Raw genomic sequence first — 57,671 nt, 5'->3', positions numbered from 1 at the left:
CACACGACGAAAAGCTTTTTGAAAATAAATCCCTTTTAAATGCCACATTTTCCAGCAGCCGCGGCAATCCATATTTCGTTTCCTCCAAAAAACAAAAGAAAAAAAAACCTTGCGCTAGCAAGGCTTTTCCAAAAATGACACTATGATGATCCACTAACTAGGTATTATCTTACGTTTGACGTGCTGCCTGTAATGACCGGTTTTTATTTAATCCCAGCGTCCTCGTTGTTGAAGTATGTATTTCTTGGATCAACTCTGGGTTTTTCATTAATGACACGCCGTAAGATGGAATCATTTCTTTTATTTTCGGTTCCCACGCTTTGATATGTTGAGGGAAACATTTTTTTACTAACTCAAGCATGACGGAAACGGCAGTAGAAGCACCTGGAGAAGCTCCGAGCAAAGCAGCTAATGAGCCGTCAGCAGCGCTAATAACTTCCGTACCAAATTGAAGGGTTCCTTTGCCGGCAGCCGTGTCCTTGATAACTTGTACACGTTGACCCGCTACGACGAGATCCCAATCCTCGCTTTTGGCATTTGGTATAAACTCGCGTAACTCTTCCATGCGCTTTTCTTTCGATAACATGACTTGCTCGATCAGGTATTTAGTCAATGACATGTTCTTGGCACCTGCCGACAACATGGTCACGAGATTGTTCGGTTTAACGGATGTTACCAAATCGAACATGGAACCGGTTTTTAGAAACTTTGGTGAGAATCCGGCAAACGGTCCGAATAGCAATGACTTTTTGTTATCGATAAATCTGGTGTCCAGATGCGGAACTGACATTGGCGGTGCGCCAAGCTTAGCTTTACCGTATACTTTGGCATGATGCTGCGCGATAACATCCGGATTTTTACATACCATAAATATGCCGCTCACAGGGAAGCCGCCAATATTTCTTCCTTCAGGAATGCCGGATTTTTGCAGCAAATGCAGACTTCCGCCTCCGCCTCCGATAAAGACGAATTTGGCTGTATGGCGTTCAACCATGCCTCTGTCGTTCCGTATCTTCAATTCCCAGGCACCGTCGTAAGTACGTTTGATATTATCAACACTATGTCTGTATTTAATATCGACATTTTTAGTCTTTAAGTGGTCGAACAAGATGCGCGTTAAAGCACCAAAGTTGACATCCGTGCCTGTGTCGATTTTGGTTGCGGCGATAGAGTCATTCGATGGACGCCCTTCAATAATAAGCGGAATCCATTCCATCAACTTGCGAGGGTCATCGGAAAATTCCATCCCTTGAAACAGTGGATTCGCTGACATCGCTTCAAAACGTTTCTTTAAAAAAGATACATTCTTCTCCCCCTGTACCATACTCATATGAGGCAATGGCATGATAAAGTCTTGCGGGTTACTGATAAGCTTGCTATCTACAAGATAAGACCAAAATTGCATAGAATCCTGAAACTGTTCATTAATTTGGATAGCTTTGCTAATATCTACAGATCCATCTGGTTTCTCGACAGTGTAGTTAAGCTCGCACAGTGCCGCGTGTCCTGTTCCTGCATTATTCCACTCGTTAGAGCTTTCCTCTCCTGCAGTTTCGAGCTTCTCAAACACTGTAATTTCCCAATCCGGTACTAATTCTTTCAGAAGTGTCCCTAATGTCGCACTCATGATTCCTGCACCAATTAAGATGACGTCTGTTTTAGTTTCTCTGTTGCTCATTATTACCATCCTTATACCCTAAAATTTGCAGAAAGGATGTAGGCGCCACTCCTTAGGCGCTACAGCAAGCCAGGGCGCGACCTAGTCATACACCTTTCTGGATCAATGATAAAACACTCGATTAAAATATTTATTTACTATTATATGATAGTTATAAGCTATACGACAAGAACTGCGGCGAAGAAGTCTTACCGGATAGTCCTTTTGGCGTAGAAATCACTCGCGGGAATGAGATCATGTTCTTGTCAGAATCCCCTTATCCTATGTGTAAATAAACAATTTAATATAAGGATATTATTATGGCGAGGAGTACAGGAGGGCTTGCGGTGGTGAAAAATGCTCTATACAGGCAAGAAACACCCCCAATTATTAGCAATAAGAGTATTCCCCATTTCGATTAAAATAATAGCTAGTTCCTACGCGAATGCGACTATAATAACAAATGCTTGTCCCGGTCGATTGAATGAACGTCATAATTTGGTCGATCTTCGATCTGTATTCTTTGATCAATTCGCATAAAAGGAATACCTTGCCTCCTACCTTCCTGCACAAATTCCTGCAAAGCTTCCAACATGTACCTAGGCGCATGCAGATTCGCACCTATGGTCTGTCCACTATCATGCAGCACGATGATGTCGTTGCTCAGTAACCTTGCGAACAATTTTCTCTTAATCCTTTCTTTTCCCCCGCGGCTGCTCCAATCCCTAACCATCAATGACCACAATATGAATCGAAATTGCTTCATAAGTAACAAATCAAAAACATTTATAATCCCCCATGGTGGACGGTAATGGATAGGTTTGAAGCCCAAGATTTTCTCGATGACCGTTACGGTATCATGTAATTGCTTTCTTACCTTCTTAGGGGTCAGTAAGGCATTGGTCCAATGAACGTAATTATGAATTCCGATCAAATGCCCCTCTTCATGCATTCTTAGGATTAGCTCAGGGTATCTCTCAGCCTTCGAGCCAAGTACAAAGAAGGTTGCTTGAATTCGGTGTGCTCGTAAAATATCCAAGAGTCGCGGTGTGTACATTGGATCAGGCCCATCATCAAACGTCAGTGCGATCCCGAGTGGCCTCTTCCCTTTGCGAAAAGCGCCATATCCCCCTAATCGAACAACGAGCGTTGGTATAATTGTATAAACGAGCAGTCCGATTAGAAGCGACCACAACAAGTAAGATCCATAATGACTATCACACAAACGTATTCTCATCTGAGGCCCTCCACTTCTAAATCGACAATGATATGGATGGCTTCGTTGTTCTAAGCATAATATCACGTACGATGTGAGCAGCCGCTTCACTTCGTCGCATGCCTTCCATGCGTTTTCTAATTTCTTCATATAAGTTTGGATGTTGAAAGAAATATTGCATGTTCGCCATAAGTTCTTCCAGATTATTGGAAATGGAAGCAACGCCGCGACCTGAGAGGTACAAAGCATTCTCCTTTTCCTGCCCGGCATGCGGCTTATAAATGAAAATCGGCAGTTGAAGGGCTATGGCCTCTGTTAAGGTGAGTCCACCTGCTTTTGTTAGGATACAAGTCGCCTGAGACATCCATTCGTGTATGTTATTCACATATCCCAATATGGTTATGTTCTTGTTCACTGCGAACAGTTCACGAAGTCGATGATGCAATTTCTCATTCTGACCACAGATAACAGCCAAACGAGTATAAGAAAAAGCAACTAACGCGCTAAGCATGTCCTCCATATAACTGTTAACGCCGCTGTCAGTTGCCATAATGAGAATAAGCCTTTCTTTGGTAACTCTAGCCATTGTGTTCTCAATCGCGAATTCTTGACGTATTGGAATGCCGCTGACCTCGACGTGATCTTTGTTAACTCCTTTGAAGACAATTTGCTGCTTTAATTCTTCTGTAGCCACATAATATTTATCGACATGCGAATGGAGCCAACTTGCATGCAGCGCATAATCCGTCATTACGGTGAAATTCTGAATCCCCATGGAACGACATACTTCCGGAGATGCTCCGAAAGGAAACGTATTCACAACCACATCCGGTTGCTCGATCTGAATGAGCTCTTTTAATTTCCTCTGGCCTAGATAGGTCATCGATTTCTGAAAGAGCGCAGTCTGCTTCGTTTCACGGGTTAAATAATAGCACCAGCCGTAATAATCGAGCCCGAAACGCGAACTTCTCACACTGGTGTTAAGCAACGCAGTCGTAATTAAATTAATGAATGGGTGCCCTTCTTTCATGAGGTTAACGATTTTCACATGCTCTATCCCTTGCTCTAGGAATTGCTGATACAAGGCTTTAGAGGCTTGTAGATGTCCATTCCCGTAGCTGGCCGTAAGAATTAATACACGAGGATTCACGTTCATGCAAGTTGAAACCACCTTTCATCTCCGACTTCTCAGGGGGGACACCACCTATTTCGTCGATGTTTCGTGTGTGACTTTTTGACTCCAAACTCTAGCTTCCATCCCTTCATACAGATGAATGATCGCTTTTAGCCACTTCAACGCCCATGTTGAGTGCTTGAATAATTGACGAACAGCAACCGCGGCAACGATGCCGATCACAGCACCAGCTAGTACATCTAATGGATAGTGAACGCCGGTCCAAACACGCGAGAACGCGATACAGACGGCTAAGAGCAGCCACACCACGCCTTCTTTTCGACGAAATAGCCAAATAGAGGTCGCGATAACAAAAGCCCCGATCGCATGATCGCTTGGAAATGAGGCATTAGCTGGGTGGGCAATTAATTGGAGTACGGCATGCGTCACGAACGGGCGATCGCGGTAGAAGACATGTCCGATTAACCCACTGCAGGTTAAGGCTATTGCGGCAGATAAGAGTGATTCTGCAACCATTTGCCGCTTGATTGCGTGTCTAGTAAACCAATACACAACAACACCGAGGTAAAACACATATTCGGCATAGGAAGCAAACATACGCATGACAGGATTAAGTGCAGGAAGTGTATGTCCAAGCTCATTAATCCTTTGAAACCATTGATAATCCAAATCTGAGGTACTCATCATCATCATCATCATCCTTTTTCGTTACTGAAAGCCCTATTCAGGAAGGCAATACAGTTACTTTACTTGATGAAAATGAGAGGGCGATGAGAATTCTAAGCATCCACTATTTGGTGCAGGGGGAATGTTAGTTGCACACGCGTCCCTTCACTTTCCACACTAGATATGGTTAGGCTTCCTTGGTAGTTGAGAACAAGCTGTTTGGCTATCGCGAGCCCAAGTCCAGTGCCCGCAATCTCGTGATTTCTCGCTTTATCTACCCGATAGAAGCGATCAAATACAAAAGGTAAATCAGCTTCAGGAATGCCGACACCATGATCTTGAACAACGATATGCACTTCATTTTTCTGACGGATCCCCTCAATGACAATCCGTTTGGTCATGCCCGAATATTTAACTGCATTATCCAGAATAATCATCAGCATTTGCTCCATATGCAACGGATTCATGAGCAGCATGACGTCTGTAATGGTTCCTGTGTTCTCTACAAATTCGAACTCAGAATTAAGGACTTCAAAGCGTTTTAACGACTCATGAATGATTGGCTCTACAAGGATTGGAGAATAGTTATCACTCAACAAATTGGCCTCTACTTTCGTTAAAGTTAGAAGTTCCTGAACCAGCCGTTTCAAACGCCTGACTTCTTGAAGCGAGGCTTCTAAGGATTCGTCGAGAACCGCAGGGTCTGATTTCCCCCACCTATTTAATAAAGACAAATGGCCTTCCACAATCGTGATCGGTGTCCTCAGTTCGTGAGAAGCATCTTCTACAAACTGCTTTTGCTGAAGAAATGAAAATTCAAGTTGACTCATTAACTCGTTAAAAAGCTTTGCTAAGCTAGACAACTCATCCCCATTTTGAATATCCGTAACACGTTCCGACAGACCTTTCTCTTTCACGCTGCGAATCGTTGATGCCAATGCGCGGATAGGCCGCATAAATTGCCTCGATATGGCTAAACCACTGATTCCGCTTATGAAAACAGCTAAGATCCCCCCAATCAACATCACCCATAATAAGGTCTCACTGAAATGATCGAAGGTTTCAAGATTACTCGCGAGCTCTATGGTTCCAACGAATTTACCAGCGACTAACGGACTCCGATAGATGAGAATATGATCCGCTTTGTGCGTTGTATCGTAAAGCTCAGGAACAATCACTGACTTCGGAGTCACCCATCCCATACCAAAATGATTGGAAACGGTTAAAAGCGGCTTGCCCTCCTTGTCGAGAATACGAACAAATTGGTTTCTACCGGTAAGTTTCTCGATATAGGATTGACTATCCGCAATTTGCATGTCGCTTGTTGCAGCTAATTTATCCTGGAAGTAGTCTTGGAGTTGTACCATATTGACTTGGATTTGATCTTCCTCTTGCTTCATCATCCACTGCTTGAGTACTAAATATTGGGCAAAATTATAGGAGGCAAATAACAGAAAGATCAGCACAGCAGCTCCCAGCATGAGTTTCCATTTTATTGGAAGATTTTGAATGAATCTCGTTAAATGCCTTCTCATCTCATCACATATCCTATTCCCCGTACGGTCTGAATACAGCTATTCTCACCCGAATGATCTAATTTGTTGCGCAAATATCTGACATAAACATCGACCACATTCGTTTCCACGAGTGAATCAAATCCCCAGACTTGATCCAACAGCATATCTCGTGTTAGGACAAGATGGTGATTTTTCATAAACATCACTAATAAATCGAACTCCCTTTTTGTCAGTTCCACGAGCTGTTTATCTTTGTAGACTAACCTAGCGTCCAGATCCACCGTTATATGTTGAAAAGCAAGCTGTGCATGCTGTGCATTTCCTTCCAGCTCCAAACGACGAAAAACAGCCCTAATACGCGCTAAGAGCTCCTCAATGGCAAACGGCTTCGGAATATAATCATCTGCCCCGCTATCTAATCCGGATACACGATCCACAACGCTATCTCTTGCTGTAAGCATTAGTATGGGAGTCTTTTTGGCCGCGCGAATGCGTCGACAGACCTCAATTCCGTGTATTTCGGGCAGCATGATATCCAGGAGGATCAGGTCCCAATCTTCCTGAAGGGCTAGTTCTAGACCGCTTTTCCCGTCATAAGCTGCTTTCACTGCAAACGCTTCGTGTTCGAGCTCCAATTGAATAAAACGAACAAGATTTTTTTCATCTTCTATAAGCAATATGCGCTTCATCGGCGGCATCTCCCCACATGAGCAATATGAACTTGGAATGGCTATACTATATCAGTATGATTTGTATTTTATTGAATTGGAGCAATCTTGAGTTATGAATTCTAAATTAAAGGTCAGCATTTTTCTAATTTTGAGCATTGTAACGTTAATCATTTTTAGCGCGGTGGCTTTCATGCTAAAGGGGCAATGGATCGCAGCCTTTGACAGAAGTATGATCGCTCTTATTCAAGGGATGGAAATCACGTGGTTAACTTCCGTGATGAAGTTGTTCACATTCATTGGATCAACGCCAATTGTTATTGTTATTTTTCTTGGCAGCATTTTTATACTTTATAAATTCCTGCATCACCGTAAAGAAGTCATTCTATTTGGCATACTGCTTATTGGCACCGTAGGTTTGAATCAGCTTCTTAAAATCATCTTTCAGAGAGAGCGCCCCTCCCTTCACAGGTTGATTCAAGAGACGGGATACAGTTTTCCAAGTGGTCATTCCATGGCGGCCTTTGCCTTATACGCTTCACTTGCGTTTCTAGTTTGGAGACATCTTCCTACAAAACGTAGTAGGACTATTCTCATTTGTGCCTGCATCTTGATGATTCTTCTAATTGGTGTAAGTCGGATTTATCTCGGTGTCCATTATCCGAGTGATGTTGTCGGTGCCTATTTGGCCAGCGGGTTTTGGTTCAGTTTCAACGTTTGGCTCTTCCAATGGTATATGGAAAATCATTCAAACAGGGCTGTTTCTTCCAGACACTGAACTTTGCAGCCTTGCTCATTACTATACAGATTGTTCATGAGATTATCATGAGAAAACAGAATCCAGCAACAGCCAAAAATGAAGTCGAAACGCAGTCATAAAAACACTATAAAACGCCGAAGGACAGTTGGCATCTGTCCTTTGGCGTTTCTTTGTTGAGTCAATGATTTTATGCTTATGAAACTCTCATCGTTTTCTAATAAACCATTCTCGGGCCGTGTGAGTCCTGTATTCCAGAGCTAGTTAGTAATCCTTAGGAGGTTTCAGGTGTGTTAAGGTTATCTCAGGCCAAGTGAAAGCCTAATACACGATCCATAAGGAGGATATCCAATCATGAATCCTATGAAAACGAATCGCCTGAAAAAGTCGCTATTAGGAATTACACTTAGTGTTTCCTTATTTGCTTCTATGAGTGTCATGGCTGCTCCACAAGCGGCTCACGCTGCTACAACGAATACGCTGTCCGCGGCATCAACTTCTGTATCTACCAAAGCCGACAGCATCATTAGCTTGGGTAAAAGATATCTTGGTGTTAGTTATAAGTTCGGCTCTCAGAAAGGAACTACACGCACATTTGACTGTTCTTCTTTTACTCAATATGTCTATGGCAAGTATGGAATTACGTTGCCGCGCTCTTCAAAAGAGCAGTCACAAGTAGGTAGTTACGTACCGAGGAATCAACTAAAACCAGGAGATCTAGTCTTCTTCTATTCGCCTATTCATCATGTTGGTATTTATATCGGGAATGGCAAGGTTATGCATACGTATGGCAGCCCTGGTGTAACCATTACGGATATGAACTCCGGTTGGTGGAGCAAACATTACAAGACGGCCCGCCGCGTAATTAAATAAAATTAGCCTTGATTGCAAGACCTCCTTCACCACTTCATTGGTGAGGGAGGTCTTTTGTCATACATCATAATAGATTCTTCGCTTCATGATCTCTACACTTTCCGGAAATGATTCATCCAACTCTGGATAAACCAAAATAGGATCAAAATTTAATTTTTTCTCATAGACCCCACTCCACGTCCCTTCACTTCATTTGAATATGATAACTAGAAGCTGACCAGAAACGTATCGCAAATTTCCAAGTAAAGGTGCTGTTAAGACGATGAATCAAGCAAGATCAATAAGCAGTAAATGGGTAAAAACGAAGATTCTTATGCAAAATCCAGAACTTCGCACATTTGTACCGGAAACCATGCTCTACAATCAAACTAACCTGCTTCATATGTTAGTTAAACATAAAATGGTTTATGTGAAGCCCAGCAGTGGCACTGCCGGACAAGGCGTTATTCGAGTGGTGAAAGATGATAACTATCGCTTTCAAGTCGGTAAGATTATTAAGTCTTTTAAAACCTTTCTGGCTTTATACACTGCTCTGAACAAAGCCAAGTTAAACAGAACATATTTGGTGCAGCAAGGTATTCATCTGTTAACCCATCACAATCGGATATTCGACATACGAATTATGGTCCAAAAAAGCCCGAAGAATATTTGGGAGGCCACTGGTTATATTGGCCGCGTCGCACACCCCAAAAAGATAGTGACGAATTTTCATAATAGCGGAAAACCACTTCCCTTAGAATTGTTACTAGGTTCCTATGTAACTGGCCAAAAGAAAAAAGAATATATTAGCAACCTACGAAACTTAGGGTCTCAAATTGCACAACATTATCAGAAGAGTTTCCCGAGATTCAAAGAAATCGGTATTGATATCGGAATCGATAAAGGTATGAAACCATGGGTACTAGAAGTAAACACGTCACCTGATCCCTTCATTTTCAACCAATTAAAAGATAAAAAGATGTTCTACAAAGTTCTGCGTTACGCAAGAGCAAACGGCCGGTTCTTACGTATGAAACGCAAGTAATTACAAACTCCAACCCCTTTTACATGTGGGATTGGAGTTTTTTAATTTAGATTAAGACAAATCGAAGAATTTGGCGAATGAAAAGGAATCTAAAAACGATGAAACCTCTCGCGTTCATGAATTTAATTCGTATTCTAGTTAACCCTCTTGCCACAACTCGTGCATTAAAAACAGTAATTGTTCCATTAGCGTTTCTGTAAACTATGCCATAGAATTGGTTGACCAAAAGCATCATATATCAACTCCTTTCTAATGAGTTAATATATAGTATTCTTATGATTCATAGATGCGAGGGCTAGTTTCATAGATTAATGAATTCTCATCAGCCTCTCATTTGAAGCGAGTAGACTAAGCAAGTCGATGGGCATAATAAAAGTCAACGGACGCCGACTTGAATGAAACATAAAAAGAAGAAACGAAAGACAATTGTCTCTCGTTTCTTCTTTTTTGCTTATATACGATCTAAATTTAGTCCATGCTTGTCGAAAATCCTCTTCATGACCTCAACGGCTTCCTCTTCATCAGGTCCCTGAATATCAAGCTTGTACACTTGATTGTTGAATAGTGTGACACTCAGACCAAGAATGCTTTTCACATCAATAAACCTCGTACCCACCTGAATGACGATACTGGATTGAAACTGATTCGCCGCTTGATTGATTTCTACAATGGCTTTTGTTTCCAAACCACCCATACAAATCCCTCCAATATAGTTCCTTCAATGACTCCGCTACTGTCGGCTTATTCGGTCTGACGAAACTCACGCGGTATCCGCCGCGCCGTCCCTGTTTGAATAGCCGCACGGATGACCGCTTCACGAATCCGTCTAACCACTTCTTGATTAAACACACTTGGAATGATGTATAACTTGTTCAATTCCTGCGGCGTGACAACCGACGCAATCGCGGCGGAAGCGGCCAGCTTCATTTCTTCATTAATCGTGGAGGCTTGGCAGTCCAAGGCTGCACGGAATATGCCTGGAAAGCAAAGCACATTGTTAATCTGATTCGGGAAATCCGAGCGCCCCGTAGCAACGACACCCACGATATCTTCGATTTCATCGGGATGAATTTCAGGCGTTGGATTCGCCATCACGAACACCACGGGCTTAGCTGCCATCCGCTCCACATCAACCCGCTTCAGCAAGCCTCCTGCGGACAGCCCGATGAACACATCTGCTCCTTCGATGACGTCATGCAGGGGACCTGAGCGCAGGCTAGGATTCGTCCGCTCCGCGTATTCATTCCAATGCGGGTTGTCGTACTCTTTCGTACGTACCAACGCACCTTCACGGTCAACCCCGATCAGTTCCTTCACGCCTGCAGCCAGCAAAATATTGGAGCAAGCCATTCCCGCTGCGCCAATACCGCAGACGACAACTTTAGCCTCATTAATCTGCTTGCCGACTACTTTCAGCGCATTGATGAGCCCAGCGTATAAGACCACTGCCGTACCATGTTGGTCGTCATGGAATACGGGAATGTCCAGCTCCTGGCGCAGCCGCTCTTCAATTTCAAAACATCGCGGGGAGGAGATGTCCTCCAGATTAATACCGCCGAACCCTGGTGCCATATGCTTGATAGTCGCGATGATTTCTTCGGTACTTTGCGTGCTTAAACAAATTGGAAAGGCATCGACATCAGCAAACTGCTTGAACAACATCGCCTTGCCTTCCATGACTGGCATCGCCGCATAAGGTCCGATGTTTCCAAGTCCGAGCACGGCACTGCCGTCGGAAACAACAGCGACCGTATTTCGCTTGATCGTCAGCTTGTAGGCGTTATCCTCATTTTCATGGATAGCCATACAGACCCTGGCAACATCCGGCGTGTATACACGGGACAGATCGTCCCTGTTCTGGATCGGTGATTTGGGCTTCATCTCGATTTTGCCGCCGAGATGAAGCAGGAATGTGCGATCCGACACGTGTACGAGTCGCACGCCAGCGAGATCCTTCATCCTAGCGACAATACTGTCCAGCTGGGACTGTTCGGGAGCGGATACGGTAATGTCTCGAACTGTCCAATTCGCACCGGTTTGAATAACGTCAATCGCGATAACATCCCCGCCGCTTTCGGTAATTAACGTTATTAATTGACCGAAATGGATTTGCTCGGTCAGCAATTCCAGACGTAAAATAATACTTTTGCCACCCATCGTATTTTTCATATTCATTACCCTTCCTCGTTCACAAGTACATTTTTTCCTCTGAGTTTCAATATGAGCGGAATGGTAATCCAGATCAGACCGATAATGAGAAATACTAGCGAAACCGGTTTTTGCAGGAAGATCATGAAATCACCATTTGAAATGGTAAGTGCTCTACGCATGTTGTTTTCCATCATTGGCCCCAAAATAAGACCAAGCACGAGTGGTGCTAGCGGATAATCGTTCTTAGACAAGAAGTATCCCACAAGACCGCAACCCATAATGAGCATTAAATCAAACGTCGAATACTGTACGGCATACACCCCGAATACGGAAAAGACGATAATTAACGGAATTAAATATTTAGAAGGTGTTTCAATCACTTTGGCAAACACTTTAACCAGCGGCATATTAAGAATGAGCAGCATGAGATTGCCGACAAACATACTTGCAATGACGCCCCATGCCAGCTGTGGGTGATCCTGGAATAATAATGGACCTGGCTGAACATTGTACATAATGAAAGCACCCATTAGAATCGCCGTAGTACCCGAGGACGGGATCCCCAATGTCAGAAGTGGAATCATCGCTCCTCCAGATGCAGCATTATTCGCAGCCTCCGGTGAAGCCACCCCTTCAATCGCTCCCTTGCCGAATTTCTCTGGATTTTTGCTAATCTTTTTCTCTACGATATAAGCGAAGAATGAAGCAAGAATAGCGCCCGCGCCTGGAAGTAAACCGATAAAAAAACCAAGCACGGAACCGCGCGCTATAGGTGCAGCGCTGTCTTTCATATCTTGTTTTGTCGGCAGAATGCGATTGATTTTGGCAATCTCGCCATCGTTTCCTTCGCGCTGAAGGATGGTTTTGAACACTTCGCCGACAGCAAATGTACCCACGGCCACAGTCAAGAATTCCAAGCCCTGATATAACTCAGGAATGCCAAAGGTGAATCGCTCCACGCCTGACACGTTATCAATACCGATTGTCGCTAACAAAAGACCAAATGCCGTCATCATAAGCGCCTTCACCATTGATTTCCCAGCAAGACCGCTAATCGCGAGCAAGCCGAGCACCATCAAGGAGAAATATTCAGCGGGTCCGAACTTAATGGCTACCGCAGATAACGGACGTGCCAGGAAGATGAGACCAATCAGTGAAATAATGCCCGCTGCGAAGGAACCGATTGCTGAAATCGCAAGCGCAGCCCCAGCTCTACCCTGTTTGGCCATTTGATAGCCATCCAGTGTTGTGACGACAGAAGATGACTCGCCTGGCGTGTTCAACAGAATCGACGTGGTGGAGCCTCCGTACATCGCCCCATAATACACCCCTGCCAGCAAAATGATGGAACTCGTAGCGGCTTCTTCTGGGCCTAAGCCGGCTGTCATGGTTGCCGTGATCGGAATCAAGAGAGCTACACCGCTCATCGGACCAATGCCAGGAAGAACGCCAACCACCGTACCAATCAATACGCCCAAAAATACAAAAATAACATTATGCCACTGCATCGCCGTGCCTAAACCGTGCATCACATAATCCAAAGTGCTCATCTTATGCCCCCCCTAACCATGTTGGAAATCCGGGAAGCGAACCATCCAGCAGATTCACATATAAGTAATACACGCCATAAGAGAAGCAAGCTGCAATCAGCAAGGAAACCCATACTCTACCCTTTTGCATCGTTTGAAAACCAATCATTAGGAACAGGAACGTGGAGATCACGAACCCGATATCTTCAAGGAAATAGGCATATAACACAGCCGCGATGAAAATAATGAGAAATCGTTTGTAGTCCAAATTTTCTTTACCCTTCTCAGCACGCTGCTTACGGAACGTCTCGTAAATAAGACGCACACTCATTAAAGACAAGAACGAGCCCAAAATCATCGGAAAAATATTGGCACCTACATTACTACCGTAAGCACTTGTTGAAATACCTAAAGAACCAATCACAAAGGCAAGGCCAATGGCGAAAAATGCGATGCCTGCATAACGATCAAACGTTGTATTCATTTCTCTGCCTCCTACCCTAACACAATAAACGACTACTCCATCCGCTTAGGACCGGAGCGTTTATCTAGAAATTAAGCCGACTTATAATGTGAAACATTTAAATTCTTATATTTGGGCAAGGGAGAAGAGGTCATCTTCTCCCTTGTCTCGTTAGGTTTTATTTCTGCATACCAAGCGCTGTCAGCATGTCTTTCAATTGTGTTTCTTGCTGGCCCAAGAAAGCTTTGAAATCATCTGCTTTCTTATAATCTGACTCCCAGCTGTTCGCTTGCATTTCTTTTTTCCAAGCATCGGAATCTACCATTTTCTTAATCGTATCTTCCCAGTATTTTTTTGCGTCTGCTGACATGTCCTTCGGTCCGAAGAAACCGCGCCAAATCAGAAATTCTGCATCAACGCCTTGCTCCTTCATGGTCGGAACATCTTTCAGGCTGCCACCAAGACGGGCAGGTGCTGCAACAGCAAGTATACGGATTTTACCAGCTTTCACGTATTGATCTAAAGAAGAAGCATCTGTACCTAAGACATCAGCATTACCGCCAAGCAATGCAGTTACGGCTTCACCGCCACCGTCATAGGACACGTATTTCACTTTTTTCGGGTCAATGCCATATTTGAATGCTGGTAAAATCGATACCAAGTGGTCCATGGAGCCAGGTGCCGACCCACCAGCAACGGTTAGCTTCGTAGGATCTGCTTTCATATCATCGAGCAAAGATTTCAGATCTTTATATTTCGAATTGGCTGCTACCGCGACAGCACCGTAGTCTTTGGTCAATTGCGCTAGCGGCGTCGTATCATTGTATCCGTAAGGTGTGTTTCCTTCCTTTTTCAAGTGATTAATGAGAATTGGAGGTGAACTCACGAACAGTTTATAGTTATCTTTGATATCTTTAGTCGCGTATTCCGCCATAAATACAGTACCGCCGCCGCCTGGTTTGTTTTCAACTGAGACGGGCTTATCGACTGCTTTTGTTTCCGTTAATACTTTAGCGATGGTACGTGCAGTCATATCCCAGCCGCCGCCAGCACCAGATGGAGCGATAATGCTAAGTGCTTTTTCCGGATAATTGGATTTCGCAGCTGCTGGAGCTGATGACGATGATGGTTTCGCTGAATTGTTCCCGCAAGCGGCCAAACTAACTGCAAGCAAGCTAATAGCTGTTACTTTCCAAGACGCTGAAAAAAGTTGTTTTATCAAATGAAACCCCTCCATGTTTGGTTTTGATTTCTCATGTATCCGCTTTCTTTAAAGCGTTTTCAGAATAACACCCCCTGTGTCTATTGGGAAGTTTATGGCGATTAGTTATAATAACGGCGTTTTGACCATTTTGTTCATATTGTTCACGGATCTGGAGACCCTATAATCATCAAAATGAGAGCGCTTTATGTTACAATACCAAACACATACATTCTTCTAAATCAACCAACAATGGGAGGCCTGCGTGGAACATGAGGCTTCATACCAAGCTCATCCTCATTATTTGTTCGTTCCTTTCCATCGTCATCATCAGTTTGGGCAGTATATTTTATTACATGATGACCACAGCACTTGAGGATCAAATCGGAACTCGTGCCTTAAAGGTTGCTGAAACCGTTGCTAATATGTCTGATATTCGTATGGCTTTTCAAACTTCGGATCCGTCCAAGATCATCCAGCCTCTCGCCGAAAAGATAAGAGATCAAATCGATGCCGAGTATATCGTTGTCGGGAACCGCGAAGGCATTCGCTACTCACACCCGCTTCCTGAACGAATAGGGCAAGAAATGGTCGGCGGGGACAACGGTCCTGTTCTTGCAGGCCAATCGATCATCTCCAAAGCCATCGGATCACTCGGCCCTTCACTTCGCGGTAAAGCGCCCCTATTTGATGATCAAGGAAATGTCATCGGCATTGTGTCCGTCGGATTTCTTACGAAAGACATCAATTCGATTACCTACGCTTATCAATCGCGAATCGAGCTAATTTCCCTCATCGTCCTTGTCGTTGGCCTGATCGGTTCCGTCCTTATCGCACGTAATGTCCGAAGCTCCATACATGGACTTGAGCCTAAAGAAATCGGTGAGCTGTATACCGAGAAACAAGCCATTCTGCAAACAATCCGTGAAGGAATTATCGCGGTAAACCGAGAAGGCATCATCACGATGGCAAATCGCTATGCTTTGCAGCTTATGCAGCTGCCTCTAAGTGCCAAAATCACGGGCAGACACATTGAAGATGTGATCCCGAACACGCGATTGCATGAAGTGGTACGTACGGGCGAAGCCGAGTTCGACCATGAAATGCTCATCGGCGATCATGATGTCATCGTCAATCGCGTTCCGATTGTTAGCCGGAAACACGGTGTCACTGGCGCCGTTTCCAGCTTTCGAAGTAAATCCGAACTCTACCGATTGGCCGAGGAACTCTCTCAGGTGAAACGCTTCGCTGAAGCGCTGCGTGCACAAACGCATGAGTTCTCTAACAAGCTGTATGTCATCTCTGGACTCATTCAGCTGGAATCCTATCAAGAAGCTGTCGATCTCATCTCCAAGGAATCGGATGTGCACCAGAACTGGGTGCAATTCATCATGACCGAAATCCCAGATCCTATGATCGGTGGGCTGTTGATTGGCAAATTCAATCATGCACAGGAGCTGAAGCTAACTTTTGAAATCGACCGCGAAAGCTCTTTCCGAGATATCCCTGCGGAAATCGATCGGAATTTACTCGTCACCATCATCGGCAACTTGATTGACAATGCCATGGAAGCGGTTCTGGCCGTTGAGGTACAGCAAACACCGTATGTAAAATTATTTTTAACTGATCTTGGCGAGGATTTGATTATCGAATGCGAGGACTGCGGCGTCGGTATTCCTGACGAATTAGGTAACGCCGTATTTGAGAAAGGATTCTCAACCAAAGCAGGTGAACATCGCGGCATTGGTTTAGCCTTAGTCCAGCACGCAGTACATAAGCTTAACGGGTATATTACTTTCCATAAAAATCCAGACTGCGGCACGCTCTTCACTGTTGCTATACCGAAACATTCCATGTCCACAGAAAGGAGTTCAACCGCTGATGATGGAACACCAACAACCGACCATTGAAGTTTTGATCATCGAAGACGATGTGAAAATCGCGGAAATTAATCGGAGATTTATTGAAAAAGTAGACGGCTTTCACGTTGTCGGAATCGCTACAGACGAGGCTCAAGCCAAAGAGCAGCTAGACATTTTACGGCCAAATTTAGTTCTGCTGGATATTTATATTCCTGGCTCCAATGGATTGGACATGCTCTCTTATATTCGTCAACATTTCCGAGATACCGACGTCATTATGATCACGGCAGCCAAGGAAGTCGAAGCAATACGGGAAGCCGTCCGCAGCGGAGCGTTCGATTATATTATGAAACCGCTTATTTTCAATCGGCTGCAGGAAACACTCCTGCGTTATCTGGATTTTCATCGTGAGCTGAATCGTCTTAATCTCAGTGGTTCTATTAATCAAAGCGATGTCGATCGCCTTATTTCGGTAACGGGGAAGAAGGATTCCCGCCCTGAGATTTCCTATCTCCCTAAGGGCATCGACAAATTAACGCTTGTCAAAATTGTACAAGCGATTTCTGCAGCGGCAAACGGCATGTCCGCGGATCAAATCGCCAAAGAAATTGGCGTAAGTCGTTCGACAGGACGTCGTTATCTGGAGCATTTGGTCTCCTCGGGCGAAGTATTCGCCGATCTGACCTATGGCGTCGTTGGGCGTCCCGAGAGGGTTTATCGCAAAAGGGAATCGTGATTAATCTCTGAACGTCTTCTATATATTTCTATAGAAAAAGCCCAGTAAATCAACAATCTGATTTACTGGGCTTGGCTTCTCTATTTTCCATACTATTGTTTACTTCTCAAAAATAGGCACTTTCAGCAAAGCCTTTCTGACATATTCCGTCTCTGTTCCCTTGCACCAAGGTCTGTGCACATCCGAAGGCAAAAAGATTACATATTGCCCTGGATAAAGCGTCAATGCCATTTCATTATCTACACCATGGAAAAAGGTATGATCATCAATGACCGGACTCACCTCAACCGGTTGATTCTTCTCGCAATCTCGAGCAAACCCAATGGTCTCCGATCCGGCGAGGATATAGTGAATATCCATGTAACGCTGATGCCGCTCTGGCAATGCCTCCGAGAAGGGAATCGTCGCTGTCGTTTTCACAACTAGATAGGTGCCGTCTTCTCCTACAGGATATACCCCATCATCGATTTCATTGAATGAGCATGTATAGAGGTAGTCCAAATGCTGTGCAAGCAGCTCTGAGCTCAACCATTTTTCCTCTGGCCACTTGCGGAAATCCCCTAAGATCAACTTCGGTTCCTCCTAGCCAACTTATGTTTTCACTAGCATCAATAACGACCCTGCTATCGGTGTCATGATCATCGCAGAGCGAAGAAGCAGCTTCGGGGCTCTCTTCGTAAATTTAGCCCCAATATACGAGCCGATCATCGTCCCTGCTACGACTTGAGCGAGTAATACAAAATCCAAGAATCCGGCTTGGAAAAACCCTATCGAACCGAACAAGGCGATCGGTAGAATAACGACCATTGTCGTTCCTACCGCCTGTCGGAGTGGAAAGCCGAATAAAATGAGCAAAGCCAGTTGAATAAACGGGGTAGATCCAATCCCGAATACACCAGACAGCGAACCTGTAATGAGCCCCGTCAGTGCGGCTAACACCCAGAACCTCAACTTCTTTACCTCATCAGCTTCCTCAGCAATCACTCGCTCCTTCGCAGAGAACACTTTGCTTGTCCGAAGCCAGATGAGGAGCCCTGAGACGAACAGCATACCGCTGGTCAGCCAGATCAGTTGATCCGCTGCAATCATACGAGCCACGAAGGTTCCGGCATACGCGCCACCCGCCCCGAAGGCCCCAATAATGAGGCCTGAGCGAAGCCTTGCATTCCCTTCTCGGAAATGACTGATCGAACCGGATAAGGTTGTAAATACCATCGCTGCAATCGAAGTGCCAAGCGCCGTATGAACAGGGATATGGAATACCGCCAAGAGAATCCCAATTATAAAGCCTGACCCCCCCGTCCCGGCAAACCCTAGGATCATCCCCATCAGAAGCATGGTTGCTAATATGTCCACATTCGCCATCTACTTTCTCATTCAGGTTGTTTGAAAGGCATATTGTTGATAGAAAGAAGGCCGCATATCCGTACGATTCCGATTATGTCCGTTTTCGCGAATAAACTTCAGGTAATCCAGATTAATATCCCCGACGACGACCATTTCCACATTCGCTTCCCCTTGGCTGACAATCGCATTTGGCGTGCCAATCATCGGTTGAATTGGTGAATAGATGCCGCTTTTACCCGTGAATGTAAATCCGTAAGGAATATGCGTTGGGAACGGAATCGATCCAATCATGTGACTGTTTACGACGTACACCTGATTCTCCGAAGCTCTTGCCTGAGCGAACAGGATATTGCGGCTCTGCCCCCACTCATCGAGACAACAGGTTGGCGCGAGAATAATATCAGCCCCCATTTGACTAAGGATACGCGCCACTTCTGGAAAAGAGTTATCATAGCAGATGGAGATGCCATAGGTCACACCATTTATTTCGAAAACATCCAGCTTGTCGCCAGGCGTGGTCAATTCTTTGTTATACACCATTTCATAGGAAGGATGGATCTTGTTCTGTTCGAATACAGCACCGCTAGCCGTGAAGACATACGCTGTATTGTAATAGCATTTACGATCCGGCTGGTAAGCGAAATGCGTTCCAGCAGCGAGTGTAATTTGATACTCTCTGGCCAAATTGGCACATAATTGCTTGATCGCAGCTGTGTACTCTTTACCAAACCACTCGAATACTTTCGTGACATCTTCCGTACTTTTAATGTCAAAATGGTGCAGCGTGAGCAGCTCGATCGCAAAGAATTCCGGCAATAAGAGCAGCTCCGCCCCTTGTGCTACGGCTGATTCAACGTGCCAACGAACATGATCCTCAAAGTCTTTCATTGATCTTAATTTTTTGGCCCGAAACTGGCTGCTGGCAATCTTCATCCTAGTTAACTCCTCTCAGTTCGACCTCATGGGTGATCTTGCGCATGAATTGATTCATCCGTGCATTTTTCATATGGAAGACTTCATCTGGTTTCCCGCTCATCGTAATTTGACCATCCTCCATAAAAAGAACACGATCAGATACGTTACGAGCAAAGTTCATCTCATGTGTGACAACAACCATCGTCATGCCTTCCTTGGCCAGCTTGACCATAATATCGAGCACTTCATGGACCAATTCAGGGTCTAGTGCGGACGTCGGCTCGTCGAACAAAATAACCTTCGGTTCCATGGCCAATGCTCTTGCTATCGCCACACGTTGCTGCTGTCCACCTGATAAATTAGCGGGATACTCATTAATTTTCTCTTGCAAGCCAACCTTCTCAAGCAGTTTAATCGCTTTCGCTTCTGCTTCCTTACGAGGGACTTTCTTTACAATGCGCGGACCTTCCGTTACGTTATCGAGCACAGTCTTGTTCGGCCACAAATTAAATTGCTGAAAAACCATGCTGACTTCTGAACGAAGCCAGGTCAATTTCATATACGATTGCAGCGTTAAGCGACCGCGGGCGTTCGTCTTATATTCCGCTTTGCGCGTATCGACGTAAATCTCCCCTGAGGTTGGCACCTCCAGCAGATTCATGCAGCGGAGCAAGGTGCTTTTCCCCGCACCGCTCGGCCCGATAATAGAGACAACCTCACCCTCCCGAATTTCGAGATTGATTTGATCCAGTACCTTTTTCGTCTGAAACTGTTTATTTAATCCACGAATATGAATCATATCTCCTGCCTCCTACCTCTTAGCAATACGCAGCTTCTTTTCGATGAAGAATTGCAGCAGCATGATCGAGCTGGTCATGGTTAAGTAAATAACGCCTGCCACACCCAGCGTTTCTATGACGCTGTATGTACTGTTATAAGCCCGTTGAGCGCCAAGCATTAAATCCGGCACGGTTACAATCGAAACGATGGCTGACTCTTTCAGCATAATGACGCAGTTATTAATATAAGGCGGTGTTAACAGTCTAATTGCCTGCGGAATGGTGATGCGAATCATTTTCTGAAAAGGATTCATCCCGATCGAATCCGCTGCCTCCAATTGGCCGCGATCCACGGACATGATGCCTGCTCGAATAATTTCCGACTTAAAAGATGCTGAATTTATCGACATGGCCGCAAGCCCTGCGATAAACGCAGGAAGCTTGAGACCGAATGGTGTTGCATAGTAAAGCCAGAACAAGGTCAACATTAACGGAGTTCCTCGAAACACCCATACATATATGAAGGCAATGCCGCGAACCACACTGATACTGGAAAGTCTCATCAGAGCAATAAAGTAGCCAAGTATTGTTGCGCACAAGATGGCTAGTATGGAGATTTTGAAAGTCGTCAGCGCCCCCTCAAGATAGAGGGGCATATAATTGGATACAATTTCCCAGTCCATGCCAATCACTCATTTTCTGCTTATTTTTAGATTACTTCGGAAGTGGTGCCCCTACCCATTTAGTAGCCAGCTTATCGATGGTGCCATCCTTCATTTTCTCGTCAATCAGACTATCAATGATTGCTTTTAATTCAGGTTCATTTTTACGCATACCGACACCCATATTTTTCACTGCAGCTACTTTACCAACTAATTTAAGTGGTTTATCACTCTTATCATTCTTGATGTAATCATTCGCTGCAATGTTACCAACGGCATAGAGATCGATTCGTCCTGCTTTCAGATCTGTGAATGCTTCCGCATTCCCTGGGTATTCCTTCAGCTCTTTGAAGCCTCCGAACTCCTTAATGACGGTATGTGTCGCCGATCCGCCAATAACACCCGTAATCAGACCGCTTAGCTTCGTCACGTCCTCTACTTTCGAGCTATCCTTCAAGGTCACTGCTACCGTGCCGTCTTTTCCATAAGGAATGGAGAAATCAATACTTTTCTTTCTCTCATCCGTTTCGGAAAGGGCTGACATCACGAGATCAAATTTCCCTGCTACGAGACCTGGAATTAAGCCCGCAATATTTCCTGGCACGAACTCAACCTTTACGCCAAGCTTCTCTGCAATCATCGTCCCGATATCAATATCTAGACCCGTAATCTGGCTTTGTTCATTCATGAAGGTCATAGGACGGAAATTCCCGCTTGTTCCAATAACGAGTTTGCCATTCTTTTTAATTTGTTGAACCGTTTCTGATGTTGCTGGTGCGCTTGTTGCTGCCACTGCGGGTGTAGTTGAAGCTGCTGACTGATCGGTAGGCTTTGCAGATGTACCTGTTGTCGTTGCCTTAGCTCCACAAGCGGTAACTAACAAAAGCGAAGCGATAACCAAACCCTTACTTATCCATTTAACATGTTTCATTTCCCCAGCTCCCCGTAATGTATATTGTCTTTATATGTTAGATTATATATCACAATAATTCGCTTTACATTGGAGTCTCTTCACAAATCTATCATGGCCCCATTGTGAACATTTCACAAAGGATCAGCACTCTCTATGGTACTATTCAACGATTTATTCGACTTTCCCTTTATATACATAAGATTTTTTTAGTATTTCCACTAAATTAGCTCTTTCCTCAACCACCAATATACGTTAGGTTTATTAACATAATAACTGAGGAGGTTATACCTATGAACGGAATCAGTGTAAATGAATTAATCGCTCATAAACCCTTCTTGTTTGGAGAAGATCCTATCATAAGTGGCGCCAACGGCTTAAACCGTCGCATTACCAACGTGAATGTGATGGAAGTACCGGACGTTTTCAACTGGGTAAGGCATGGTGATCTCCTCCTCACAACCGCTTACTCGATTAAAGACAACCCCAATGCCCAGAATGAGCTGATCCCTAAACTCGCTGCAACAGGAATAGCCGCTATAGGCATCAAAACCAAGCGGTATCTCGAAACGGTTCCAGCGGAAATGGTCGCACTCTCCAACCAATATGAACTTCCCATCTTGGAATTGGCTTATCAAATTGGCTACTCCCAAACCATATCGGAAGTACTCGAGGAAATTCTCAATCAGAAAACAAATTGGCTCATGGAGCAGCACCATAAAATCCAACTACTAACCAGCACGCTAATTATGGGGGAAAATAGTAAAACCTTCCTTGAGACGTTCTCCAAAAGCACCGGCTTGCAAGCTGCTTTAGTTACCAATGAATCTGACATATATAGCACAGATCCAACATTTAAGAAGGAATGGCCTGATGCTCGGCACCTTAAGCCAGTTGTATCGCCTACTTCTACCTCAGTTCTTCTTTCCTATTGGCTTGGTGATGACACAACCAAAATCTATCTGCCGATTGAGAAAAACAATGAAACGATGGCCTATTTTGTTTGTTGGGGATGCGATCACGGGGAATGGGAGCCGCTGCAGCTCCTGCTGCAGCATACAGTTAACTTGCTAACCTTGCACCTGAGTAAACAGCATTCTTTACGAAGCTTAGAGGATAATCAGAAAGATCTTTTTCTCAAAACCTGGATCCTCGGTGAGATTACCGATCCGCAGGCCATAGCGCTGCAGGCAGCCTCTTGCGGACTTCAGCTGCAAACGAGCTATAACGTTTGCCTCACCTCGCCGCTCCCGCCTTTTTCATCAAGAGATCTTATGAATGTCAAAGCTTATTGCATCCTTCAAGGCATCATCTTGCTTCCCATGGGGAACGAATGGGTATTTCTTATCCCAAAGCCGCTGGCTAGCCAAAAAAATGTCTATGTAAAGCTCCAAGCGGAGCTCCACAAATGCTTGAAACAACCAAAGATCCGTCTTGGCATCAGCAGCATGAAAAGTATTTCCGATATCCACGAGGGATATAAGGAAACACTAACCGCGCTAGAGCTCTGGGATTTCATTCAACCCGTTGAAACCCTGTGCTACTACGAGCAGCTCGGCATGTATCCGATTGTACATGTGCTGTCCGATCAAGAGTCCATCAAAAAACAGCTGTTCCAATACATTCAGCCTCTCTACGCTTTCGATAAAGAGAATAACGCCAAGCTCGTTGACACGTTAATTACTTACCTACAATTCGGGGGAAACATTAAGGAAACAGCGAAGGCATCCTTCTGCCATTACAACTCCATTGTCTATCGATTAGAAAAGGTTCAAACCTTATTGGGGGTTGATTTGAAGGATCCCGACATTCGTTTCCAATTGCAAATGGCTGTCAAGGTGTTCGCTTTTGCCACAAAAAAAGGAACTATGATGGGCTCATAGTTCCTTGTGAATCGTAAATTGATGGTTGCCGAGCTGCAGACTCTTCATCTCAATGACATCGCCAATCTGACAAGTTAATGGATTCGACGGTGTCCCTGTTAAGATGATATCCCCTTTACATAACGTTGTCATGCGTGAAATATGTGAGATCAACCAATTCGAAGAGAATAACAGGTTCGCTGTATTATCTTTTTGTATGAGCTTACCATTCACCCACATTTCAATATCCACCTGACGAGGATCAATAACCGACACCAGTGGGCCTATCGGGGTCATCTGATCAAACATCTTGAATCTTCCTGTATCAAAATGCGCACTCGCCGTTATGTCGTTAGCAATGGCATAGCCTGCAACAATGGACGGTACATCCTCTTCCGCAATGTTTCTGACTTCTTGACTGATAATAACAGCCATCTCCACCTCACAGATGAATTCCGTTAGCTGCGGTGGCAAATATATATCCGTCTCTACCGTTAAGCTCTGCGGAGACTTCATAAAAAGGAAGGGATCCTCCTCATGGGTGATCCCCTTTTGAGCGCGAAACGCTTTGAAATTCGGCCCCACACCAATAATTTTGCGGGTTTCATTCAGGTACGCTTGGATATTCATGAGATGAGATCCCCCTTCTTTTCTCTACTCTGTCAAATCCCGAAGTCGACTATTTTTCTGTTGGACCGATCTCATTAAATCGACGTTCACGTCCTTATCCTCCGCCATGCTGATGAGTGCGTGAACATCCTTGGGCAGACATTTGCCTCCATAGCCACGGTTATCCTCATAGACGAACGTATGACTTCGCCCGATGCGAGGATCCTCCAGCCACACTTCACGCAGTTCATTGTAGTCAATGCCATGAGCGCCGGCGATATCATAGAATTCATTGCAAAACGACACCTTCAGCGCCAAGAAGCAATTCTCCATGTACTTCGCCATTTCTGCTGTACGGGCATCCGTCAGCCGAATCCTCACTTCAGCGTTATACACCTGCTGATAGGCACGAACCACAACGCTTGCATCTGCTGATGCACCGCCCAAAGTGAGCCACGTGCGGTGACGCAGGTCCGCAAAATGGTGATCCACCGTTTCCCCATAATATTCCGGTTGGAATACGATCCTCTTCCCTGTACGTTCCTTCATTTCGTCCGTGAAGCCCACGGGAATGGTAGAGCGAATGACGATCACTTTGGCTGTCAGCCATAGCATGACTTCTTCCACTATGGACGTATCGCATTTGCCGCTTGGAAGCGAAGGTGTCGGAACACAGACGAATGCCATATCACATGCGTTCACTTCATCTTGGCTGCCCATGTGTAGTGGTCCATCATATACAGCAGCCTTGGGAAATAAGGCATGAATCGCTTTGCCAACATGGCCATATCCAACAATTCCTATCTTCATCATTATCCGCGCTCCTCATGTTGATCATTCATCCATCGTCTCGTCCTCATCTATTATGCAGCCACTTTATCTTCCTGAATCTGCTCCTTTTCCTGACGCTTTTTCTGCACAGCCAACAGGATGAACACTAAGAAGTAGTATCCCCAGTAACCAACAAATTCCTCCAGCGAAGGATTCTGTGTATACCCGAGGAATGCCTTAAAGAAAATACCGACTTGGCCGTTAATCAATGGCTCTTTCCCATAATCACGCAGATATTGCACACCGTCAATAGGGTGCTCTGGCATAAAGGCTGTAATATTATAAATTTCACCAATCTGGTGTCCTGCTGTTCGATATAAGCTGCCAATGATCCCTAAATCCTGCATGATACCAATCGCTTGAACAAAAAGTCCCGCAGAAATCATCATAAGGAAGACAGCGGTTATGCGGAAGAACGTACTCAAACGAATCTTCTTTGTCCCTTTGAAAAAGAGAAGTCCAACCACTGCGGCTAGCACCAGACCGAATAAAGCCCCCCAGCTTTCAAGCGCTTTCTGAATGTCGCCACCCGTAATAGCAGCGAAGAAGAATACCGTCTCCACTCCTTCGCGCACAACAACCAGAAAGGAATGAACAACCATATTAATGGCGCCGCCAATGGTCAAAATATGAGCAACCTTGCTCTGAACCTTGCCTTGCATCTCACTGCTTTGCTTGCCCATGAACATAATCATATGTGTCAATAAACCGGAAGAGACGAGCATGATCCCGATTTTTAAGTAATTCTGACTCCCCATACTGGCAAATCCCGTTAATAATACTTGGAATGCCAAGGCCAAGCCGTAACTAACGACTATGGCGAAAAACACGCCAACCCATACCCATTTATGCCAGTGGATCGCATCAATACGCGTTAAATAAGTAAGGATGACACCTACAATGAGAATGGCTTCAAGCGCTTCGCGAAACGTAATGAGAAATGCCTGTAAATCCATGATCTGCCTCCTATTCTCTTACCTTGCATCTGAACATTGAAAGACACTTGCGCTTATGCAGCACAAGTGTCTCCCATATAAACGAAATGATTAGCGAAGGATAATGATGTCACCGTTTTGATAGAATACGCCATAGCTGAACAACTCGGCTACTGCACGCAATGGGATGAAAGAGCTGCCGTTTTGAAGAAGAACCGGCTGATCCAATTTGACTTTATCATTTACTTTACCATTCTCAACAACTTGATCAGAACCAGCTTTGATTTCTGTTTTCTTGCCATCTTTCGTGATAACGATCGTTTGAGTTGCTTCAACCCATTCAACTTGCGCATTGATTGCTTGAGCAATAGGACGAACTGGTACTAGCGTACGATTAGTTTCCGGGTTAATGAACGGAGCATTCTCAGCTGTGAAAGCAGCGCCATTTACTTTATATCCTTTGTCTCCAACTTTTAAGCTGGAACCATCTTTGTCAACAAGGAATTTTACAATTTCAAAAATAGAAGCGTTCGTAGCTGCAGCATCAGATTTATCAACAGCTTCTGTTAACTTCGTAGCAGCAACACTTGCAGCTGCAAATTTCTCTTTACCCAAGAATACTTCTTGGCTAGCAAGGAACATTGTACCTTCAGCAACATATCCGCGTGCACCTTGTAAGTCACCAGCTTCTTGTTTAACTAGAATTTGGTTAAGGTATTCGGATACTTTACCGATCATCGTACGTTGAAGGGCATCGCCGATTTCAGCTTGTTTGATTTTGCTAGCATCGCCTGAAGCGAAGGCATTTTTAACGAAGTCAGCATCAGCAGGGCTTCCACCTTTGAGGTATGTGTAAACAGGCATAAAGAGGAAGTAACCTTCTGTGATTGCTTTTGCTTGGTTATCTGGCGTAGCCAAACCAACGTTTTCTGCGTATGTATAAGTTGCAAGCGCATAGTTTTTAATCAATGTTTTGTCAAGGATTTGACGGTGGAAGTTAAAGTCATTCAAGTTATTGTCTTTGATATCTTTTTGGATCAATTCAATTGTCGTTTTCAAAAGAGCAACCATGTTCAAGCTGTACTTCGTATCACGTTTCACAACGTTTGGTTGAAGCGCGCCTTCATAAATTTGAACGACCTTATCGAAAGCAGCCGTCGCTCCAGCGATGTCACCCTTGGTCAAAGCAGGACGCACTTGGTTGCTCATCAAATCACGAAGTGCGAAGAAGAAATACCATTGCAACCCTTTGTCGATCGCTTCATTCGCTGCACCAACTGACAAGTCACCTTTAATGGCAGCATCCAGAATAAGCAAGATGTTCGCATCCATTTTAGGATCATCTGCTTTGATGTTGACATCTAAACGTTTAACATCAGTTTGGAATTTATCTACGTATAATTTCTTAATATCAGCAAGAACGGTTTTATCCGTTTTATCTGTGAAGAGTGCTTTAATATCTGTGAAAGATTTAAGGCTAGCGGAGATCGTTTGATCTTCTTTGATTTGGAATTTTGTTTCTGCAAAAGCAACGGATGAAACGGTAACAACACTAGATAGAGCGATTGAAGCACTTAAAACTACAGCTAAAAATTTACGCATGATAAATTTCTCCTCTATTCATCTCAATTTATTGGTTGACCTTACGGTTAAATCCATTTCCTTTTGCGGGCAAACCATACAGCTCCACCCAGTACAATGATAACCCCACCAATGACAGATATGCTGACCCATGGATTCGTTTTGTCTGTGCGCTGCATTGGCGCATGGGCGGCTGCTTCTTTCACAGGCTCAGCTTTCACAGCTGCGCTGGAAGTCTCTGTAGCTTTAGCAGGTGCTTCTACAGTTGATGTAGGCTTAGCTGCCTCAGCAGTCGGTGATGGACTTGGACTCGGACTTGCCGATGCCGATGCGGATGGTTCAGGTGCCTTTGTCTCCACAGTTGCTGCTGCTTCAGGCGCCTTTGTCTCCGCCGGTTTCGTATCTTTTGTTGCAGCAGGTTGTTCTTGTTTAGGACTAACCTCTACCTTTACAACTGGCTCTGGCTTCGGCGTCTCTACCGGCTTAGCGGTAGGCGTCGGCGTACTTGTTGCCACTGGTGTAGTGAAAGCCTTATAAGGGAATAGCGGCTTTACCTTACCATAGATAAAATCAACCTTCTCCTTAAATACAGCTGGCTGCACAGGCTTCTTCCCTACTCCGAACAATCCTGGATTACCCAGTGCTTCGAGAGCAGCATCAAACGCCTTATCAATCTCGGCTTTGCCTGACCCCATATAGGGCTCTAGGGTATCATAGGTCGCCTTGGCTTTGGCCAATAGAAGCTTAGCACCCGCGTAATCATCAATTCCCTGCCCAGCATAAGTGAATCGACGATCCAAATTCATGACAAGAACGGCTTTGAAATTAGCAATAACTAATTTATTGTCTTTCGCCTGGAAATTAGCATCTAAAGTGGTGCCTATTTCTTCACCAAAGTGCGCTACTAACTCTGCTCTTCTTTCTTTGTAAGCACCTTCAGCAGCTCCCCAATCATTCGCTCCATCTCCAATACTGGCTTGCACCAGTTTAAAAGTTTCAGCGACATCTTCGGTATTGGCGTCACCGTAAGAATAGGCCAGCGCGGAAGTCGGCAGGATTAATAATGCCGCGAGAACAAAAGTCAATCCGGCTAGTAGCCATCGTTTCATATGTTCACCTCTGTTATGAATTTGATTCTCAATGTCATTGATAATGATAATCATTGTCCAGAGAACTGTCAACCATTATTTAACAAAGGGATTTTATATTTTCCCATATTTTTTATAATTACTACTAACGAACCCACTCGAATAAAATAACATGTCCATACGCAGGATCAAACAGCGGATCGGACGTAAACTCAGCAACCTGCTTCAGATGTGCATCGACCGATTTGCCTTGCTGGGCAAACCCTTTCACCACATGATCCGTTAGGAAAACCCTCCGATCAGAATTCGCACTCGCCAAAGACTGAAAATACCCATACGTATAAATGCGCTCATGTTGATAGTCAGCCTGCAAGTACTGAAGGACTCTTGTTTCTTCCCACGTAAACAGGATAAGAGGCTCCTGCAAGCCGCTGAGATAGTCATGCAGCTGATAGACCGCCGGCTCTTCTACCGCCTGCCTTTTCAGCAGCTGAGAACCGTAGAATAGTTGGATAGCTATGAAACCCAGGAGAAGCAGATACGCGATCTTCGGCGCTATGATGAGCAGACGCGTCTTAGGGGCTGATATCTTCACCGCATCTGCCATTCGTATCACATAAACAAATAAGCATAATAAGATTGGTGCAACGACCGGCACAATATGTCGTGGTTTTTCAATATTTTGACCGATTAAAGCCCATAGTGTATAAAGTACTGCACAGCCGACCATCCAGGATAGATATCGCTTGTTCTCTTTCTCATGCTTAGGAACTGCAACGAATCTCCGCGCCACTGAAGTGACAACTAGCAGAATAGTAAAGCACAAACCAATGAGGAGGGAACCACCAAATAAGGCTGAACCCAGCAAGTTATGCCCGAATAGTTGGATGATTCTATCTCCGGGCGGCATTGACGTTGAGATCACACCACCGCCCCATTCAGAGAAATGACCTTCTACGAAGGCTAAGGACAGTTTCCAAAAGCCTGCAATGTTTCCTTCGGAAAGCACCAAACCAGCTACCCAAATCAACTGAAACAGCCCTGCTGCCAGAGCTGATCCTCCTAATCGGAGCCATTTCCTCCAACGGGTAGCCCCCTGCTGCCAAAGCGAGTACCAGAGGGGAACTAAAGCTAAACCGTAAGGAAAGAAGGATAGGCGTATGCCCATTAAAAAGCTGAACATAAGCAGCGCTAGCCCGTGGCAAAGCACAGAATGCGGACGATCCATCGCAAAGCGGATACTCCAAAGAAACCACCACAGCATGGCCATGCCTGCGCATTCCGACATGGGACGCGAGGACATTAGCCAAATGTAGGGGCTGCTTAATACGAGTGCAGGCAGTAAAAGGCTCTTGATACCGCTGCCCGTCAGTCGATGTGCTAATAAATACATAGGAATCGCGGAACTTAATGCCGCTAAGGTATTGAAGACGGATAAGGCTACAGCGGGATTATTCATCCATTGGTTAATAAACCAACCACCTAGAATAAAGTAAGGATATCCAGGAAAATGAGGCTGCATGGCAAGTAAATCATACCGATGCAGAGCCAGTGTGAAGTCCACTTCGTCCCATGTACGCACATAAGGACTCGCATATAGCAGACAAAGGCAGGTCACACTGGCTATAACCGCAGCTGCAAAAAGCGCCATTGCTAACGCGTTACGTGTCATAAGCTCGGTTCATCTCGATGCATCTGAACAGTAACCTTGCGCTTGCGGGAGACGGGACGTCTCATTTCTTTGTAAATCGCCGGAAGCACGGAAGACACATACTGTCTGAATTTGATGAAGGATTGGCCCTTGGTCCGAACTTGGTACGAGATCGGAATCTCTTCCAATCGGTAGCCCTGACGAACCAGATTAATCGTGAGCACCTGGGCGTAGTTGTAGTCATGGATAATGGCGGCATTCTCCATGGCATCGCGTGAGAATCCGCGCATCCCTGACTGGCCGTCATAAATCCATCTGCGCAGCAAGATCGCCTGCAGCAATGTAAAGGTATAGTTGCCTAAGCGGCGATGCAGCTTCATCCCTTGAATTTGGCCTTTGAAGCGTGAGCCAAAGGTGTAGTCTGCACGCCCTAGCATAATGGGCGCAAGGACGTCAGGGATTTGCTCCGGCGGATACTCATTATCCGCATCGATCATGATGCCAATGTCGCCGCCGAGATGGCAGCATTGCTTCAGCCCTTCGCGAACGGCAGCGCCGAGCCCTCGATTGTGCGGGAACGACACAATGTGGTCAGCACCCGCATCGCGTGCTACTTGGACGGTGCGGTCCTTGGACCCGTCGTCGATCACGAGCACTTCCACCGCATACTGCGGGTGGAAATCTCTCGGAACGCGGGCAATGACCCCGCTGATATTCTCTTCTTCATTATGTGCAGGCATGAAAACAATGATTTTTTTCTTAGACATGATGTTTGATCGCCTCCGTTAGAACTGGTCCACGACTGTGGCTTGGGAAGGGTGCTCCCAGCAGGTAAGCCAGCGTCGGCGCCATGGATACGAGTGAGTGCTTCTCATCAATGCGGCGGCCCGCTTCGATGGTAGGACCGTGCAGGAAGAAAGGCACATAACGCTCGCCTTCATCGAGATGTCCATGTCCGCCAATGCCGTCTGCCTGCCCGTGATCGGCACAGATGATCAGTGTCGTATTCGCCATCATGCCGCGCTCTTCGAGCCAGCCGACGAACTCTTCAATGAGTTGATCTGCTTCGGCAATCTTTTGCGTGTAATCGTCGTAGAGAACGCCTCGACTGTGGCCTGTCTGGTCAACCCCAATCAATTGGGCAACGAGTAAGTCCGGATTTTGCTCCGCCATAATCTTCTTGGCTCGTTCTATGATGTTTCGATCCGCAACATCGTTGTGCATGACAGCGGTCACACTCTCAACATCGTCTCCCATGGAGTCGATTAAGTGAGCGATCCCCAGCAAACGCCCTTTTTTCCCCACTTTACGCAGGGAATCAAAAATACTCTCAACCCGAATACCTAGCCTCCACACCATATTGGAGCGAATGCCGTGCTCACGTGGATAAGTTCCCGTGAACATCGAGGAGAAGCAGACAACTGTACGCGCCGGATAAACGGTCTCCATTTGCGCATATTCAGTGCCTTCTGCTCGCAATTTCTTCATAAATGGTGCATGTGCTTCCTCAAAGCGCTCTTTGCGCATACCGTCGACAACGATTACGATAACCTTCTGGTTGAGTGCTTCTCCGCCCGCTTGTACAGGACTTGAATCTCGTGTATAGGTAGGAATTTCAGCCGGCTTCCAATCGAATAAATAACGGTGAAGAATAAATGCGTAAACTAACAAGCCGCCAGCAAATAGCAGCCCCGTTCCCACATCTGCAGAAACACCCGCCTCAAACTGACGATAATAATGACTCCATACGAATAGCAGCAGCAGAAACTTAGGCATTTGCTCCTGCGCATTACCACTCGTCGAGTCACTATTCTTGAGGACAAGCTTCCAGAAGCGTGTGAAATTCCACCATGTCGTACCTATTCTTAAGTGATAGTAGAACGTACCCCAGAAATAAATCGTAAAGAAGAAAAACAAGCCTAGTGCCAGGACATATAGCGAGAAATCATTTCGTTCCCAAATCAGAAGTGCTGCAATAAGCGGCATCCATAAATAATTGCGTAAGAACAGCGGAAAATCGAAGCAATAATAGAGTACGAAAAGTGGAATCGTCACCAGAAGTCCTAAACCTGCCGCACTCCAAAAGCTAGGATCCGACCATACGCCGATATGGTAAAGCAGGAAAACGCCAACAACGAAGATCGGTGTAAAAGGTTTCCCCTCGTTCAATAAGTTCCAGCAGCGAGCTGCAACGATTTCAAAAGATGATGCTTTTTTCATATTAATCTTCCTTCCGTACTTTGCTATGTAATGGTCACTTGGTTCGACCTGTAACTCGGCCCATCCACTCTTTCATTTCTCGCCAATGCAGCGGCATCCGCAGCAGGGAATAGCCCCCTAACGCATAGGCAAATAGAAATTTGAACGTGTGCGACAAGAGTGCCGCTCTATACGCTTCTTTCCCATCTACACCTAGCAGGGTCAGCGAACCGCTCATCGTGCTTTCATAGGTGCCAATGCCCCCTGGTGTGATATGAAAGATTTGACCAGCAATCGTCATACTATTGGCCCAAATAAGAGAAATACTGCCCAGCTGCAACCCTATGATTTGGGCAACAGCATAAATAACACCCGCTTCCAGCACCCAACTTAGCGTGATTAAGCTCAGAATAACAAGCCCTTTGCCCGAAAGCATTTTCATCTGAAAATAGGCCGAATGCTTGACGACAAATGGGATTCTGCGAATCACAGGCAAGTAATGTGCCGTTGCGAGTATCACTGTCGCACTTGCCAGCAAGATCACCCATATCCATGAAGAGGGCAAACCCATGCGGACGATACCTATGCCCCCAATGCCTGCAAGTACCAGCATATCGAGCAGACGCATAACGGCGACCGAATGCAGAGCGTCTTCCCATGACTTCCCGCCATTTTTCATCAATAAGCCTGTACGAACACCATCTCCCACCTTAATCGGAAGCAAGTGGTTTACGAGCAAGCTGTAGCTAATGGCATGAAAATAAACCGCGAATTTAACCTCTTGTCCCGTATATATTCGCCAAGCTGTTGCTTTGAGAAGAAAGGACGCTAGGTAGATGACAACCATGAAAACCAGCCACTTCGGTTGATGGAAAAGCTGCCCTACATCTTGGAGCCATTCCTTCGAATCGAACCATTGCCATGTTAATACAATTGAACAAACGACCAGAATGATCGCTATCAAACGAACCACTTGTTTCTTTGTGAACATTCCTATAGTACCTTCTTTGGGATTCAATCTACCATCTCATGAGAATGAGAATCATGGTCAGTATAGGGGGTTTAAGCGGTTACGTCAATCAAATATTTGCAGGATGAAATAAAAAACCTGAGGGTATACCTCAGGTCCTTCTTGTCTTTCATTTTCAACAGAAAGTAGTTTGTCTTCATTTATTATCCCGAAATGTTTTTAACTGCAAATACTCTGAAAACACTAACTTATAACTAAGGACGCTCAAAAGTATGCTTGTAATTGCAGCAGATCCTGTAAAGGAAAATACCATGAGTATTTGGTAGCGTACAGCTTCAACTGGCTCAGCGCCAGCCACAATCATCCCTGTCATCATGCCGGGAAGCTGGACAAGTCCTACTGTCTTCATGCCGTCAATGGTTGGGATCATACTAAATTTGACCGCTCGTTTTCTAACTTCATGCAGCGCTTGTCCAGCAGTGGCTCCGATTGACAACAGCGCTTCAATCTCACCTTTCGAAGAAAGTACTTCTCTTTTGAGTTGGCTAATGAACAAGCCTGAGACAATCATAGCGTTTCCGATGGTCATGCCGCTAAGCGGTATGATGTATTGCGGTGTAGATTCAATTAAATGCAGCCCAAGAAGCAGACTCATCATCAGAATTTCCACTGTCATGATCGCAAAGGCAATTCGCCATATAATGCCGGGCATTCCGTCGCCTCGCTTAGCTGCATTCCACGATGCGACAGCTATCATTAGGGAAATAATAATCAGTAAATACACAACATGATCTGTTAAGAAAATATAATGCAAGACATACCCGATAAATAATAATTGCAATGTTGATCTTATCGTGCCAACCGCTATCTCTTTCTCTAATCCAAGCTTCTGCCAAAACGAAATCATCATGGTTGCCAAAACAAACAGCAACGTGAAACTAAGTGACAGCATGGTCATGATTGAACCTCATCTCTCGTAAACCCGATAAATGTCCTGGCCGCCTCTGATGAAGGCTCTCTAAAGAATTGCTTTGTCGACGCATCTTCCCCAATTGTGCAACCAGACATAAACCAGACTCGCTCACTCGTACGTGATGCTTGTTCCAGCTCATGAGTAACCCAAATCATCGTGGTCCCTTCTCTTTGATGCCACTCATGAAGCAGCTGCTCTACGGCCCTTGTATTCATCGTGTCTAAGGATGATGTAACCTCGTCTAGAAGCAGTACTGCTGGGCGTAAAAGCATGGACCTGATTAAGGCAATTCGCTGCATTTCCCCTCCGGACAATTCTCGGGCATTCTTGTTGAGATCCAGCCCATTTAGTCCTGAGGTATCTAGTAGTTCGCCTGCAAGCTTTCGATCAAATGACTGGCCATGAAGCCGACTAGCCGTACTTAAATTATCTTCTACACTCCCAGTTAACATGACAGCTTGCTGAGCAACATAGCAGATTTGTTTCCTCCATTGCCGTGGACCCATCTCTCTAAAGGATGCTCCCTCGAAAGTCATTTCCCCCTCGTCAGGGGTATTCAGCAAAGCCAGGGTACGCAGCAGCGTGCTTTTACCTTGCCCCGATGCACCAATAAGTGAAATTCGTTCAGCTTGCTGTATGTTTACATTAATATTTGAAAATGTGTAAGGAGATTTCGTTTTCTCTAGATCAAACGCTAGCTTGGCTAATTGATTAATTTCAAACATCATAGGTTTCCTTTCAGAGCATTTGAGATATTTCCTTATTGTAGCACTGACTTCAAGTGGGTCAATACAAGAAACAGAACAATAAATGTTGTGTCATCATGGATTTTTCAACTTTTTTCAAGAGAATTTTCCACTCTCGCCCGAATGAAAAGGCGATAAGCTAAACATAGGCTTGAGAATCTGAAACGAAAGAGGAGTGTGTCACTGTCCATAACGAAATTATTTGAATGCGCTTTCAAAACAAGTGCTCAGAAGCAAGCAATTCGAATCACAAATCGAACGTATGGAGGTCTAAGTTCATGAAGGCTGTTAGCAAAAAGTTCAAGAAAAGACTTGTGTCTATCGTCGCCGTATCTTCCATTCTCTCATCTAGTCTCGTGATGGGGACGGCTATGGCAAGCCCGACTAGCCACTCCTTTAACACAGGAGCAGGCACTTTAAATGTAGACTACGCAAGTTATCTCTCTAAGCATGATGTGGTTTTTAACTCACCTGTCACGGAAACCAAAAGCGGATTAATGGTTGGCAACGGCAAGGTGGGCGGTATGGTCTGGAATACGACCGGAGGTCTTACGATGCAGGTTTCGGGCGTGGATGCTTCGGAAGAAGGCTTCGCTTCGCAAGGTTTAGTTAATCTGTATACGAACCCAGGATTAGATACGGGATATACGACTTATCAACAGCGGCTATCCTTATATGATGGCGTGCTGACAACCAAGTACGATTCGAATCGCACGGTGACGATTATGGGATCTCCCAATTCGGAGGTCATGGGCATCCATGTGGATGACAGCCGCACGGGTTTATCCAGCGTGGCGCTTGATTTAAGCCTGTGGGATGTAAGCACCTTCAGCGGTGGCGACGTGCCGGATATCAATACATGGCGGACAGTTTCCACGTTTGTTGATCCGACGGTGGTTGGTCTGAGCCGCGGACAGACCGATGCGAATCATTTCGGCTACACACTGGCTGCAACTGTTGAGGGAGCGAGCTTTACAACGCAATCGGTGAATGGCAGTAAGGTGAGATTGAATATTACGCCTTCCTCGAGTTATACGATCTGGATCGCCAGCGCAAGCCGGCTCAATGCCCCTAGCTTTGATTCTATTAACCAGGCTAAGAACATTCTTAACAATGTGAAGAATACGGGGTATGCGACAACCTTAACCAATTACAAGAACTGGTGGCACAGCTTCTGGAACAAATCCTTTGTTCAGTATTCGAACGCCACGGGTGATGCGGATTATTTGGAAAATTTCTATTACCTGAGCACGTTTATCATTGCCGCAGGTGCTTATGGGAATTATCCGTTCCATTTTATTAATGGCGTATTCAGCGGGGTAAACGATAATGATAGCGGCAAATGGAGCAATGCCTACTGGTATTGGAATCAACGTGACGTCTACCACTCGTTCCTGTCTTCCAACCATCCCGAAATCGTTAACACCTTTAACAATTTGTACAGCCGTAATTTTAATACGTTAAAATCCTACACCAACACCCGTTATGGCATTGACGGTATCTGGGTACCCGAGACGATGGGCTGGAATGCAAGTGCAGCCGGCACGATCGGCAGTGACTATACGAAAAATATTTTCTCCACTGGCGCTGAAGCGGCTCTTAATATGTACAATCAATACAAATACACCAATGACGCGACTTACCTCAGTAATACAGCCTATCCGTTCATGAAAGAAGCGGCCAAATTCTACGCAGGCAAGCTTTCCTATAATAGTACGACGGGCAAATACTATATGGCCTCCTCCAATGCCCACGAGCAATACTGGAACGTCCAGAATGCGCTCACCGACCTAGCAGCCGTACGTGCTTTATTCCCTGTCACGATTCAAACCAGCCAAACGCTTGGCCTCGACAGCACGCTGCGAACCCAATGGCAGAATATTTTGAACAATCTAGTCGCATATCCGGTCGATCCGAACGACGCAACAAAGTACTTCCCTCATACGCCGCCGCTATCACAGAATCGCAACGATGAGAATACGGTCGCTGAGCTCGCTTGGCCATACAGTGTTACTGGCATCGGTGCACCTGATTATCAAATGGCGGTCAATAGCTTCAACAGCAGGCCCTACCCGTATGGCGATAATGTCTGGGATCCCGCTCCGATTCAAGCCGCACGACTCGGTCTTGGCGATGGCGCTTATCTAGGGATGAAGACGATGGTCCAGAAGTATCAGGACTATCCGAACGGGCGCACCACGAATACCAACGGTGAGTTCGAGTATATGGGCGTAAACCTTTCTGCCATGAACGAATCCTTGCTCCAAAGCTATAATGACAAAATCAGAGTGTTCCCAGCGCTTCCGAACGATGCAAGCTTTAATAGCAAGTTCACCTTGCTTGCCAGCGGCGGTTTCCTTGTAAGCTCTGAGAAGGAAAGCAATGAAATCAAATACGTAGGCTTGAAGAGCTTGTATGGGAAAACGGCAACCGTCGTGAATCCTTGGGGCACACAGCAGGTACAAGTACGAAGAGTATCCGATAACGCGATCGTACTTACCTCCTCCAGCAGTGAGTTCAACTTTGCTACAGCAGCCAATACGGTATACGTTGTAGAAAGAACTGCTAAACAGCTTAGCAGCTACACCTACCAAGCATTGACAGGCACAAGCAATACTACGATTAAAACGGTTACCTATAACGGTGTGCCTCGTTCTCTTGGCAGTACAGCACCTTATTTGGGGGCGAAGCCGACGTTCTATCCGAATAGCAACTTTGGCGGTACAGGTGTCTCCTTGGCGCCAGGCAGCTATAGTATCTCGCAAATGCAAGCCGCAGGCATTGCCAATGATGCCATCTCGTCGATCAAAGTCCCTGCCGGTATCACGGTGGTCGCTTATGGCGACGGTGCTTTTGATGGACCTTCATGGACATTTACAGCCGATAATAGCAATCTCGCCACTACCGGCAATGATAATGCGATCTCGTCGTTTAAAATCACAGCTTCAACCTCCGGTGTCACCTTCTATCCGAATGCCAGCTATGGCGGCACTGCTGTCACATTCGCACCTGGTAACTATACACTGGCGCAAATGGTCGCGGCCGGCATGCCGAATGATGCCATCTCATCGCTGAAAGTTCCCCCTGGCCGAACGGTCACTGCGTATGGGGATGACAACTTCGCTGGACCATCTTGGATATTCACAGCCGATAACAGCAATCTCGCCACCACGGGAAATGATAATGTGATTTCATCTTTCAAAATCCAGTAAACCTCATAAACACGGCTGAGTCACCTTCAAACGTGACTCAGCCGTGTTTTTTACCTATAAAGTAAAAAATTGGTTCGTCTTTACCTTTCTTTATTATATTCGACAAAATACCGCATTTGTCGCTATATACAGTTAATTTTTCCCTACTCTATAATAGTTACATAGTAGTAGATAGAATGGGTACTGAGCTACATTTGAACATGAAATCGAAAAGGGCAAATCATCGGAAACGATGAGACGCAAAGCCATGGCCTAAAGCATGCCAACTCGGATGCTATGGTTGACAGGTTACCGAATTTGAAGGGATGATCCTTTATTCGGGATGATCCTTTTTTTTATGCCGGGAAAATAGTAGGAGGGCTCTCTTATGCATCATTCGCTAACGGAAAGTTATAATTTCGTGCTGGTCCTGCTTTCGTTCGTTATTGCGCTGCTTGCCTCGTTTACGTCCTTGAATTTAGCTCGGAAAGTATCCACTTCGGAAGGATGGCATCAGAAGAGCTGGATCATATGCAGTGCTCTCGTTATGGGCGTAGGCATATGGTCCATGCATTTCATCGCGATGCTAGCTTTCCATTTGCCCAGTGGCGTGACCTATAATATTTCGATTGTCAGTATATCCATTCTTGTAGCGGTCGGAGGCGCACTGGTTGGACTTGTGGTCGCCTTCCAAGCGAGCTCTATCCGTTCAAGGTTCCTTATTGGCGGTACATTCATGGGGATAGCGATTAGCGGCATGCATTATATCGGTATGGCCTCATTACTGCATGTGACGATCCGCTATTCACCCATACCGTTCACGCTATCGATAGTCATCGCCATCCTAGCCTCCATCACGGCGCTTTACTTCTTTTTCAAACGGAACCATCACCGACTCTTCATTAGTAGTCTCATTATGGCGATAGCAATTACAGGCATGCACTATATGGGCATGTCATCCGCTGTGATAACTTTTCCTGCGGTGGCTCCTCCGCATAGTGTCAATGCTGTGAATATGGACTTCATTCTCGTGGCTATGTATGTGGCATTTGGAACCTTGCTCATCTTTGCCATCAGCTTTTTTAGCTCGCTCTCCGTGGATCGGCGATTGTCGGAACAGATTGCGCTTAAAGCTTCTATTTTAGAATCAGCCATCGATTGCATCTTCATGTTCAAATCTCAGGGCTGGATCATTGAATTCAATCCCGCTTCCGAAGCCATATTCGGCTATACGCGTAAAGAAGCGCTGAAACGTACGTTATTCGATCTCCTCTTTCCTTTCGATCAGGATGGACAAGATGCTGCTTTGTTATATCAACTGCTAAGCCAGAAGGCTGAATCCATCATTGGCAAACGGTTTGAAATTATGGCGTACCGTTCAGACCGCAGCAAGTTTCCGGCCGAAATTATCATAACAGCTATTGTTTATGGGGGGAGAACGATATATACGGCTTACCTCCGGGACTTAACGGAAAAAAGGAAATCGGAAGAACTCATTCATCATTTAGCGTACTTCGATCATTTGACTGGATTGCCGAATCGCAATCAATTCAATGAGCTGTTCCAGCATGCTTTAACATATGCCCAACGACACCATGAGACCTTAGGTATTCTGTTTCTGGATATTTATCGGTTCAAATGGATTAATGATTCCTTCGGTCATCTGCTTGGAGACCAAACTTTACAGAAATTTGCTGCTCTACTCGCTAGTTGCTTACCCGAGAATGGTTCCGTCTCCAGACTAAGCGGCGATGAGTTTATCATTTTGCTTCCCCAAGGGAATCAACAATCGATTAGAGTGCAGGCCCAGAACATCATCGCTTTGTTGGAGATTCCTTTTAGCATGGATATTGGGGATATTTATGTTTCTACGAATATTGGTATCTCCATGTATCCCTACGATGGCGATACACAGGAGCTCCTCCTTAAGCATGCAGACCAAGCCATGTATGCCGCCAAAGATCAGGGTCGAAACAATTACCAATTCTTCCAACAAGGTATGACCATGAGACTTCCCCAGAAAACTGTCTTTAAACAATATTCATAGGGTTAACCCCCTCCACTGATTATTCTCCCCCCTTTCAGGGCACGCTAAGCCGAATGGTAATGTAAGGGAATTGGGGGAATTCGCATGATCGAACACATCCGTGCTGAGTTGAACAATCCAGCTGACCTCTTCTATGACACCCTCGACAATGGCTATATGCAAATGGAAGTGAGCTACTTCCCTTCTCTCTGCGATCAGGCTTTAATCAAGAATGGATTGACCATTCCTTATTCCTATTGCTTTAACCCCGAAGAATTCGAACGTATGCTAAACGCTAATCCGGCCTTCGGTAAAGTGGATCAATCGGAGCATTGGACACCCTTGTTACTCAAAGGAACTGTTCTCTTTCAAATAGAAGATCAAGTCTACCGCTTCGACGTACAGCGAAAGTTTCAGGACAAGCCCGACACCGTTCAGGTAGAAGTTGCGATTCAGGGGCCTCAAAGCGCCCTTACCGAAGATTTGGATTTAAATATAAGCCTCGTTCGTATGCGCTATAATGCGCCCTCCCTTTGTGTTGAAAAGCATATAATTGGACAAATTTCGAATACGCGTATTACCGTCCTATATGATAAAAATCTTGTCAATGAAGATGTCCTTGGATTATTAAATGAGCGAATTGCCCGCATACAAATCAAAGTTCTCCAAGCAGCCGGCCAACTCATGCAGTCGCTATCCGGGCGGAGGCATCGCTTTTTCCCTATCATCCTCCAAACCGAGAGGCCAGATCGTATCGCAGCCAATCTTGAACGAGGAAAAATCGCTCTTCTTCAAGATGGAAGCCGATTCGGACTCGTGCTTCCTGTTCGGCTCTTCGATTTCCTGCATGCCATGGATGATGATTATGAATCCTATTGGATGAGCAAGTGCCTAGTCCTGCTCCGCTATTTCGCTATGTTTTTAACAATTACGCTGCCAGCTCTTTATATTGCAATTGTCTCTTATAATCCAGAAGTGCTTCGCGTCCAATTGACACTTTCGATCGCAGGAAGCCGTGTTGTTGTCCCGTATCCGTCCTTTATCGAAGTCTTCATCATGCTATTCATGATAGAAGCCTTGAACGAGGCTAGTCTCAGGCTGCCGCGCTATATTGGCTCTACTGCAACAACGGTTGGGGGCCTCATTCTAGGGCAAGCGATCCAACAAGCTGGGTTAGTCAGCAGTATTATGATCATTGTGACCTCCGTGGTCGCGATTTCTAATTTCGTTATTCCAAATAACGGCTTTGGCTACTCGGTACGCTTCGTTAAATATATTTTTGTGATGGCTTCTATATTCTTTGGGTTACTGGGTGTCGTCGTTCTTGGCTTCATTTTGATTTCCTATTGGTGCAGCCTTAGAAGCTTTGGACAACCTTATTTGGCCCTATACATTCCCAAACTTGAGGCCAAAGCTCACCACCACTTTAGAAAGGGGTCAAAGTAAGTCATGTCGCGGTATACCTACTATCATGTGCTCTATGTCGGCATGATTAACATCATGATGTTTGTCCCCTCTTTGCTGATCCGAGATCGATTCAATGGCGCCGTTTCGGGTATGCTTGTCGCAATGGTTATTGGCTCCATCCTTTCGCTTGGCACTATGGCTTGCTTTGAGCGGTTTCCAGGACTCGGCTTTCCTGAGATCTGTGATCGGTATACCCCCCGTTGGTTTACCCAGGCCAACATCATTTTTGCTGCGTTGTGTCTCTGGCTGCCAGCTGGAATTATCGTTATTTATGCTTACTCCGAGACGGTCCGTATGTTCTTTTATCCAGACATCAACCCCTTTCTGAATTTGTTTCTCATGACAACTGCGGCAGTCTGGGCATGCAGCCGGTCTACACGATCTGTCCAATTTATTCATGAAATCATGGTAATCATCAGCTCGCCCTTGCTCATTTTGTTTATCATGAAAGCTACTTTCAATGAAAATATTAACTGGGATGCTATTCGATATGTAGCTGGATATATCACTAAGCCGCCGTCTTTCATGGTGGTTGCTGCTTCTACCTTTTTATTCTCTGGCTATCTCAGCCTCCTCATTTTCAATCGAATGTACACGGTAGGGTTTAAATTCCGTTTTCGCTGGGTTGTCCCTGTATTTGGTGTTTCCTTTCTGATCATTACTTTCTTTGTGCCCATCGGCTTTCATGGTACGGTAGGGGTTCAAGATTACGTTTACCTCTGGAGTATGACCGCAGATTCCATGCTGACGGAATATGGATTTATTAATCGTGTTTTGTTCGTCTTTCTACTCCTCTTCACAGGGTTGTCGCTGCTGTTCGTCATGAACACATGGCACACGACGATCATGCTGATCCGATACGTCATCAATGGCGCGACCAAAGTTGAAGAAGACCCTGTCCCGTGGATAAACGTATGGATCGGGTTAGGCATCGGCTCACTTGCCTTCCTATTCATGCGTTTCGTCAATTTGGAGCGAAGTCAGCATATTTCCGAATTTTGGTTAGTGCTGCGGTTTTTTCTAGAAATCTATTTCCTTTTCCTGATGCACTATTTCGTAAGGAAGCAAAAAAAGGAACATGTAAACTTATGAAACCATTTCTCACATGCCTAACCGTTATCCTAATCAGTGCTTTCCTTGGCGGATGCAGCTTTAAGGACATTGATAAACGCTTCTTTGTCGTCGCCATGGGTATCGATTCGACCGGCAAAGCGGATAAGCCCTATCTCGTTACGCTGCGGCTTGCCATCCCCGCTTCCAAATTGGGAGAAGGCTTGGCAGAAAGCCAGATCGAATATCAGGAAGCCAAAAGCATCGCGGAAGCCGTTAGAAATCTCAAAGCACATGTCGATAAAGAGATTGATTTCGGGCATTGCCGGATGTTCTTATTTGGGGATAGCTTAGCGAAGGAATCCCTGGAAGAGCCTTTGAATTGGCTTACGCGAAGACGCGACATTCAGTTGATCGCTTATATGGGCATAGCAGAACCTAATGCACGTAAATTACTTGAGGCGAATCCAACAACAGAGAGGCTCGCTGGAAACTCCTTCTTCCTTACGTTTGGCAAAGAAGGAACGGTATCTCCCTATACGGTAACCGAGCTGCTGTTTGACACCTTTCGGCGTTTCAAAGAAAAAGGGATGGATCCCTATTTCCCAATCATTAGCTTTGACGGTGATTCTTACGTCGTCGAGCAGCTTGCTTTACTGAATAAAACCAAGCAGCGTATCACCCTCAATCCGCCGGAGACTCAACTCTACAATATGAGTGCGAATGCGTTCAGCAAGTCGGGGATCGCTATCACTTATAATGGACAGCCGCTTGCTTTCTATGTTGCGCGCGTCTCCCGACACATCTCCATTACGAAAGAGGCTACACCCGTTGTCAAGCTGAGACTCAATCTCACAGGGATGGTTGAACAAGGCGCCTTGGGTTTAAACACTCATGAGGTACAGCCGCTGCTGGAACAGCATGTGAACCAAACATTAGAGGCCCTCCTCTACAAAATTAGGGATGCCAAGGTGGACCCGTATGGGTTCGGCCTTCACTATTTGGGACAGTATTTTGGGAAAGAAAAAGACTGGGCGTATTGGCAATCCGTGTATCCAGAGGTTAAATTCGAGGTGGAAACGCACGTGAAAATCGAGAGTACGGGATTGGTGCATTGAGTTGAGCAGGGGCAGAAGTCAATACTTGAATCGGAACCCGATGGAGCCCGATTCGAGGGAGTTAGTCGGTTTCGTCGACTATCTCCATCTGTGGACCATTTTGGACAGCAAAAAAGGCCTTCCCCTCAGCTAATCGCTTGGTGGGAGGCCTCTCTAGGTATTCATATATATTTGATCAGAATACTTTCCACATGCTCCAAATGCTCGCGCATTGCCCCAGACGCCAGCACAGGATCTCCGCTGCATATCGCTTCGTAAATAACCTTATGCTCCTTCAAAAGCTGAACCGCCACTTCCTGATTCGCATACAGTTCCGCGCGGCGGATATCGCGAATCATCATTTCCATCGCATTGCGGATAGAGTCGCATGTCTGCACCATAATCGCGTTATGCGTCGCTTGCACGAGCAGCTCATGGAAGGCAAGATCGGTTCTTTCCCCCTCCGCATCGTTGCCTACGGAGCTCTCCATGTCTTGCATGATGCGCGCCAGCTGCGCCAAATCTTCGGGCGTTCGTTTCTTCGCTGCAATGGACGCGATCGAAATCTCCAAAGATTGCCTCACTTCCATGAGCTCCAAGAGCGTCGTTCGATTCATGCGAAGCGATGTCCACTCCGGCAGCGTAACCTCGGCAGGCGCTTGCCTGATGACACGGCACGCGCCGCCTTGCCGAATCTCGATGAGACCCATCGCTTTCAAGGCGCTGAGTGCTTCCCTCATCGTGGAACGTCCGACGCCGAAACGCTCGGACAGCTCTTTGGTGGAAGGGAGTTTATCCCCCATCTTCAATTGTCCTTGCACGATCATATCTTTAATCTGCTGAGCGATCTCATCATAGTGATTCTGTTTATGCAGTTTATGAACTTCCATAGTGTACCTCTTCTATCCGATGAGTAGCACGTGCACAATCCCTGGACCATGAACACCAATCGTCAAATCGTTCTCAATGTCCGCCGAACGGCTAGGTCCCGAGATGAAGTGAATACCGGCAGGCAGGTCTTTCCTTGCTATCTGATCGAGTGGGGCGAGAATTTCGCCTAGTCTCGTTTTCAATCGTTCAACAGGCAGCAAGACGACCAATGCCGTTGGGAGCAGGCTCACCGATCTGCCTTTTTCTTTCGATGATAACACAGTTAGCGAGCCTGTGTAAGCCGCCGCATGGTCAGCCATGACGATGCCCAGATCCGCATTGGCTGCGGCAGCCTTCCAGTTGGTGTCCTCATCGGTGTTCCAGATGGCGAGGTCGACTTCCGGGAGAGCATCCGCTAGCTCAAGCGCATGAAGCTCCGCCTGATCCTGATGGATAACACGCTTAATGCTTAACGTGCTCACAAGTTCTTGGATGGTGGCTTTCGCCGCTTCCATCGAAGATACTCGGACCACGTGTCCGCCTGCGGCATGGAAGTTCGCCGTGAAGTTCTCGATGCGTTCTTCTGGGGACCAGTTGAACGCTTTCCAACTATCCGAAGCGCCTTGGAAAGGATGAGCAGGCTTCTCGGTCACTCGCGCACGCCCTAGCTTCTGGGCGATACCTTGGATGAAACGTTCCTGCTCAGCTAGGGACTGCTGATCCAGCTCATTTAACTTCTCCTGCCATTCCGGCGTGATGTCTCGTTTACCCATGATGATGTCCTCCCTTTTTGCCCCGTGCTGCCAATGCCGCAGCCATTCTTGCTTGGATCGCAGGATCGGCCTCCGTAAGTCCATGGCGAATTTCTTGCTCGAGTGTTTTCCAGCCGTCTCGGAAGGATGCTTTCGGAAGGCTCGGCGTTACGCGGTAGGAGTTCCACCCCTTGAGCGGGCCGACTTTCAGACGAATGCCGCCGTCGCGAACGACGAGCTTTTGGCCGATTCTGCCCAGCTTGAGGACGGCATTGAAACGCTTCGCATTCCCCATCACCGCAGCAAAGCCCTTCATACCCGCGGCCTCGACTTTGTCGCCGTGGCCTGCCTCGACCTTGCGCCTGCGCAGTGACACCAGCATGTCGTGCAGTGGAATCTTCACCGGGCATGCTTCATAGCAGGCCCCGCAAAGACTTGATGCGTTGGCGATGTCATCCCATTCCGCGACGTTTTTCTTGAGCGCAGGTGTGAGCACTGCGCCGATTGGCCCGCTGTACGTGCCTCCGTAGGCATGGCCGCCGATATGGCGGTACACCGGGCACGCATTCAAACATGCGCCGCAACGGATACAGTTGAGCAGCTCCTGGAATTCAGGGTCGCCGAGCTGCTGCGAGCGCCCGTTGTCTACGATGATGATGTGCATCTCTTCCGGCCCATCAGCATCTACATCTCTTCTCGGACCTGTAATGCCGGACATGTACACGGTCAGCTTTTGCCCCGTTGCTGAACGAGGAAGCAGCGTCGCCATGACCTCGAGGTCAGCCCAGGTAGGGATAATCCGCTCCATCCCCATGAGCGTGATTTGCGTCTTGGGTACGGTCGTAACCATGCGGGCGTTGCCTTCATTTTCGAACAAGACCATTGATCCGCTCTCTGCAATGGCAAAATTACAGCCCGTCATCCCGATATCCGCTTCTAGGAATTTCTCTCTTAATTTCTTCCGAACATAGCCAGCAAGAATCGTCGTATCCGGGGCCAAAGTCTCCCCAGCATCTTTGGATAATAGCTCGGCGATTTGATATCTATTTTTATGAATAGCTGGAATGATAATATGGGACGGTGTTTCGTCCGCAAGTTGAATGATGTATTCGCCTAGATCGGTCTCAATCGCTTCAACGCCAATGGAGGCCAGCGCTTTGTTCAAATGCAGCTCCTCGGTCACCATCGACTTGGATTTAACGACCGATTTGGCTTGTTTGGCTGCTGCGATTTCCAGGGAAATTTTAACCGCTTCAACATCCGTATCGGCAAAATGCACATGAACACCGTTCGCTCGCGCATTGTTCGCAAACGTCGTTAAGTAATAATCCAAATGCGCGATCGTATGCAGACGAATCTGTCTGCCGCGTTCACGCCAATCGTCCCAGTTCCCGTGATCGGCCGCTGCCTTCAACTTGCCGCCGCGCAGCCGCTCCGTCGTAAACTTAACGGCTTTGCGCAGAAACTCGTCATTTAACGCGATATCTGCCCGTTCCTTAACCGTTGATGACTTCCCCGTCGTGTGACTCATGCGCGCTTCACCCCTTCATACAGCAGCTCAGCCAGATGCATAACTCTTACCGGCTCGTTGCGATAACGCAAATTCCCCGCAATATTCATCAGGCAGGCCAAATCCAAACCAACCAGCACCTCCGCCTCGGTTTCCTTCACATGATCGACTTTCTCCTGCACCATCGCACCGGAAATATCAGCCATTTTCACCGAAAACGTCCCCCCAAAGCCACAGCAATCATCGGCAAAAGGCAGCGGCACCAACTCCAAATCCTTCACGCCTTGCAAAAGGGCAAGCGGCTCTGACTTCACGCCGAGCAGCCTGCTTCCGTGGCAGGACGGATGATACGTCACTTTATGTGGAAAAACAGCACCCAAGTCCGTGATATTAAGGACACTTACAAGGAACTGCGTAAATTCGTACGTTTTGTTCTGAAGCTGCGTGGCTTTCTCCAACCACTCCGGCTCATCCTTAAATAAATTCGCGTAGTGATGAATCATATACGTGCATGAGCCCGAAGGTGAAATCACAAAATCGCTATCCTCAAATGCGGTAAGAATGGTCTTCGCTGTTGCTCTCGCTTCATCCCAGTAGCCGCTGTTATAAGCTGGCTGTCCGCAGCACGTTTGCACTGTCGGCAATTCTAGCAGAACACCGTAATGTCCGAGTAAGCGCGCAATCGCTTCGCCCACCTTGGGATATAATGCATCACTTAGACACGTAATAAATAAGGAAACCTTCATGAGAAGCCCCACTTTCTTTCATAAACTTATCAGGTTGTCAGACAAGTTGAGTTTATCATAAAAACCCTCGTCTTGAGAAGGGGTAAATGGGGTGGATGTGAAATAAACATCACCTACGTTTGTCTTTTCTACTCCGCTTCAAGCTAGAGATACGGAACCTCAGTACGCTATTTTGCCTGAAAAGGGTGTTTTCACGCTCAATGCGGATCCTAGGGACGCTATTTCCGTGTTAAGTGTTGTATTTTCGCTCGAAATGGCCAAATACCGTCCTCTAGTTCCGCTTACCTCTTTACAGCTAGCAAGAAGACCGAAAAGACCAACTGCCGCTAACGGCATGTTGGTCTTTTCGGTCTTCTGATGTTGGTCTTCTGCATTTACTCTTCCGGCTTCACTCTTCTAGTTGCTACTCTTCCACTTCACTGTTCTAATTCTACTCTTCCAGTTTCACACAACCTTATTTCTTCTTATAAAACTCCTGCCCAGCCGTAATGACCTCTTGACCGCCTGCTGCCAGCCACTTCTTCTGCAGTTCATCCCACGCAGCGTCAAAGTTGTCACCCATAATCGCCTTCAACCAGCCTTCACCAAATGTCGATCTTAGTTTCGTTTGGTCACCAAGTACTTTGTCATCAAACACGTTCATTAATGGTGGCGCCATGGCATATTTAGCGTTAGTAGCGAACCAATCCGGGAATTTGCCCTCTGCCATTTCTGTCGTAATCCACGGCACTAAGTTCTTAAACGCTTCGTCATAGTTATAATTTTTTTCCTTGATTGGAATATACGCATATTCAAAATAGTTCATCGCGCCCCATGCTAATGGGTACAGATAACCGTTTTTCTTCGTATCCCAGTCTTTATCTGCTTCAGCCTTATTAATGTTATACACTCTGCGGCCATTTTCTTCTTTCATATCGGTAAAATGGATTCCCTTAATTCCGAACTCCGTTAGCTCTCTGCCTTCCTGAGTTAGCGTATACTCAATAAGCTCCATAACCTTTTCTGGGTTTTTGGACGTTTTTGGAATGACGTTTCCTCTCCAGAAACCGCCAGAGTGACCTAAGTTCGCAGGTACGCCATCCGCACCTTTAAGTGGCGGCAGGTAGGCGATTTTCGCATTAGGATTCACCGCCTTGGCCTTATCTAGGAATAAGTCCGGCTTCGTTGTCGCTGCCATACCGTATTTGCCTGCTCCGAAGTCATCGGACTCAGGACCTTGAGCACCATCCGGTTTTAAGCTGAGCCAATCCTTATTAATCAGATCTTCTTTTAATAGCTTTCTATAGAAAGCGGCTGCATCTTTGGCTTGTGAGGAAACTTCGTAACGTGTGATGCTGCCGTCTTTTTGAGCTACCCAGTTGTCTGTCCGGCCAGCAATGGCAAACGATTTGGAAATTAACTGTCCAAGCTGTGTAATGGAGGGATCTGACATACCGCTGGCACGCGTATACACACCGTACGTATCAGCTTTACCGTTTTTATCCGGATCTTTCTCTTTAAAAGCTTTAGCAACGTTATAGAATTCCTCAAGCGTCGTAGGCATGCTTAAGCCTAGGTTTTCTAGCCAATCTGTCCGAATAACCCAGCCCCACTGCATCGGAGCAAGTCCTAGCGGTTTGAAGTACGATTTGCCATCGATCTTAAAGCCTTTATACACTTCCGAATTGACAATCGCATTGATGTTCGGATATTTCCCGCTTTTCAAATAATTATCATAAGGGATAATGAGGTCGTTCTTCGCCCATTCATTGATCGTCTTTCCAGCATCTGCAGTTGCGAGGTCAAAGTTTTCGCCTGATGCCATCATGAGGTTAAGTTTATTGGCAAATTGATCACTTGGAATACTGACAATTTCAATCTTCGTGTTCGTACGTTTCTGCAATTCTAGAAGGATGCGGTCCTTTTGAGGATCCTGCTCGTTCGCTGCTCGTACCCAACGGATGGGAACGGGCTCAGTCGCTTTTTGATCTTTTGCTGTGCTGCCGGCTGCTGCTGTAGCTGTTGCTGTAACTGCTGGCTGCTCTTGCTTCGAACATCCGCTAAGTACCGTAGCTGCAAGTAAAACTGACATAGACAAAGGCAGAATCATTTTTAAGTTTTTCATCTTTTTTACCTCTCCCTTTTAATTTCTGTGTTGCATGTGTTGTTTATGTAATCCACCAAGTGGGGATTGCCCTTATTCCTTTACTGCACCCATCATAATGCCTTTGGTAAAGTATTTCTGGATGAAGGGATAAATCAGAAGGACAGGAATCATCCCAACGACAATGCAAGCCATTTTGAACTGCTCCATATTAGAACCCGAAGTCATGACACCTACCTCAGCGGTAACCATATCCTGAATAATCATCTGCCTCAATAACACCTGCAGCGGAAACATATCATTAGAGTTAATGAATAGTGTTGCTAAGAAGTAGTCATTCCATAAGGCTACGCCATAAAATAAACTGATCGCAGCAAATACTGGCATCGAGATGGGAATAATGATTTTAAACAAAATTTGAATATCGTTGTAGCCATCAATTTTGGCGGCTTCTTCTAAGCTTGGCGGAATACTGGCGAAATAGTTTTTCATAATAATCAAATTGTAAGTTGAGATCGCTGTAGGTAATACCAAAGCCCAAATGGTATCGATGAGGTGTAAATTTTTAACCAAAATATAGAAAGGCACTAATCCACCACTGAAAAACATCGTAAATACGATTAAACGAAAGATCATGGCTCTACCTGGCAGATCCTTCTTCGATAGGGCATACGCACCACAACTCGTTAGAATCATGCTTATGGTTGTTCCCAGCGCCGTAATTTCTACCGATCGGAAGAGAGCTCTTACAATGCCTCCAAGGCTGCCAAATGCTCTTTTATATTCGGTCAGACTGAAGCTCTTCGGAATGAGATGGTAAGGATCTGTTAAATATACATCCTGCGTGGAAAAAGAGATAACTAAGATTCTCCATAGCGGCAGTATAATGAGTAGGGCTGATAGCCCTAGCATGAGATAAATGATGACATCAATTGTGGAAAATCTTTTTTGGATATACATGATGTGAACTCCTCCCCGTATTAATAAACGCCCTCTTGGCCGAATGCCTTGACGATGCGATTGGAAACAATCAACAATACTGCGCAGATCACAGACTTCAGAATACCCGCTGCTGCTGCAAAGCTAAATTTGTTATCGCCTAACGCCGTTCTAAAAATGTAGGTATCCAGAATATCGCCCGTCTCATAAACCATCGGATTGTAGAAGTTATATACCTGGTCAAAGCCCCAAGTCAAAACCTTCCCGATAATTAAGATAAACATGATCAGAATTACATTCCGTATGCCAGGGATGGTTACATTCCACATTAAGGACCATCTGCCGGCGCCATCCATGACACCTGCTTCATAATGTTCGGTATTAATGCTAGCCATGGCGGCAATATAGATGACAGTCGCAAAGCCCGCCTCTTTCCAAATATCTGTTAAAATTAGGATCGGCCTAAATGTATTCGGATTGGTCAGCAGGTCTGTCGCTCCGTCTTTAAAGAAGGCGGCAAGAATGCCTGTCTCTGGACTGAAAAACGTAATAAAGATGGAAGCCACGATAACCCACGATATAAAATGCGGTAAATAGATAATCGTTTGAACGACCTTGCGGAATTTCAGATGCCTGACTTCGTTTAACAGCAATGCAATCACAATTGGAATCGGGAACTGGGTAAGCAAACGGTAGACCGCAATAATAACGGTATTCCAAAAGGCACGCCAGAAATCTTCTTCGCCGAACAATTCTTTGAAATGCTTTAGGCCTACAAACGGGCTGTTGAAAAACCCCTTGCTCATGGTGTAGTCTTGAAACGCCATCGTGATCCCATACATGGGCACATAACAGAAGATCACATACCAGACCAGCAGTGGGATGAGCATGAGATACATATATTTATACTTCAATATCAGCTGCACATTTTTCTTAAAACGACGCTCCTTCGTCTCTTTCTTCGTATACAGGTTGGAGGTCTTAATTACGTCAGTATCCATGTCTCTACTCCTTAACGGTTTCTATTGGACATCCAGTAGTGGTGCTCCTTGGTCTAATTATAAAGCGTTTACAAGTAGGCTTGGTATGACTCAAACATAACATTTGGTCCGTTTTTTTAACCTCTTTCTGTACTGGGAAAAGAGAGGTAAGACTGCGTCGAGTGCCCTTAGCGGAACGATCAAGTCGATTTTTTCGACTTAGGGAGCCCACTGGGGCCCTTACGAGCCTCCTAAGTCGATTTTTTCGACTTAGGGAACACACTCGGGCCCTTTCGCACCTCCTAAGTCGATTTTTTCGACTTAGGGAACACACTAGGGCCCTTTCGCACCTCCTAAGTCGATTTTTTCGACTTAGGGAGCCCGCACAGGCCCTTACGCACCCCCTAAGTCGATTTTTTCGACTTAGGGAACCCACTCGGGCCCTTTCGCACCTCCTAAGTCGATTTTTTCGACTTAGGGAACACACTGGGGCCCTTTCGAACCTCCTAAGTCGATTTTTTCGACTTAGGGATCACACTCGGGCCCTTTCGCACCTACTAAGTCGATTTTTTCGACTTAGGGAACACACTCGGGCCCTTTCGCACCTCCTAAGTCGATTTTTTCGACTTAGGGAACACACTCGGGCCCTTTCGCACCTCCTAAGTCGATTTTTTCGACTTAGGGAACACACTCGGGCCCTTTCGCACCCCTAAGTCGATTTTTTCGACTTAGGGATCACACTAGGGCCCTTTCGCACCTCCTAAGTCGATTTTTTCGACTTAGGGAACACACTAGGGCCCTTTCGCACCTCCTAAGTCGATTTTTCCGACTTAGGGATCCCACTAGGGCCCTTTCGCACCTCCTAAGTCGACTTTTTCGACTTAGGGAACACACTCGGGCCCTTTCGCACCCCTAAGTCGATTTTTTCGACTTAGGGAGCCCTCAGTGACCGAAAAAAAACAGCAAGGCTACTTATAATAAGTAACCTTGCTGCGCGATGAGTGGGAAATACATGTTGACCGTAGTCCCTTTTCCTAACGTACTCTCTACGTCAATCCCGTATGCTTCTCCAAAATACAGCTTAATTCGTTCATGCACATTGGTGATCCCGATGCTCTCACCTTTCATTTTTCCTTCAAGTGTCGCCTTGATTTCCATCAGCTTGGCTTCTGTAATTCCTACGCCATCGTCACTGACGGTGATCTGCAGCCTGTCCGCCATTTTTCGCACGTCGATGACGATCGTGCCGCCATGTTCAGTTACCTCCAGACCGTGGTAAATGGCATTTTCCACGATCGGCTGCAGCGTCAGCTTCAGCACCGGAATTTCCAACATGTCGTCACTCACGTCATAGCGGAGCTTTATTTTATCCCCGAACCTCATCTGCAGGATATCCACATACGTTTTCACATGATCAATTTCCTCACTTAGTTTCACGACCTTTTCTCCACGAGTAATACTGGTCTTAAACAAGGCGATCAGCAGTTTGATCATTTTCTCTGTTCTTGGATCCTTCGCAAAAGCCATATATTGTGCTGTTTTTAACGTGTTGTACAAGAAATGAGGATTGATCTGTGATTGGAGAAGGTTTAATTCATATTCCTTAGCCTTCAGCTCAGCATCTTTTACCATCACATCGGAAATAAATTTTTCTTCAATAAGCAGGTTAATCCGCTCCAGCATCTCATTAAAGCTATTGCCTAATTCATAGATTTCATCCACCGAAGTACTCTTAAAGCGCGCTTGCAGGTTGCCTCTTTTCACGTTCCTGACCGTTTTGAGCAAGGAGGAAATGTTCATTAACAGGATTGAAGAAAAGCCATACGAGAACCCGACAGTTATGAAAATGAGTCCAAAAAGAACCACTAAACTGTAAATCAGAATGTATTCATTTTCATTAAAGTTCTTCAATAGGAAGACTAAACTCCACCCATTTTCTTCAAAGAACTTCGAAATCATGAGGAAATTGTTACCGTCTTCGCGGAAGGATACTCTTTCATTCGCTTCAAAGGAAGGTTGATTGTTCTGCAATACCTCCGATAAGCTTGTCTTTTGACTTCGGCCGATATCACTGAATATATCTTTGCCTGAAGGATCTACCAGATATACATCCAGGTAGCTATACTTCGTAAACACATTCAACATCTTCTCAATATCTTCCCCATTGAAATCGACCAAAATAAACCCTAACAGTTTGCCTGCCTCAATGCCGTCTGCCACACCTCTAATTTGCATGCCCACACGAATGCCCTTCTTATTAAAAGGGGAATCCGTATAGCTTCGCCACAATAGCTTGCTAAAATGGTCTCGTACATAGTCTAGATCTGATTTGGCGTCAGGGCGCAGCATGAAGGGTCTTCCGTAAGTAGAGGAATAGACCAAGCGTTCATTTGCGTTATAAAGCGTAATGTTCGATATGCCTTTATCAAATAAATTTCGGGTCAAAATAATATTATTCATCGCATCCCGAATCTCTTCGTCTACGTCTTTGGATGTGCTGGTATCCAGCAGCTTTTGAACCTTATCGTTGAAGGAAGACGTCTCAATCGTCAGCCTTCGATAGTTACTATAGACGAAATCCATCTGTTGATAGAGAATTTGAGCGCTGTATTCAAAGACAGACCCTACCTTGCTTTCAACGGTGTTCTTAGCCGATATGTAGGAGCTGCCTGTAATTAATACAACGGGAATCGTGACGATGGCAGCGTTCAACAAAAGCAGTGTCAGTTTGAAGCTGATTCTCCTCTTCGACAGGGCCATTGGCTTATTTTCAAGGTTGTTGTGATTCAGTAGGCTGATTTGCTGCTCCATATGTTTAATGGGCTTAACAATTTTTTTGCTCGTAATGGCGAGTGCCAAGATCGATAAAATTAGGCAGATTAGCCCTACCCGAATATTCAAATTCAGATTGTTCGCAATGGATTGCTGCAGCTTATCGAAGGTAAACGTATTGGTAATCGTCCAGCCTTCAAAGTTCAGTGGATTTTTAAATGAATATTTCTGATCCGTTAATTCGCCTGCATGTGGAATGTTGGAAACCTCCGCAGAGTTCCCCGTATGGTCCGTTATGAAGATCCCATTTCCTGCAAACGACATCTCTTCGATAAGCTTGGTACTCAAAACGACAACCATATGTGCCTTGATTTCATTCGTATATGGTTCAAAAATAGGGCTTATAATCGCTAATCTTTCGTAGCTTCCCTCTGTATACCGATCAAGGAAAAACTGACTTTCCTCGTTTTGCAGCGAGGGTTTCTTTAATGTGTTATAGAACGCTGCAGAACCATACTTGTCATAGTCTTTTCCTACCGAATTATTAGCCTTGATAAATATATTGCGATTGTAATCAACAACAAGGACAGCATCGACTTTATCATTCGTTAAAATCAGACTTTTCAGAAACTCCTCGTAGTCCTTTTGCGCTTTGATGAGTTCATAGGGGTCTGATTCATTGGAACTGATAATCCGGTCAAAGTACTCGTTTTTCATCGACAAACTCACCGTATTCGCGATTTCAGCCAAATAAGTATTCGCCTTTTCTACCGCTGCGCCTGTCGCAATTTCATTAACACGTTCAAACTGAAACAGAATGAAGCGATTCGTGACCAAGTTACAGGTGAGGGTAGTTAAGGCGATTGAAATCACGGAAAAGATAATACCGGTCAAAATAATTTTCTTCTCCAGTGACTTTTTAAAGTTAAATAGTCTCATATAGACTCCTCATCAGCTTTAGGTTACCCTTTGTATTTTTCTCTATATTCCAATGGCGTAAGTCCTGTCACGTTTCTGAAAAGTTCACTAAAATAACGAGGCTTCTCATACCCCACCAACGTTGAAATTTCATATACTTTATAGTTAATATCCTTTAATAATCGTTTGGCTTCCTCCATCCGTGCTTCGGTGAGGATATATTTAAACGTATTTCCCAGATCCTTACTGAAAAGCCTAGATAGATGCACAGGATGAACATTGACGAATCTGGCTAATTCCTCAAGGCTGATTTGTTCCGCATAATTTTTCTTGATATAGTCTAGTGCTTCATCTACAATTCTTCTGTTTTTCATGTTATTTTCTTCATTCAGCAGCTCAAATGCCTCAATCGTAAACGCTTCCAACTTCTTGAAAATCATCGCGATCGTTTCACAATAACTAATTTCCTTGATGATATAGTTCGTTCTCTCCAGAAACACATCTGATTTTCTACCCATTTCTCCCAATGCGTTGAATATGGCCAAAACCAATTTAACAGCAAAGCCCGATATCATATCCATCTCTGTTAATTTGGAATCCATCCATTCCTTCTTGAGTGCTTCCAGGTATTCCATTAATTTCACATGCGCTTTGCCATTAACAAGCAGCATAATTTCTTTCATTAACTTCTCTTCTTCCGTGAAGGTAAATATACGCTTACTGTTAGTCTCTAGCTCTGTATAATTGATCATCCCATTACCGGTGTAAGCTTTATTCAGGAAGGCCTGCCTAATGGTTAGATACGAATGACAAAGCTCCTGTACATTAGCTGCCGTACTTCCAATCACACAAGAAATATCCAGGCATTCCTCTTCATTTTTCTTAACCATGCCTAGCTCTTCTTTTAAATTGCTATATACCTCTGTGACCGTTTGCACAAAATGAGGTTCAGGAAGCGTCCCTAACATACAGAACATCTCATTTAATGCGATAACCGTCCCTTTATTGGGAATTTCGATATGCTCAACTAAATATCCCCGGATGAATTCATGAATACTACGTACTCTGTCTGCCCCGGAATAAAAGGTCATATGCTTATATTCATCCATGCGAATCAACGCAAGGCGATATTCTTTATTCTCAGGAATAACACCCATTTTCTGAATCATTGTGATCGTGTTCTCATCCATATCCGAATGACTTTCGATCATTTCTTTAAAAAATGTCTCCCGCTGCCTCCAGAAATCTTCGCTATCCATTCGGATTTGATTTTCTTTATCCAACACATCTCTAAGTTTAGTAAAATGAGTAACAATTTCATCTTCCCCATCGGACTTTAAAATGTAGCCATAAATCCCACACTCCAAGCCTTTCCTTGCATAGTCAAATTCATTGAAAGCACTGAATAGGGTAACCTTCGTTTGGGGAAACCTGCTTTTTACCTCCATAGCCAATTCCAGACCATTCAGTACCGGCATACGGATATCGGTTAGAATCGCATCTACTTCTGTCTGATCTAGAAACTCCAGTGCCTTGTAGCCATTCTCACATACCCCTGCGACTTCAAATCCTATGGCATTCCAATCAATAATGGATGGCAGAACTGTCCTGAAAATCGCTTCATCTTCAACAATAAGCAGCTTGTACAAGCCCATTCACCTCCTGCATATATTGTAACACGGAAGTGGGGGGGGGGGGGGGGGGTACCACCAAAATAAAACCCACCCAAGAACAAGAGATAGAGAAACAAAAAAAAA

The 57,671-nt window shown here is 45.4% G+C and carries 48 protein-coding genes and 1 riboswitch; of the genes, 11 read left to right on the top strand and 37 right to left on the bottom strand.

Annotated features, from left to right (window positions below):
* Positions 1 to 169: 169 nt before the first annotated feature.
* From AC58QO_RS27365 to AC58QO_RS27340, 6 genes are all read right to left on the bottom strand, one after another.
* The gene (locus tag AC58QO_RS27365) at positions 170 to 1,678 is read right to left on the bottom strand and encodes a malate:quinone oxidoreductase (protein WP_497271140.1); all 1,509 of its coding nucleotides are present in this window, start codon (positions 1,676 to 1,678) and stop codon (positions 170 to 172) included.
* A gap of 430 nt (positions 1,679 to 2,108) precedes the next feature.
* Positions 2,109 to 2,894 carry a polysaccharide deacetylase family protein gene (locus tag AC58QO_RS27360; protein WP_497271139.1) on the bottom strand — a complete coding sequence of 262 codons (786 nt, stop codon included), beginning with the start codon at positions 2,892 to 2,894 and terminating at the stop codon, positions 2,109 to 2,111.
* Between the two features lie 16 nt (positions 2,895 to 2,910).
* On the bottom strand, positions 2,911 to 4,029 hold the full coding sequence (locus AC58QO_RS27355) for an MGDG synthase family glycosyltransferase (protein ID WP_497271137.1): 1,119 nt from the start codon (positions 4,027 to 4,029) through the stop codon (positions 2,911 to 2,913).
* A gap of 48 nt (positions 4,030 to 4,077) precedes the next feature.
* On the bottom strand, positions 4,078 to 4,695 hold the full coding sequence (locus tag AC58QO_RS27350; RefSeq protein WP_497271135.1) for an undecaprenyl-diphosphatase: 618 nt from the start codon (positions 4,693 to 4,695) through the stop codon (positions 4,078 to 4,080).
* Positions 4,696 to 4,787: 92 nt separating this feature from the next.
* Positions 4,788 to 6,209 (bottom strand): HAMP domain-containing sensor histidine kinase, encoded by a 1,422-nt coding sequence (locus tag AC58QO_RS27345; protein ID WP_497271133.1) that lies wholly within the window; start codon positions 6,207 to 6,209, stop codon positions 4,788 to 4,790.
* Positions 6,206 to 6,880 (bottom strand): response regulator transcription factor, encoded by a 675-nt coding sequence (locus tag AC58QO_RS27340; protein WP_497271131.1) that lies wholly within the window; start codon positions 6,878 to 6,880, stop codon positions 6,206 to 6,208. The genes AC58QO_RS27345 and AC58QO_RS27340 overlap by 4 nt, the downstream gene beginning before the upstream one ends.
* A 94-nt stretch (positions 6,881 to 6,974) precedes the next feature.
* Between AC58QO_RS27340 and AC58QO_RS27335 the strand changes: the two genes are divergently transcribed.
* From AC58QO_RS27335 to AC58QO_RS27325, 3 genes are all read left to right on the top strand, one after another.
* On the top strand, positions 6,975 to 7,637 hold the full coding sequence (locus AC58QO_RS27335) for a phosphatase PAP2 family protein (protein WP_497271129.1): 663 nt from the start codon (positions 6,975 to 6,977) through the stop codon (positions 7,635 to 7,637).
* A 342-nt stretch (positions 7,638 to 7,979) separates the two neighbouring features.
* Complete coding sequence (locus tag AC58QO_RS27330; RefSeq protein WP_497271332.1) at positions 7,980 to 8,489, top strand: C40 family peptidase; 510 nt, start codon at positions 7,980 to 7,982, stop codon at positions 8,487 to 8,489.
* A 262-nt stretch (positions 8,490 to 8,751) separates the two neighbouring features.
* On the top strand, positions 8,752 to 9,513 hold the full coding sequence (locus AC58QO_RS27325; protein ID WP_497271127.1) for a YheC/YheD family protein: 762 nt from the start codon (positions 8,752 to 8,754) through the stop codon (positions 9,511 to 9,513).
* A 451-nt stretch (positions 9,514 to 9,964) separates the two neighbouring features.
* Here AC58QO_RS27325 and AC58QO_RS27320 read toward each other — a convergent pair whose 3' ends face one another.
* From AC58QO_RS27320 to AC58QO_RS27300, 5 genes are all read right to left on the bottom strand, one after another.
* Entirely contained in the window at positions 9,965 to 10,207 is a 243-nt protein-coding gene (locus AC58QO_RS27320; protein ID WP_497271125.1) for an HPr family phosphocarrier protein, read from the bottom strand.
* Positions 10,208 to 10,254: 47 nt separating this feature from the next.
* The gene (locus tag AC58QO_RS27315) at positions 10,255 to 11,682 is read right to left on the bottom strand and encodes an NAD-dependent malic enzyme (RefSeq protein ID WP_497271330.1); all 1,428 of its coding nucleotides are present in this window, start codon (positions 11,680 to 11,682) and stop codon (positions 10,255 to 10,257) included.
* A gap of 5 nt (positions 11,683 to 11,687) precedes the next feature.
* A complete protein-coding gene (locus AC58QO_RS27310) occupies positions 11,688 to 13,214 on the bottom strand; it encodes a tripartite tricarboxylate transporter permease (RefSeq protein ID WP_497271123.1) in 1,527 nt (508 codons plus the stop codon).
* Position 13,215: 1 nt separating this feature from the next.
* Complete coding sequence (locus tag AC58QO_RS27305; protein ID WP_497271121.1) at positions 13,216 to 13,677, bottom strand: tripartite tricarboxylate transporter TctB family protein; 462 nt, start codon at positions 13,675 to 13,677, stop codon at positions 13,216 to 13,218.
* Between the two features lie 157 nt (positions 13,678 to 13,834).
* Positions 13,835 to 14,893 carry a tripartite tricarboxylate transporter substrate binding protein gene (locus tag AC58QO_RS27300; RefSeq protein WP_497271119.1) on the bottom strand — a complete coding sequence of 353 codons (1,059 nt, stop codon included), beginning with the start codon at positions 14,891 to 14,893 and terminating at the stop codon, positions 13,835 to 13,837.
* A 236-nt stretch (positions 14,894 to 15,129) separates the two neighbouring features.
* On the opposite strand from AC58QO_RS27300, the gene AC58QO_RS27295 reads away from it, so the two are divergent.
* Both AC58QO_RS27295 and AC58QO_RS27290 read left to right on the top strand, forming a co-directional pair.
* Positions 15,130 to 16,767 carry an ATP-binding protein gene (locus AC58QO_RS27295; RefSeq protein WP_497271117.1) on the top strand — a complete coding sequence of 546 codons (1,638 nt, stop codon included), beginning with the start codon at positions 15,130 to 15,132 and terminating at the stop codon, positions 16,765 to 16,767.
* Positions 16,739 to 17,455, top strand: coding sequence for a response regulator (locus AC58QO_RS27290; protein WP_497271115.1), 717 nt, complete (start codon positions 16,739 to 16,741; stop codon positions 17,453 to 17,455). The genes AC58QO_RS27295 and AC58QO_RS27290 overlap by 29 nt, the downstream gene beginning before the upstream one ends.
* A 99-nt stretch (positions 17,456 to 17,554) precedes the next feature.
* On the opposite strand, the gene AC58QO_RS27285 is transcribed toward AC58QO_RS27290, so the two are convergent.
* Genes AC58QO_RS27285 through AC58QO_RS27260 form a run of 6 tightly spaced genes read right to left on the bottom strand, consistent with a single transcriptional unit; the run spans position 17,555 to position 22,089 of the window.
* Complete coding sequence (locus AC58QO_RS27285) at positions 17,555 to 18,025, bottom strand: NanQ anomerase/TabA/YiaL family protein (protein WP_497271113.1); 471 nt, start codon at positions 18,023 to 18,025, stop codon at positions 17,555 to 17,557.
* Between the two features lie 21 nt (positions 18,026 to 18,046).
* On the bottom strand, positions 18,047 to 18,820 hold the full coding sequence (locus AC58QO_RS27280; RefSeq protein ID WP_497271111.1) for a sulfite exporter TauE/SafE family protein: 774 nt from the start codon (positions 18,818 to 18,820) through the stop codon (positions 18,047 to 18,049).
* 12 nt (positions 18,821 to 18,832) lie between these two features.
* A complete protein-coding gene (locus tag AC58QO_RS27275; RefSeq protein ID WP_497271109.1) occupies positions 18,833 to 19,735 on the bottom strand; it encodes a nitrilase-related carbon-nitrogen hydrolase in 903 nt (300 codons plus the stop codon).
* A gap of 1 nt (position 19,736) precedes the next feature.
* Positions 19,737 to 20,516 (bottom strand): amino acid ABC transporter ATP-binding protein, encoded by a 780-nt coding sequence (locus AC58QO_RS27270; protein WP_497271107.1) that lies wholly within the window; start codon positions 20,514 to 20,516, stop codon positions 19,737 to 19,739.
* A 12-nt stretch (positions 20,517 to 20,528) separates the two neighbouring features.
* Positions 20,529 to 21,179 carry an amino acid ABC transporter permease gene (locus AC58QO_RS27265; RefSeq protein WP_497271105.1) on the bottom strand — a complete coding sequence of 217 codons (651 nt, stop codon included), beginning with the start codon at positions 21,177 to 21,179 and terminating at the stop codon, positions 20,529 to 20,531.
* 31 nt (positions 21,180 to 21,210) lie between these two features.
* Positions 21,211 to 22,089 carry a substrate-binding periplasmic protein gene (locus AC58QO_RS27260; RefSeq protein WP_497271103.1) on the bottom strand — a complete coding sequence of 293 codons (879 nt, stop codon included), beginning with the start codon at positions 22,087 to 22,089 and terminating at the stop codon, positions 21,211 to 21,213.
* A gap of 272 nt (positions 22,090 to 22,361) precedes the next feature.
* Between AC58QO_RS27260 and AC58QO_RS27255 the strand changes: the two genes are divergently transcribed.
* Positions 22,362 to 23,951, top strand: coding sequence for a PucR family transcriptional regulator (locus AC58QO_RS27255; RefSeq protein ID WP_497271101.1), 1,590 nt, complete (start codon positions 22,362 to 22,364; stop codon positions 23,949 to 23,951).
* Here the strand turns inward: AC58QO_RS27255 and AC58QO_RS27250 are convergent.
* The 11 genes from AC58QO_RS27250 to AC58QO_RS27200 all read right to left on the bottom strand — a co-directional run bounded on the left by AC58QO_RS27250 (position 23,946) and on the right by AC58QO_RS27200 (position 35,492).
* Positions 23,946 to 24,560: a fumarylacetoacetate hydrolase family protein gene (locus AC58QO_RS27250; RefSeq protein WP_497271099.1), complete on the bottom strand. Its 615-nt coding sequence runs from the start codon at positions 24,558 to 24,560 to the stop codon at positions 23,946 to 23,948. The genes AC58QO_RS27255 and AC58QO_RS27250 overlap by 6 nt on opposite strands.
* 24 nt (positions 24,561 to 24,584) lie before the next feature.
* Positions 24,585 to 25,352 carry a Rossmann-fold NAD(P)-binding domain-containing protein gene (locus AC58QO_RS27245; RefSeq protein WP_497271098.1) on the bottom strand — a complete coding sequence of 256 codons (768 nt, stop codon included), beginning with the start codon at positions 25,350 to 25,352 and terminating at the stop codon, positions 24,585 to 24,587.
* Positions 25,353 to 25,402: 50 nt separating this feature from the next.
* Complete coding sequence (locus AC58QO_RS27240; RefSeq protein ID WP_497271096.1) at positions 25,403 to 26,326, bottom strand: FTR1 family iron permease; 924 nt, start codon at positions 26,324 to 26,326, stop codon at positions 25,403 to 25,405.
* 90 nt (positions 26,327 to 26,416) lie between these two features.
* On the bottom strand, positions 26,417 to 27,907 hold the full coding sequence (locus AC58QO_RS27235) for a copper amine oxidase N-terminal domain-containing protein (protein WP_497271094.1): 1,491 nt from the start codon (positions 27,905 to 27,907) through the stop codon (positions 26,417 to 26,419).
* Between the two features lie 47 nt (positions 27,908 to 27,954).
* A complete protein-coding gene (locus AC58QO_RS27230) occupies positions 27,955 to 28,995 on the bottom strand; it encodes a hypothetical protein (protein ID WP_497271092.1) in 1,041 nt (346 codons plus the stop codon).
* Positions 28,996 to 29,119: 124 nt separating this feature from the next.
* The gene (locus AC58QO_RS27225) at positions 29,120 to 30,646 is read right to left on the bottom strand and encodes a nucleoporin-interacting protein (protein WP_497271090.1); all 1,527 of its coding nucleotides are present in this window, start codon (positions 30,644 to 30,646) and stop codon (positions 29,120 to 29,122) included.
* A complete protein-coding gene (locus AC58QO_RS27220; protein WP_497271088.1) occupies positions 30,643 to 31,392 on the bottom strand; it encodes a glycosyltransferase family 2 protein in 750 nt (249 codons plus the stop codon). Before AC58QO_RS27220 ends, AC58QO_RS27225 begins: the two co-directional genes overlap by 4 nt.
* Positions 31,385 to 32,845, bottom strand: a complete 1,461-nt coding sequence (locus tag AC58QO_RS27215) for an alkaline phosphatase family protein (RefSeq protein ID WP_497271086.1) — start codon at positions 32,843 to 32,845, stop codon at positions 31,385 to 31,387. Before AC58QO_RS27215 ends, AC58QO_RS27220 begins: the two co-directional genes overlap by 8 nt.
* Positions 32,846 to 32,879: 34 nt before the next feature.
* Positions 32,880 to 33,815 carry a lysylphosphatidylglycerol synthase transmembrane domain-containing protein gene (locus AC58QO_RS27210; RefSeq protein ID WP_497271084.1) on the bottom strand — a complete coding sequence of 312 codons (936 nt, stop codon included), beginning with the start codon at positions 33,813 to 33,815 and terminating at the stop codon, positions 32,880 to 32,882.
* 175 nt (positions 33,816 to 33,990) lie between these two features.
* Positions 33,991 to 34,752: an ABC transporter permease gene (locus AC58QO_RS27205; protein WP_497271082.1), complete on the bottom strand. Its 762-nt coding sequence runs from the start codon at positions 34,750 to 34,752 to the stop codon at positions 33,991 to 33,993.
* Positions 34,749 to 35,492 (bottom strand): ABC transporter ATP-binding protein, encoded by a 744-nt coding sequence (locus AC58QO_RS27200; RefSeq protein ID WP_497271080.1) that lies wholly within the window; start codon positions 35,490 to 35,492, stop codon positions 34,749 to 34,751. Before AC58QO_RS27200 ends, AC58QO_RS27205 begins: the two co-directional genes overlap by 4 nt.
* 299 nt (positions 35,493 to 35,791) lie before the next feature.
* Between AC58QO_RS27200 and AC58QO_RS27195 the strand changes: the two genes are divergently transcribed.
* From AC58QO_RS27195 to AC58QO_RS27175, 5 genes are all read left to right on the top strand, one after another.
* Entirely contained in the window at positions 35,792 to 38,725 is a 2,934-nt protein-coding gene (locus AC58QO_RS27195; RefSeq protein ID WP_497271079.1) for a glycosyl hydrolase family 95 catalytic domain-containing protein, read from the top strand.
* 204 nt (positions 38,726 to 38,929) lie between these two features.
* Positions 38,930 to 39,021, top strand: a riboswitch (cyclic di-GMP riboswitch).
* 71 nt (positions 39,022 to 39,092) lie between these two features.
* The gene (locus AC58QO_RS27190) at positions 39,093 to 40,751 is read left to right on the top strand and encodes a diguanylate cyclase domain-containing protein (protein WP_497271077.1); all 1,659 of its coding nucleotides are present in this window, start codon (positions 39,093 to 39,095) and stop codon (positions 40,749 to 40,751) included.
* 84 nt (positions 40,752 to 40,835) lie between these two features.
* Entirely contained in the window at positions 40,836 to 42,176 is a 1,341-nt protein-coding gene (locus AC58QO_RS27185; RefSeq protein WP_497271075.1) for a spore germination protein, read from the top strand.
* A 3-nt stretch (positions 42,177 to 42,179) separates the two neighbouring features.
* Positions 42,180 to 43,289 (top strand): hypothetical protein, encoded by a 1,110-nt coding sequence (locus AC58QO_RS27180; protein WP_497271074.1) that lies wholly within the window; start codon positions 42,180 to 42,182, stop codon positions 43,287 to 43,289.
* Positions 43,286 to 44,365 carry a Ger(x)C family spore germination protein gene (locus AC58QO_RS27175; protein WP_497271073.1) on the top strand — a complete coding sequence of 360 codons (1,080 nt, stop codon included), beginning with the start codon at positions 43,286 to 43,288 and terminating at the stop codon, positions 44,363 to 44,365. The genes AC58QO_RS27180 and AC58QO_RS27175 overlap by 4 nt, the downstream gene beginning before the upstream one ends.
* Before the next feature lie 161 nt (positions 44,366 to 44,526).
* Here the strand turns inward: AC58QO_RS27175 and AC58QO_RS27170 are convergent, their stop codons facing one another.
* The 9 genes from AC58QO_RS27170 to AC58QO_RS27130 form a co-directional block, all read right to left on the bottom strand.
* Positions 44,527 to 45,234 carry a FadR/GntR family transcriptional regulator gene (locus AC58QO_RS27170; protein WP_497271071.1) on the bottom strand — a complete coding sequence of 236 codons (708 nt, stop codon included), beginning with the start codon at positions 45,232 to 45,234 and terminating at the stop codon, positions 44,527 to 44,529.
* Positions 45,235 to 45,246: 12 nt separating this feature from the next.
* On the bottom strand, positions 45,247 to 45,987 hold the full coding sequence (locus AC58QO_RS27165; protein ID WP_497271069.1) for a LutC/YkgG family protein: 741 nt from the start codon (positions 45,985 to 45,987) through the stop codon (positions 45,247 to 45,249).
* A complete protein-coding gene (locus tag AC58QO_RS27160; RefSeq protein WP_497271067.1) occupies positions 45,980 to 47,497 on the bottom strand; it encodes a LutB/LldF family L-lactate oxidation iron-sulfur protein in 1,518 nt (505 codons plus the stop codon). Before AC58QO_RS27160 ends, AC58QO_RS27165 begins: the two co-directional genes overlap by 8 nt.
* Positions 47,494 to 48,222 carry a (Fe-S)-binding protein gene (locus AC58QO_RS27155; RefSeq protein ID WP_497271065.1) on the bottom strand — a complete coding sequence of 243 codons (729 nt, stop codon included), beginning with the start codon at positions 48,220 to 48,222 and terminating at the stop codon, positions 47,494 to 47,496. Before AC58QO_RS27155 ends, AC58QO_RS27160 begins: the two co-directional genes overlap by 4 nt.
* A gap of 454 nt (positions 48,223 to 48,676) precedes the next feature.
* Positions 48,677 to 50,326 (bottom strand): extracellular solute-binding protein, encoded by a 1,650-nt coding sequence (locus AC58QO_RS27150; protein ID WP_497271063.1) that lies wholly within the window; start codon positions 50,324 to 50,326, stop codon positions 48,677 to 48,679.
* Positions 50,327 to 50,398: 72 nt separating this feature from the next.
* On the bottom strand, positions 50,399 to 51,265 hold the full coding sequence (locus AC58QO_RS27145) for a carbohydrate ABC transporter permease (RefSeq protein WP_497271061.1): 867 nt from the start codon (positions 51,263 to 51,265) through the stop codon (positions 50,399 to 50,401).
* A 20-nt stretch (positions 51,266 to 51,285) separates the two neighbouring features.
* The gene (locus AC58QO_RS27140) at positions 51,286 to 52,245 is read right to left on the bottom strand and encodes an ABC transporter permease (protein WP_497271059.1); all 960 of its coding nucleotides are present in this window, start codon (positions 52,243 to 52,245) and stop codon (positions 51,286 to 51,288) included.
* A gap of 951 nt (positions 52,246 to 53,196) precedes the next feature.
* Positions 53,197 to 55,935: a sensor histidine kinase gene (locus AC58QO_RS27135; RefSeq protein ID WP_497271057.1), complete on the bottom strand. Its 2,739-nt coding sequence runs from the start codon at positions 55,933 to 55,935 to the stop codon at positions 53,197 to 53,199.
* Between the two features lie 23 nt (positions 55,936 to 55,958).
* Positions 55,959 to 57,563 carry a response regulator transcription factor gene (locus AC58QO_RS27130; protein WP_497271055.1) on the bottom strand — a complete coding sequence of 535 codons (1,605 nt, stop codon included), beginning with the start codon at positions 57,561 to 57,563 and terminating at the stop codon, positions 55,959 to 55,961.
* Positions 57,564 to 57,671: the final 108 nt, after the last annotated feature.

This window comes from Paenibacillus sp. J31R30 (assembly GCF_059692115.1).
Note: the sequence above shows the minus strand (reverse complement) of the source record. Positions and strands in the feature narration are given on the sequence as shown.

What these genes read in the sequence shown, in the direction of transcription:
- AC58QO_RS27275 (WP_497271109.1), bottom strand. Translation starts at nt 19,735, where the DNA reads ATGAAGATTGCCAGCAGCCAGTTTCGGGCCAAAAAATTAAGATCAATG.
- AC58QO_RS27180 (WP_497271074.1), top strand. Translation starts at nt 42,180, where the DNA reads ATGTCGCGGTATACCTACTATCATGTGCTCTATGTCGGCATGATTAAC.
- AC58QO_RS27365 (WP_497271140.1), bottom strand. Translation starts at nt 1,678, where the DNA reads ATGAGCAACAGAGAAACTAAAACAGACGTCATCTTAATTGGTGCAGGA.
- AC58QO_RS27135 (WP_497271057.1), bottom strand. Translation starts at nt 55,935, where the DNA reads ATGAGACTATTTAACTTTAAAAAGTCACTGGAGAAGAAAATTATTTTG.
- AC58QO_RS27290 (WP_497271115.1), top strand. Translation starts at nt 16,739, where the DNA reads ATGATGGAACACCAACAACCGACCATTGAAGTTTTGATCATCGAAGAC.
- AC58QO_RS27280 (WP_497271111.1), bottom strand. Translation starts at nt 18,820, where the DNA reads ATGGCGAATGTGGACATATTAGCAACCATGCTTCTGATGGGGATGATC.
- AC58QO_RS27360 (WP_497271139.1), bottom strand. Translation starts at nt 2,894, where the DNA reads ATGAGAATACGTTTGTGTGATAGTCATTATGGATCTTACTTGTTGTGG.
- AC58QO_RS27145 (WP_497271061.1), bottom strand. Translation starts at nt 51,265, where the DNA reads ATGTATATCCAAAAAAGATTTTCCACAATTGATGTCATCATTTATCTC.
- AC58QO_RS27195 (WP_497271079.1), top strand. Translation starts at nt 35,792, where the DNA reads ATGAAGGCTGTTAGCAAAAAGTTCAAGAAAAGACTTGTGTCTATCGTC.
- AC58QO_RS27210 (WP_497271084.1), bottom strand. Translation starts at nt 33,815, where the DNA reads ATGTTCACAAAGAAACAAGTGGTTCGTTTGATAGCGATCATTCTGGTC.
- AC58QO_RS27185 (WP_497271075.1), top strand. Translation starts at nt 40,836, where the DNA reads ATGATCGAACACATCCGTGCTGAGTTGAACAATCCAGCTGACCTCTTC.
- AC58QO_RS27245 (WP_497271098.1), bottom strand. Translation starts at nt 25,352, where the DNA reads ATGATGAAGATAGGAATTGTTGGATATGGCCATGTTGGCAAAGCGATT.
- AC58QO_RS27330 (WP_497271332.1), top strand. Translation starts at nt 7,980, where the DNA reads ATGAAAACGAATCGCCTGAAAAAGTCGCTATTAGGAATTACACTTAGT.
- AC58QO_RS27225 (WP_497271090.1), bottom strand. Translation starts at nt 30,646, where the DNA reads ATGACACGTAACGCGTTAGCAATGGCGCTTTTTGCAGCTGCGGTTATA.
- AC58QO_RS27220 (WP_497271088.1), bottom strand. Translation starts at nt 31,392, where the DNA reads ATGTCTAAGAAAAAAATCATTGTTTTCATGCCTGCACATAATGAAGAA.
- AC58QO_RS27190 (WP_497271077.1), top strand. Translation starts at nt 39,093, where the DNA reads ATGCATCATTCGCTAACGGAAAGTTATAATTTCGTGCTGGTCCTGCTT.
- AC58QO_RS27270 (WP_497271107.1), bottom strand. Translation starts at nt 20,516, where the DNA reads ATGATTCATATTCGTGGATTAAATAAACAGTTTCAGACGAAAAAGGTA.
- AC58QO_RS27160 (WP_497271067.1), bottom strand. Translation starts at nt 47,497, where the DNA reads ATGAGTCACACGACGGGGAAGTCATCAACGGTTAAGGAACGGGCAGAT.
- AC58QO_RS27310 (WP_497271123.1), bottom strand. Translation starts at nt 13,214, where the DNA reads ATGAGCACTTTGGATTATGTGATGCACGGTTTAGGCACGGCGATGCAG.
- AC58QO_RS27295 (WP_497271117.1), top strand. Translation starts at nt 15,130, where the DNA reads ATGAGGCTTCATACCAAGCTCATCCTCATTATTTGTTCGTTCCTTTCC.
- AC58QO_RS27165 (WP_497271069.1), bottom strand. Translation starts at nt 45,987, where the DNA reads ATGGGTAAACGAGACATCACGCCGGAATGGCAGGAGAAGTTAAATGAG.
- AC58QO_RS27260 (WP_497271103.1), bottom strand. Translation starts at nt 22,089, where the DNA reads ATGAAACATGTTAAATGGATAAGTAAGGGTTTGGTTATCGCTTCGCTT.
- AC58QO_RS27255 (WP_497271101.1), top strand. Translation starts at nt 22,362, where the DNA reads ATGAACGGAATCAGTGTAAATGAATTAATCGCTCATAAACCCTTCTTG.
- AC58QO_RS27235 (WP_497271094.1), bottom strand. Translation starts at nt 27,907, where the DNA reads ATGCGTAAATTTTTAGCTGTAGTTTTAAGTGCTTCAATCGCTCTATCT.
- AC58QO_RS27340 (WP_497271131.1), bottom strand. Translation starts at nt 6,880, where the DNA reads ATGAAGCGCATATTGCTTATAGAAGATGAAAAAAATCTTGTTCGTTTT.
- AC58QO_RS27305 (WP_497271121.1), bottom strand. Translation starts at nt 13,677, where the DNA reads ATGAATACAACGTTTGATCGTTATGCAGGCATCGCATTTTTCGCCATT.
- AC58QO_RS27355 (WP_497271137.1), bottom strand. Translation starts at nt 4,029, where the DNA reads ATGAACGTGAATCCTCGTGTATTAATTCTTACGGCCAGCTACGGGAAT.
- AC58QO_RS27205 (WP_497271082.1), bottom strand. Translation starts at nt 34,752, where the DNA reads ATGACCATGCTGTCACTTAGTTTCACGTTGCTGTTTGTTTTGGCAACC.
- AC58QO_RS27230 (WP_497271092.1), bottom strand. Translation starts at nt 28,995, where the DNA reads ATGAAACGATGGCTACTAGCCGGATTGACTTTTGTTCTCGCGGCATTA.
- AC58QO_RS27215 (WP_497271086.1), bottom strand. Translation starts at nt 32,845, where the DNA reads ATGAAAAAAGCATCATCTTTTGAAATCGTTGCAGCTCGCTGCTGGAAC.
- AC58QO_RS27265 (WP_497271105.1), bottom strand. Translation starts at nt 21,179, where the DNA reads ATGGACTGGGAAATTGTATCCAATTATATGCCCCTCTATCTTGAGGGG.
- AC58QO_RS27140 (WP_497271059.1), bottom strand. Translation starts at nt 52,245, where the DNA reads ATGGATACTGACGTAATTAAGACCTCCAACCTGTATACGAAGAAAGAG.
- AC58QO_RS27150 (WP_497271063.1), bottom strand. Translation starts at nt 50,326, where the DNA reads ATGAAAAACTTAAAAATGATTCTGCCTTTGTCTATGTCAGTTTTACTT.
- AC58QO_RS27240 (WP_497271096.1), bottom strand. Translation starts at nt 26,326, where the DNA reads ATGGATTTACAGGCATTTCTCATTACGTTTCGCGAAGCGCTTGAAGCC.
- AC58QO_RS27325 (WP_497271127.1), top strand. Translation starts at nt 8,752, where the DNA reads ATGAATCAAGCAAGATCAATAAGCAGTAAATGGGTAAAAACGAAGATT.
- AC58QO_RS27345 (WP_497271133.1), bottom strand. Translation starts at nt 6,209, where the DNA reads ATGAGAAGGCATTTAACGAGATTCATTCAAAATCTTCCAATAAAATGG.
- AC58QO_RS27200 (WP_497271080.1), bottom strand. Translation starts at nt 35,492, where the DNA reads ATGTTTGAAATTAATCAATTAGCCAAGCTAGCGTTTGATCTAGAGAAA.
- AC58QO_RS27170 (WP_497271071.1), bottom strand. Translation starts at nt 45,234, where the DNA reads ATGGAAGTTCATAAACTGCATAAACAGAATCACTATGATGAGATCGCT.
- AC58QO_RS27350 (WP_497271135.1), bottom strand. Translation starts at nt 4,695, where the DNA reads ATGATGAGTACCTCAGATTTGGATTATCAATGGTTTCAAAGGATTAAT.
- AC58QO_RS27300 (WP_497271119.1), bottom strand. Translation starts at nt 14,893, where the DNA reads ATGGAGGGGTTTCATTTGATAAAACAACTTTTTTCAGCGTCTTGGAAA.
- AC58QO_RS27335 (WP_497271129.1), top strand. Translation starts at nt 6,975, where the DNA reads ATGAATTCTAAATTAAAGGTCAGCATTTTTCTAATTTTGAGCATTGTA.
- AC58QO_RS27315 (WP_497271330.1), bottom strand. Translation starts at nt 11,682, where the DNA reads ATGAAAAATACGATGGGTGGCAAAAGTATTATTTTACGTCTGGAATTG.
- AC58QO_RS27175 (WP_497271073.1), top strand. Translation starts at nt 43,286, where the DNA reads ATGAAACCATTTCTCACATGCCTAACCGTTATCCTAATCAGTGCTTTC.
- AC58QO_RS27320 (WP_497271125.1), bottom strand. Translation starts at nt 10,207, where the DNA reads ATGGGTGGTTTGGAAACAAAAGCCATTGTAGAAATCAATCAAGCGGCG.
- AC58QO_RS27155 (WP_497271065.1), bottom strand. Translation starts at nt 48,222, where the DNA reads ATGAAGGTTTCCTTATTTATTACGTGTCTAAGTGATGCATTATATCCC.
- AC58QO_RS27250 (WP_497271099.1), bottom strand. Translation starts at nt 24,560, where the DNA reads ATGAATATCCAAGCGTACCTGAATGAAACCCGCAAAATTATTGGTGTG.